This window comes from Streptosporangium oxazolinicum, assembly GCF_039537505.1.
Classification (GTDB): Bacteria; Actinomycetota; Actinomycetes; order Streptosporangiales; family Streptosporangiaceae; genus Streptosporangium; species Streptosporangium oxazolinicum.
Map to the genome: position 1 here is coordinate 1,017,758 of NZ_BAABAQ010000001.1, position 56,252 is coordinate 1,074,009.

Consider the following 56,252-nt stretch of genomic DNA (forward strand, 5'->3'; position numbering starts at 1 on the left):
GTTGTGCCCCAACGCCCACACCCGCTTCAGCCTCTTGCCGCCACCTTGCGGAGTGCCTTGGTCTGCGGAATCCATCGATCCTTTGACGGCCGTAGGTGCTCCGTTTGCCCGGCTCGTCCGTCGTCATGGTGCGGCCACCAGCGGCAGCGAGGGGTGGCGCGAAAGGCCCGTAGGGCACTGGCGAAGGGATCGGGCACGAGAGCGGAAGAAGGCCGAATGAAGATCAAAGCCCAGGTTGCGGCAACATGCCTGACCTGGGCTTTTGTCTGTACAAAGGGAGGTGGAGCCTAGGAGATTCGAACTCCTGACATCCTGCTTGCAAAGCAGGCGCTCTGCCAACTGAGCTAAGGCCCCGAGATTCAAGCCGGTGGCCTGGGGAGATGCCCTGCACGCGGCCTGCTTCAGTCGTACACGGTAGCAACAGGACCCGCTCCTACGCCACTTGGATTCGCGTGGCGGGGCGGGGTTCAGCGGGCGGCGGCGGCCATGGGGGGTTCGACCGGTGCGCCGGTGAGGAGGAGTTCGGGAAGATCGGCGACGGAGTCGAGGAGGTGGGTGGCTCCGCCCTTGATCAGGCGCTCCTTGCTGTGGACGCCGGTCAGGACACCGGCCACCACCGAGGCGCCCGCGCGACGGCCGCAGAGCATGTCGCTCTCGGAGTCGCCGACGACCGCGACCTGGTGGACGTCCTCGACGCCGAGACGCATGACCGCGGTGAGGACCATGTCGGGCAGGGGGCGGCCGCGTCCGCCGACGTCTTCGGGGCACAGGGCGAGGTCGACCTTGTCGGACCAGCCCAGGGCGCTCAGCACGCGGCCGAGGGTGGCGCGGCTGAAGCCGGTGGTGAGGCAGATCCTGATGTCGGCTCCGCGGAGCTTGTCGAGTGCCTCGACGACTCCGGGCAGCGGGACCAGGCCCGCGCGTGCGATGGCGCCCTCGTAGGAGCGCTCGAAGGTCAGGTTGGCCGCCTGGGCCTGGGCCTCGTTGTCCGGGAAGATGCCCCGGAAGACGTCGATCGTGGAGCATCCCCGGGACCGGTGCACGTGCACCATGGCGCGAGCGTACGCACCGGTCCCGGGCACGATGCCCTGCGTGGCGATCGCCTCGGCGAACGCCCGCTCGACCATGGCGACATCACCGATCGTGGTGCCTGCCAGATCCAGGCAGACAAGCCTGATGGGTGTTATTCCATCTTGGGCAAGGACCATGAAAGCACCCGAATCGGTAGCCGCGTCTGTCAGTTCTCGCTGCCGGTGGCTTCGGTCCACAGGTCAAGCTCGGCGCGGTCGGCCTGCACCTTGCGCCAGACCAGCAGCCCCCCGAGGGCGACAAGCGCCAGAACGAGCAACTTCTTCACGGTGTGACCCCACTTCTTGAGAAGTCTCACCTGCCGGGGTGAGACAACGCCCGGTTCGAACGGTTCCCTGCAGCCTAGCAAGGGATCGGGCCATGATCCGGTCTGCACGACAAGCCACCTGGGCTGATCTGCACTAACCGGGTTATTTTCAGCATCCTGCCGTACGGCACGCGTTCCGACGATCACCATCCACTGTGAGTCTTATCGCGAAACCGTTCTGTTTCTCACGATAACCCCCGCGACGCCCCGGCCTTACCCCGCCGGAGGTTTCGGCCCCCGGCCGCTCGGGGATTGGTGCCGCCCACCATGGGCACGACCAGCGCATCCGCTCGCTCCGGCCCGATTATCCTGAGCGCGAATGACACAAACCCGCTCGGTATGGAGCTTTTCCATCCGGATAGCCCCAGAGGACACGGGCGAGTCAGGTGCCTTCGACGAGATCGGCGTAGTCGGGGTGACGGTCGATCCACTCCCGCACGAACCAGCAGAGGGGGACGACCTTCGCGTTCTCCGCGCGAGCCGCGTCCAGTGCCGTACGGACGAGCGCGGCCCCCACCCCCTTGCCCTCGTATTCCGGCTGGACCTTGGTGTGGGGGTAGACGATGACTCCGTCACGCCGGACGAGGTCCAGCCGCCCCGCCTGCCTGCCGTCCACCTCCGCCACGAAGGCGTCACCGCCGGGGGAGAGCTTGACGTCCGCCTGCATGGAGATCCTCCTTGAGCCAGGCCGCCGTACGGCCGTACGGCGGTTCCTTTTGGTCAGCCGATCCCGCGCCGCGTTCATTCCCGGTCTCCCGCCCGCCCATATCCAGGCCATGACGGAAGGTAGTCACTCGGGTACGGCGTGCTTCCGATTTCCGCGGACCGAAACTCGCGGGTCACGGACCGTATCGGAAGTCGCCCGGTTGAAGGATGATGGAGGCAGACGCCCGGCGCGACCGGCGTCCCATGGTGATCAGCCGACCTGTCTGTGCTGGTACGACAGACGTTGACTGACCTTCATGCGCTCCCAGAAGGTGATCGCGATGACAGGTGATGTCGACCACGGTTCGCTGCGTATCCTCTTCACCGACCGGCCCGTCGGCGTGTGCTGCGAGGGGGACATCGATCTCTGCACGCGGCGCGTTCTGGTACGGGCGCTCGCCATGGCGGTGGAACGGACCGCCGGTGATCTGTACGCCGACCTCCACGGCGTCGATTTCGTCGACGTCGGCGGCCTGAGAGTGCTGGCGGAGACGGCGTTCGGGATGGCGGGCGGCCGAAGACTGATCGTCGACGGTCTCCGCCCGCACACGCGGCGGATCGTCGCGCTGTGCGGCTGGACGGATGTGCTCACCACCGGTCCGGACACCGTAACCACAGTGGGATAACTACTGATTGCTCCTCAGTTGTACCGTAAGAGTTCTCTAGAGGAATTCGGAGGATCGTACGCTGAGAGTCACCAGATCGGCCCCCTCCCCGGCTCCCGGCCCCCGGGTGATCGTGATCGGGTCGCCGCTCTCCGGTTCCGATCCGGGCATCGTGCCCGGCGGCCGTCCTCCAGCGGCGTCCCCCTCCCACCGACTGTCTGCAGAGGTATATCCGTGAGCGCTGCCGTCCGCGTGACCGACGTGTCCGACCCCGCTGCGCAGGAGACGCTTCTCCTCGCCCTGGCCGGCGAGCTGGACTACAGCAACGCCGAACGGTTCCACCACGACCTGCAAGAAGCCATCGGCGAGAACAGGGGCGACCTCGTCATCGACCTGACCGATCTGACGTTCTGCGACTCCACGGGAATCCAGAGCTTCCTGAACACCCGCCAGTCCGTCCAGGATCGCGGCGGCAGCATCGTCCTGGCCAATCTGCACCCCCGCCTGGAGAGGCTCTTCCACCTGACCGGCCTCGCCCAGGCCTTCGGCATCCAGCCCACCGTTGCCGACGCCCTCAAGGCGCTGCGGCCCAGCCAGCCGTCGTAGCGGATCCCGGACCCCGCTCGGCCGTCGCTTTCCGGGGTACGACCGAGCGAACATCTGTTGGCTCGGGCGGTCGTAAGTTGGCAATGAGCGGGCAGGTGTCTAGCATCGTGTAACTCGTCAGCAACGCCCTGATTCTGGAGCAAGTCGGCTCGCCCCCCGGTGACTGCCAGATAAGGCGACCTCAAGGGGGTGTCGTGACCGGCGACCACGGCCAGCACTGGCCGATCGACGAGGACCTCAGCGCTCTGCGGGAGCGTCTCCAATATCATGCCGTTCGAGCCGGCATGCGGGGCGAACGGCTGGACGATCTCCTCCTCGTCACCAACGAGGCGGTCATCAACGTCCTGGAGCACGGCGGGGGCAAGGGCACGCTGGCCATCCGGCGGAACGAGACCCACTTGACCATCGAGGTCACCGACACCATGGGCCTCCTGACGATCTGGCACGTCCCCGGCGAACGTCCGACGGGGACCGTGCGGGGGTTCGGCCTGTGGCTGATGAACCAGCTGTGCGACGAGTTCGCCATCGAGCAGACCGAGCAGGGGTCGTGTGTCCGCCTGCGCATGCTCCTTGGCCGTCAGGTGGAGGGGGACGAGGCCGGGGGTCCGGCCGACTCGGCGCGGGAGGGCTCCCCCTCCGGCACCCCCGATCCCGTACGGGGTGACCCCGACTCCGCGCGGGACGATCCCGGCCAGGACGAGCTCCAGGTCTCGTTCTGAGAGATCCCGGAGAGTTCCGGTGGCCTTCGTGGCCCGCCGTCGGCGGGCCACGAAGAGCCGACATGTGGACACGGCCTGACGAGGCCTGACGGGCGGACGCTGGACCGGCCAGGACAAGGCCGGAGCCAGAGGTCGAGGTCGGGGGCGAGGTCAGGTGATGTCGCGGCGCCGAAGGCCGAGCAGCCCGGCGAGGGCGATCCCGGCGAGGCCCCGGACGGCGGGGATCCAGAGCGGCGTGGCACCGAGGACGCGGGTGCAGGGGGTCGTCGCGAGTCATCTCTCTGTCACCGACCCACCCCTCTCCGTACGCAATCCTTGACCGTCACCTGACGGAAGGCCGAACGCACCGGCCAAATGTCCGAGATACGCTTGTTTGTGCAGTTCAGCGCCTTGTCGGGTGATGTCGTGGGGAGACATCCGCGATGTTCACCGGGGCCGGTTCGGGCTCTCCGTGGCCGCCCGGGAAAACCCGGGGAGACCCGTAGGCCCGGGAAAGCGCAGGAAGATTCGGGGAGACTCGGAAAGGTCCGGAGAACCCCGGAAACCGATACCAAGCCCGAAAATCGACACCGAAACCTCGGCACCCACAGCGTCTCCCGGGCTTTCCGAGGCTTCGGGACCTTTCAGAAGCCAGGACGTCTTCCGGGGCTTTCCAAGGCTTCGGGACCCTTCGGAAGTCACAGCGTCTCCCTGGGCCTTCCGAAGGGCCCCCTCCAGAAGTCACAACGTCCGGCGGCACGTGGAGGCGCTCGCCAGGACGGCACCGAGACCGGCCTCGCTGTCCCGGTTCTCTCCGTCTCGCTCAGCCGTACGCAGGTCCGGAAGGGATGGTCCGTATGAGAGTTGTCGTCGATCTGGCGCGGTGCCAGGGATACGCGCAGTGTGCCTTCCTGGCCCCGGACACGTTCCGGATGTGGGGCGAGGAGGCGCTCATGTTCCACTCCAGTCCCGACGAGGCGCAGCGGGACCAGATCCTGCGCGCGGTGGCCGCCTGCCCGGTCCAGGCGATCCTCGTCGACCTGGTGGACGGGGCCGAGCCCCCGCCCGAGACGGCGACGGCGACGGCCGCGGCGACCGGAACGGGAACGGCGTGACCAGCGAGCAGAGCAGGGAGGCCTTCAGGCGCGACGGCCGCATCGTCGTCGTCGGCGCCTCCCTCGCGGGGCTGCGGGCCGCGGAGGCGCTCCGCGACGAGGGCTTCACCGGGTCGCTCACCCTCGTCGGGGACGAGGCGTGCGAGCCCTACGACCGGCCCCCGCTGTCCAAGCAGGTCCTGACCGGCTGGGTGCCCGCGGACGGCACCGCGCTGCCCCGGCGCCGTGAGATCGACGCGGAGTGGCTGCTCGGCGTGCCCGCCTCCGGGCTGGACCTCGCGGGCAAGCGGGTGGAGCTCGCGGACGGCCGGGAGGTCCCCTTCGACAGGTTGCTGATCGCCACCGGTGTGCGCGGCAGGCCATGGGCCGACAGGGCGGAGGCCGCCCTGGACGGCGTGTTCGTGGTACGCACCCGCGAGGACTCGGGCCGCCTGTGGGAGCGGCTGGCCGCCGGGCCCGGCCGGGTGCTCGTCATCGGGGCCGGATTCGCCGGTTCCGAGATCGCCTCGGTGTGCCGCGAACGCGACATCCCGGTGACCGTCGCCGAGAACGCCGAGGCCCCGCTGGTGGGAGCGCTCGGAAGCATGGTCGGCTCGATCGCCGCGAACCTCCAGCGCGCCCACGGCGTCGACCTGCGCTGCGGCGTCAAGGTCACGCGGCTGGAGGGGGACGAGCGGGGACGGGTGCGCCGCGCCCACCTCTCCGACGGCGGCACGGTCGACGCCGACGTGGTGGTGGTCGCGCTCGGCGGCGTGCGCAACACCGAGTGGCTGCGGGACTCGGGGCTGGCCGCCGGTGTCTGGGGGGTGGCCTGCGACTCGGGCTGCCGGGCGTTCGACGTCAACGGCCTGGTCACCGACGACGTCTTCGTCGCCGGGGACGTGGCACGCTGCCCGCACCCGGTCTACGAGTATCGGTTCCTGTCGCTGGAACACTGGGCCAACGCGGTGGAACAGGCCCAGGTCGCGGCCCACAACATGGTCAGCTCCCCGACCGACCGCTGGCCGCACCTGTCCATGCCGGCGTTCTGGTCGACGCAGTTCGGCGTCAACATCAAGTCCGTCGGTGTCCCGGTCCTGTCGGACGAGGTCGTCGTGACGCAGGGATCGGTGGAGGAATACCGTTTCGTCGCCGCGTACGGCTACCGCGGCCGGGTCACCGCGGCGGTCAGCTTCGACAACACCAAGTGGCTCGACCACTACCGGCACCTGATCGAGACGGCGGCCCCCTTCCCGCCCTCCTGTCCCACACCCGACCGGCCCGCCGACATGAGGCCGGTGCCCGCCCACTTCCCCAGCTCGGTGATCATCACCCACGGGGCCACGGTGGTGGTCACCGGCTACGAGCCCAGCGAGCGGCGCGTGGCGTTCGCGCGGCCGGGCGGCTGACCTGTTCGACCGGGTCCCACCGGGTCCGACCACAGGGACGGCGGGAACCGGCACACCCTAGGAGAAGCGGCCATGACAGTCACCCAGGCGTCCAGCGTCTTCCAGCGGATCCTCGACCACTCCAGCCGGGCCGACCCGTACCCGCTCTACGCCGAACTGCGCAAAACCCCGGTGGCCCGGCAGGAGGACGGCGGCTACATCGTCAGCACCTACCGGGAGATCACCGCGCTGCTGCACGACCCGCACGTCAGTTCCAACACGGACAACCTCCACGATCCGGGGCCCTCCGTCGCCATACGCGGGGACTCACCGGCGTTCATCGGCCTCGACCCGCCGGAGCACGACCGGCTGCGCCGCATGGCGATGCGGTACTTCGGCCCCCCGCACACGCCCACGCTGGTAGACGACATGCGCCCCGACCTGAGGGCCATCGTCACGAACCTGATCGACAACCTGGTGAGCAAGGACGAGATCGACATCGTCGACGACTTCGCCTACCCCTTCCCCGTCACGGTGATCTGCCACCTGCTCGGCGTACCCCGCGAGGACGAGCCTCGGTTCCACGGGTGGGTCGAGGCGATCGTCGGGCTGCTCGACTTCAACCCCGCGACCGACCCCGAGGAGCGCATGCGGGAGGGCGTACGGGCCCGCGAGGACCTCAGGGCGTACCTCGCCGAGCTCCTGGAGAGCCGCCGGGGCCGGCCACCGGGAAACGACCTGCTGTCCCGGCTGGCCAACGACGACGGACCCGACGGGCGCATGACGGACGAGGAGATCGTCAGCACCGCCAACCTGCTGCTCATCGCGGGCCACGAGACGACCGTCAACCTGATCACCAACGGCGCGCTGACGCTGCTGCGCCATCCCGACGTGCTGGAACGCCTGCGCCGCGATCCCGGAATGATCGTCCGGACGGTCGAGGAACTGCTGCGCTACGAGCCACCGGTGCAGCTCGTCCTCTGGCGGGCCGCCTACAGCGACCTCACCGTCGCGGACACCGTCATCCCGAAGGGCTCGCGGATCACGCTCGTGCTCGCCTCCGGCAACCGCGATCCCGCCTACTTCCGCGACCCCGACCGGTTCGATCCCGACCGGCGGGACAACCAGCACCTCGGTTTCGGCGGGGGCGTCCACCTGTGCTTCGGCGCTCCCCTGGCCCGGCTGGAGACGCAGATCGCGCTGAACGAGCTCTTCCGCAACCTGGAGGGCCCCCGGCTCGTCGCCGACCCGCCCCCGTACCGGCAGAGCGCGGTCCTGCGCGGCCCGCGCCACCTCCTCGTCAGGCAGGAGTGACGCCACGGACCTCGTTCAGGCAGGAGTGACGGTACGGTCCTCGTCAGGCAGGAGTGACGGCACGGGCCCGAGCCGGGCGGAGGGGCCCGCGCGTCACCGGGTCCACATCCCGATCCGTACCGGCACCCCGGGGGAGCCGTGCAGCACGGGAGGGTGGTCCGGGGCGTCGAGCCCTCCCGCCTGGAGCAGGTCCTGGTCCAGGCGGACCAGCCTGGCGTGGCGCAGCGGCCAGTCGGGGTGCTCGATCTGGGCGGTGGCCGTCCTGCCCGCGACCGTGGTGAACAACCGGTAGCGGGCGGTCAGGAAGTGCGCCAGCTCGTCGCGCTCCGGCTCCGCGAACGGCGGGCCGACCTCCACGATCGCGTCGCACCGCGCGCCCACGGGTCCCGGCAGGCGCCGCCGGCAGCGGTAGCCGCGCCGCTCGCCGACGGCGCGGACGGCCATCCGGGACCAGAAGTAGGGCAGCCCGTACGTGGCCCGCGCGCCGAGCACCGCGAGCAGCCGCCCGGCGTCCAGCGACAGGAACCAGACGCCGTCACGCCCCAGCTCGTCCCGTACGTACGTGCGCACGTTCGTCTCGGGAAACCGCGACAGCCACGGCAGGGCGGGCACGCCCGGCGCCCGCACGTCCTCCATCAGGAAGGTGGTGAGGCCGACCCAGGCCGCGCCGTCGAAGGTCTCGACCGTGAGCCCCGGGGGCAGCAGCCGCTGGATCGCGGCGGGTGGGTACCGCCAGTGCATGAAGGTCATCTCGGACCAGCGGTGGTACATGACCGGGTGGGTCAGGTGCGGGGACGGCGGAGCCTGCATGACCGCTCCTTCTCGGGTGGTGGCGGTGCCCGGGTGACGGCATCCGCCACTTGTCGTGACCACGGCTTCTTGGCAACGGCGTCGGGTATCGTCCCGCGCGATACCCACAGGGCGGCCAATCCAATCTCGACCACCTTGAGCGTCTCGACCGTCTCGACTTTCGACAGGGCCAGACTGTCGCGCGCGGAATTCATGTCAGTGGCGTCGCCATCTCTGAAAGCCGCGGAGCCGGCAAGGACCACCAGAACGCCATCGGCGCCGATCACGCCTTCTACGGCATCACCCGGCCCGTCGCCCGGACGCTCGCCTGGCTGATCCGCCACGACCCGGCCACCGCCGCCCGCACGATCGACCAGATCACCGGCGAAGCCCTGCGAATGGAGATCCCCCGTCAGGTCAGCGAACGCTCGATCGCCACCGCCCTATCCCTCGACGCCTTCTTCGACGCCGCGGCCCTCAACGATTTCCTCGCCCGCGTCTTCGCTCCCGACACCACCGCGTAAGGGAAGATCACGTACCGGCCGTGCAGGGTCGGCGTCCGGGCCCTCACGAAACCGGAACGGTGAATGCTTTCCTGGCCGGTCCCGGATCATCCACCAACCTGTCGAAATCATCCGACGCCCTGTCTTCGAGCGCGGGCCTTTCCCCTTAAACGTGGACACCTTGGAGACTGGATCTTGAGGTCCAGGGGAAGAGATGTCCCTGATGGTGATGAAGAACTACCCGCCCGAGTTCAAGGCCGATGCGGTGGCGTTGGTGCTGTCGAGGCCGGACCGGACGATCACGTCGATCGCGCGGGATCTGGGAGTCAGCCGCGAGACGCTGCGGGTGTGGGTACGAGCCGCGCAGGCTCGGGGTGAGGGCGGGTGGCGAGCGGCTGGCGGGGTCAGCACCGGCAAGGACACCTCGGCCGGGCCCGTAGCCTCAGACGATGTGTTGGAAGAGGAGAACAAGCAGCTCAAGGCGCGAATCCGGGAGCTGGAGCAAGAGCGCGACATTCTGCGCAAGGCGGCCAAGCTTTTCGCGAACGAGACAAACTGGTGAACCGCTTCCAGTTTGTTGAGGATCACAAGGCGCTCTACGGGGTGAAGCGGTTGTGCCGGGTGCTGCAGGTGTCACGCTCGGGCTTCTACCGATGGTTGAAGGGTGTTGCGGCGCGGTTGGCCCGCCGCCAGGCCGATGAGCGACTGGCCGGGCGGATGCGGCGGATCCATGGCGAGTATGAGGGCACCTACGGCTCGCCTCGGATGACGGCCGAGCTGCGCGCGGCCGGGATCGTGGTCAACCACAAGCGGGTGGAACGAGTGATGCGCGAGCACGGCATCGCCGGGCTGCATCTACGCAAGAAGGTCCGCACCACCGTCTCGGAACCGGACGCGGCACCGGTGGCGGACCTGCTCCGGCGTGACTTCACCGCCGAGCAGCCGAACACCCGCTACGTCGGCGATATCACCTATCTGCCCGTCAGCGGCGGCCGGTTCCTCTACCTGGCCACGGTCGTGGATCTGTATTCGCGTCGGCTGGTGGGCTGGTCGATCGCCGATCACATGCGCACCGAGCTTGTTGTCGACGCGCTGCAGGCCGCGGCGCACACTCGAGGCGGCCCTCTGGACGGCGCGGTGTTTCACACCGACAACGGGGCGCAGTATTGCTCGCGGGAGTTCGCGCGGGCCTGCCGCCGGCTCGGCGTCACCCGCTCGCGCGGTGCGGTCGGCACCAGCGCCGACAACGCGGCGGCCGAGTCCTTCAACGCGAGTCTGAAACGCGAGACACTGCAGGGCGCACACCACTGGCCCGACGCCCGCACCGCCCGCCTGGCCGTGTTCGGCTGGATCACCCGCTACAACACGATCCGGCGGCACTCCCGGCTCGGCCAGCTCAGCCCGATCGACTACGAGAAGACGACAGATAGCCTGAAGTCTGCCGCCTGAAATCGGTGTCCACGTTTATGGGGGAAGCCCCCGCGTCTTCTCCCAGCGATCCGGGTGGGGTCACGAGGTGCTGGAAGCCTGCCCCGAGATCAAGGCAGACCTCGGGGAACGAGAGGTGGGCGCGGACGAACACGTGCCAGGTGGGAACCCGCACGCCATCGGTCGCGCCTGCCTCCTCTTTGTGTCCGTGCCCGTGTTCGTCACCACTGGTAGGGGAGGTACTTCCCGTCCATGGTGATGACGACGCGGTCACCGGCCGGGTCCGGCACGCGCTGTACGTCCAGGCGGAAGTTGATGGCGCTCATGATGCCGTCGCCGCACTGTTCGTGGATCAGTTCCTTGATGGTCGGCCCATAGACCTGGATGACCTCGTACAGCCGGTAGATCGTCGGATCGACCGGAACGGCGGCGTCGAGCGCCCCGCGTGTGGGCTGTGACCGCAGGGCCGCCGCGACGTCTTCGCGGAGTTCGAGGAGAGCCACCGCCGCGGCGGCCTCATCCTTGCTCATCGGGTGCTGGCCGAGCAGCGCGGCCGTCGTCCACGCCGGCGGCCTGCCGACCGCCTCGGCGAGCTGGGCCCAGGTCACCCCCGTGGCGACCTTGGCCTGCCGGACGGCTTCGGCCGCCTCCTTCTTGGTGAGCACGAGGCTCCTTTCGTATCGATCATGACCTGACGCGCGGGAGAGTTCGGGGCACGGCCCGCGGGAGTCGCCCTTCCGCGGCCGCCTCGCCCCTGTGGATTGCGGCTAGCGCGTGCGGGTGCTGCAGGAGTGGGCGCCGGTCCCGGCCAGCTCGCGGTCGAAGGCCGAGTCGTCGCCGTCCTTGTCGGAGGTGACCACCAGCGTGTGGCCGCGTTCTTCGAGGAAGCGGCGCAGGCCCAGCTCGCCGGAGACGCTGCCGAGCAGGTGGCCGGGGGTGAAGTCGATGCCCTTGGGGGTGGGCAGCGTCTGGCCGCCCGGGTAGGCGGCCAGCTCGGGCAGGCCGTCCCTCGCATAAGAGGCCGGGTATCCGTCGATCGGGTCGTCGTAGAGCACGCACAGTACTTTGGCCATGACCTCTGCTCCTCGTCACCGGGGGGTGATCACACTCTTCCTCCGGGCGTTTCCTCAGGTCAAAGCGTTTGTGTCTATCGCGTGATAGGTGCCGGCTATGCCAGGTGCCCACCGGTCGGCCGGTCGAGGACCTCGCGCGGGCCGAGGGGCGGGCGAGGTCCGGCAGGGCTCGCGCGTCACCGGCTCCGGGCTCGCGCGTCACCGGCTCCGGGCTCGCGTATCACCGGCTCCGGGTTCGTGCCGGGCACGACCAAGCCCCCCACGACTTTCCGAACGGCCGCTCCGGCCGTACCGCGCCCATGCCGTCGGGCACCGCGAACATGCGCGATCACGCTCGACCAGCGGTGCGTGCGGCGTGGGCGAACAGGCCGAGACGGTGCCGGTCTCGATCGTCGGGACGGCCATCACGTCGGCGATGGCACCACGCGTGACAACAGCGCAATCTCGGCCATGAACAACGATCGCGGCTGGGGGATGATGGCCGCATGATCGATGATCCTGTTGTCCTGTTCTCCTATGGCACACCGCGCCGGCGTGAGGTGCGACTGCCGGTGGTCGGGCGCGAGGTCGAGGGCACCCCTGGCCGCCTGCCCGGCTGTCGGCCGTCCACGGTGGAGATCACCGATCCGCACGTCGGCGGGGTCAGCGGCGCCAGGCATCATCCGATCCTGGAAGCCACCGGTGATGAGGCCGACGTCGTCGACGGAACCGCTCTTCGCCTCACCGATGGCGAGCTCGCCGCGGCCGACGCCTACGAGGTCGATGACTACCGGCGCGCCCTGGTGCCGCTCACGTCCGGGCTCCACGGCCGGGTGTACGCGGCCGGCCACAACCCGCCAGGGACATGACCAGGGGGCGTCCCGTGGCGCCGTCGTCCTTCCCGGAGACCGGGACCGTGGAGCGTGATCATGACGGCTGACCGGGAAACGCGTCGTGACGTCCCCTGGGCCACGGCGAGAGAGTACGCGCACGCGGCGGCCGAGCCGACACCGCCTGTCCGCGTGACGCTCGACCGGGCGGCGGGCCTGGTGCTCGCCGCGGATCTCGTCGCGGCGACGCCCCTGCCGGCCTTCGACACCTCCGCGATGGACGGGTTCGCCGTGGCGGGTACCGGTCCATGGACGATCGTCGGCAGCGCCCGCCCCGGCCGATCATGGACGGGTGGGCGGCTGGAGGACGGCCACGCGGTGGAGATCTCGACCGGGGCCGTCGTTCCTCCGGGGACGCGGGCGGTGCTTCCGGTCGAACGGGCCACTGCCGACGAGGGCGGTGTGTCCGGTCCCACGCCACCGAACGGGAAGCACATCCGCCACACCGGGGAGGACGCCGCCGCCGGTGCGCGGCTGGCACCTGCGGGCACCCGGGTGGGCCCGGCGCTTTTCGGTCTGGCCGCCTCCTGCGGCTACGACGAGTTGCTGGTCCGCCGTGCCCCGGCCGTACGGGCGATCGTCACCGGAGGTGAGCTGGTCCGTCACGGCCGCCCCGGGCCGGGCCGGGTCCGTGACGCGCTGGGCCCGATGCTGCCGTCACTGGTCGCGGATCTGGGCGGCCGCCTCGACGGCCTCGTTCATGTGCCCGACCAGCCCTCCACCGCTTTGGGGGAAGCGGTGGAGGCGGCTGCCGACGCCGATGTCGTCGTGGTCACCGGCTCGACGTCGGTCGGTGTCACCGACGGGCTGCGCCGGCTGCTCGGCGAACGCGGCGCCCGCTGGATCGTCGACGCGGTCGCGTGCCGGCCGGGCCACCCTCAGCTTCTGGCCCGTTTGCGCGGTGGTCCTTACGTCATCGGGCTTCCCGGCAACCCGTTCGCCGCGCTGACCGCCGCGTACACGCTGCTCGGCCCGCTTTTGGCCGGGCTGTCGGGCCGTGTGCTCGGCCGCCTGCCGCAGGCTCCGCTGATCACCGCGGTACCGGCACCCGCCGGCCGTACCCGCGTCGTCCCGGTCGCCTGGGACGGCCCCGGTGTGCGGGCTCTTGGCGGGGACCGTCCGGCGTTCCTCAACGGCGCGGCCCTCGGGGACGCTCTGGCGGCGGTCCCGCACGGGATCGAGCCGGGGCAGCCGGTGCCGCTCATCCTGCTGCGCGGCTGAACGCCGGTGAGGAGCCGCGGAGCCGGCACAGGCGCCGCATCGGTCTCGTGGGCGGACGTGGAAGGGTCGACGCGGCCGATCCTCCTGGCACGTACCGACCAGGCCCATCACCTTCGGGTGCGTTCGAGGCCGCGCAGGAGCTGGGGTTGGCCCAGGGCAGCGAGGTGATCGCGGTGATCAAGGCTTCCGACCTGATCCTGGCGGTACGGGACTGAGGGCGCGGCGGGCCGGACGGCAGCCCTGGAAACGGGGGGCGGGCCGTCCGGCGCCGGATCCGGCCGGGTTCAGCCGCGGTCGACGAGGGCGTCGACGTCGCCGACGTGCAGGTGGACGACGCCGCTGACGTACCGGCCGCCCTTGACGTCCCCGGGGACGACCAGCCGGGGCCCTTCGGCGTCCAAGCTCGCGCCGTCCTGGCTGACGGCCAGCAGCACCTTCTTGCCGGAGAAGGCCGGGTCGAGCTCGGAGAGGGAGACGATCGCGCGGTAGCCGTCGGATCCGGTGGCGGCGACGAAGAAGCGTAGCTGGTCGTTCTTGGTCTCGGCGTCCAGGCGGGGTTTGGTCAGGGCGAGCACGTCGCCCAGCAGGGGGCCGGTGAAGGTGTGTTTCTCGGTGCCGCGTGAGCTTTGGTAGCGCACCCGCACCGTGTGCTGGGGCAGGGAGCGCAACCGCGCCAGGGTGAACGAGCGCGGGTGGGCGACGTCACCGCGGACCTTCACCGCGGGAGCGGCCTCCAGGACCCGGTGCGTCGTGGCGGTGCCGAGGTCGATGCCGCCGGTGGAGGTGGTGGCGGCCGCGGTGCCGGTGAGCGGCACCGTCGTGGCCAGAAGCAGGGCGGCGATGAGGCGCCGGTTCCGGCGCGTGCGCAGGGACATGGACGCTTTCCCCTCTCTCGGATGCAATGGCAAAACAGTAGATCAGCACCTGATTGCCAGGGAACCCAGCTGTTAGTACCGGAATTTACGAGGGTATCGTGATGGTTCGTGACGATGTTTCGGATCAGCGAGGCCGCGGCACTACTAACAAGGCCGGTTTCCAGGCCCCTTGAGATGCGATGACAGCGTCCTACACGCCGCGCCGCCCAGGCCCCCGCGCCACCCTCGTCGAGGTCTCTGCCCGCGGCTCGTCTCCCGGTGCGACGGGTGGCCGGTCATGAGCGCCGTGCCGTCGCGTAACGCCATCTGTCTGGGCGGGCCCTGCCACGGCATGCTCACCCACATCGACCAGGACATCGGCACCCTCACCGTGCCCGTCCCGCGCCGCTCACCCGAAGAACCCCAAGCCCTCGCCCGCTACCGCATCACCCGCGAACGAGTGCACCACCCCTGCCGCACCGAACCGTTCATCGCCCTGCACTGGGCCGATCCCACCGAACCGCCCGGCTCCTCCTGCCCGTGCGGGTGCGACGACTAAAGATTCCGGCCCCACAGCCGCGCGTCCGCGCAGACGCGGATCTCCACGACCTCGCTGATGTGCCGCCCCCCGCACCGGTCTCCGGGCACCACCAGGTGCGGCCCGTACGCGTCGAGGTCGGCGTCATCCATCCGGACACCCACCAGCACCGGAACATCACCGAACTCCGGATCGATCTCCCCCCACGACAACACCGCGTGATGACCATCACGCCCCAGCACCGACACCAGGAACCGCAACCGGTCCTTGCGCTCACAGGCGTCGAAGACCGGCCCGGCCGCGCGAGCCACATCCAGGAGCAGGGGTCCGGTGAAGCGGTGGTGCCGCGTGCCCGACGTACGACAGGCGAAACCGACCTCCACCGTCCACTGCGGCAAAGCCCGCAGGTCGGCCATGCTCACCAGCCCGGGAACAGACAGGTCACCCGACACGCGCAACCACCCATCGGCATGAGCGGGATCGGGGACATCGATCGACATGGGCCGCATCAGCCCTCCCTCACCCATGATCAGGTCATGGGCACGGATTTTTATCGTGATATTCCCACCTCACGTCTTGGTCACACGCATATGAGATGGCACGGGGAAACAAATACGGCATACAGGAGGGATGACCGGGTTTTCTTCTCGCATCTGCCGTTGAAGAGTGAACGCGCCGGTCTTAAGGGGGAGCCTTCGCTCCAAGCCGTATTTTCTGCCTCCCGGAAGCTGCTCCCCTCAGGGGTGGCCGACGACGAGGCGCAGCGAGCCGACGAACTCCGGCTGGTCGCGGAGTTCGCCGTACCTGGCGTCCCAGGCGCCGGAGGCGAGGTCTTCCCCGAGGCGCGCGATGCCCCGGGCTTCGGTGTCGTCGTCGACGAAGCCCCAGGCCGACTGTGAGGCGCGGACCCTCGGATCCAGGAAGCGTTCCGGGCGCGCGTAGTAAGCCTCGGTGAAACCGTCGACGCAGTCGATCGGGATCGGCACCGCGAGGACTTCGCCGCCGCGGCCGATCAGGGAGCGGATGGTCTCGATCGGCGGGTATCTGCGCCGCTCGGCGGCGATGAGCTCGGGGACGTAGTCGGCCAGCCACAGCAGGTCCAGGGCGTCGCCGTCGAAGGTCAGTACCACGACCGGGCCCCTGGCCACCCGCCGCAGCTCGCCAAGTCCCCCTACGGTGTCCGACCACTGGTGGACGGTGACGGTGGCCATCGCGGCGTCGAAGGAGTCGTCGTCGAACGGCAGGCGCTCGGCGACCGCGTCGAGGGCCGGGACCGCGGTCGCGGGGCGTTGCGCCCGCATGGCGGCCGAGGGCTCGACGGCCACCACGTAGCGGTCATCGGGTTCGTAGGAGCCCGCCCCGGCACCGACGTTGACGACGGTACGGGCCTCGCCCAGCGCGGCGTGGACGAGGGCGGCGATGCGCGGATCGGTGCGGCGCTGGACGGCGTATCCGTGGCCGTGGGTGTCGTAGTCGAAGTCTCCCGCGGGAGTGGTGGTCATCGAGGTCGTCCCTTCGGTGTTTTGTGCCGCGAACGCGCTGTCGACCGGGTGCGGCATGTTGTGCCGATCAGGTGCGCCCTTTCGGAGCCCGAAGTTTAAGAGTCGACGTAAACCCAGGCGCGCACGCCCGATGCCAGCCTCACCAGCACCCGGCGGTAGTCGGCCACCTCGTAGTCGTCGGCGGCGGCCAGTTCGGCGTCGGTGATCTCGAACACCGTCCCCTCGACGGTATGAGAAAGATCATCTGTCGCGCGCACGATCGGATGACGGTCGGCGCCGCTGACCGCGACAACGCCGGGGTCGGTGATCTCCACCGTCGCCAGCGTGTAGCCGGGCAGCAGATCCGGCCTGCCGTCCAGCTCGCGGCCGAAGGTGGACAGCTGTACCTCGCGCTGGCGCAGCGTCCCGTAGGCGAACAGGTATGTGCGCTCCTGTGCGCTCTCGGACAACGAACCTCCTCCTTTCCGTATCGGGTGGCCCCCATCGGGGTGGCCCCCTCACTCGCCGAAGTCTAGAACGCGACCGATCATCACTCCGCGGTCGGATCGGCTCTCTTTCGTCCTGGCGGACATCGCTGTCGATCCAGGTTCAGGGCTTGTTCGAAACGCGGATCTTCAGGTGGGCCGGAGGCTTCGGATCCATAGGATCACGCCGCGCGGGTGGAGCCCGGCCAGGTGGCTTTCCGGGGTTTCGCCGACACGTGAAAACAGCCCGCGCCACTCCTTGATCTGGTTGATGTAGCGCTCGGCTGTGTCGCGCTTTGCCGATAAAGCCTCGTCGTGGCGAACGGGGCGGCCTCTCAGCGCGAAGACCGCTGGGCAGTGGTCATGCCAGATCGAGCAGCTGCTCGTAGAAGCCGCCGAAACCACGGGCCCGGTCCACGAAGTGCAGCTCCAAAATCCAGTGACAGATCCTGCCTGCGCGATCGGTGCGCCGTAGCGGGGTGTCGTTGTCCGGAGTGATGTATGACTCCGCCTTCGCACCATCGTTCACCTCGTGTGGAAACTCCCCCACGAGATGACCGGTGTGCCAGATGCCGATCTCCCAGCCGGCTTCGCCCGCCAGCCGTTCCATCTCAGCGTGCAGCTGCCGGCCGGTGATGTCGGGATCGGCCGCGAACGCCGTACGTCCGGCGTCAAAGACGCGCGGCAGGTCACGCAGCAGCCGGTGCTTGGCCGGATCGTCGCCGAAGACATATGTGCGGCCGAAGTCGGCTTCGTACTCCTCGAAGATCGGACCGAAGTCAGCAAAAGCGACATCGTCCTCGCCAATGACGCGGTCGGGCGGATTGTCACGGTAGGGGAGCAAAGTGTTGGGTCCGGAGCGGATGATCCGTTTGTGCCAGTGCTTGGTCGTGCCGAACATGTCGTTGGCCAGGTCCCGGATACGATCGCTCACCTCCCGCTCCCCGACCCCGGGGGTGACCAGTCCGCGTGCCTCCACCTCAGCGAACAAGGCGAGGGCCTTCTCCTGCGCCGCTACCAGGCCTGCGGCCCGCCGGGCCTCCTCTGGTCCGGAATGACCAGACGTCATGTGGCATCCTTCCTGTTCTCCTTATGTCGTGCCGCCCTCACCGGTGCGAGCGATGCGGCCGGCACGAAGATCGAACGCGGAACCGCCGCATCAGTGATCTCGGGACGACAGTAGGGGCGGCCGTCGCCATTGGCACCATGTGAGGCCGGTATCTGACATAAAAATGTTCAGTTCATCGCCCAGGTGAGGGCGGTGATGATGTGGCCTGTCAGGCCACGAGTATCGGGCGGGTGACCCCAAAAGAGCTCTGACCGACACCGTCTCGGCCCTGTTCGCCCGTGTCACCACGCACCGCTGGTCCGGCGTCATCGCCCACGCCTGGCCGCACACGTTCGGCGTCCCGGACGGCATGCGGGTGGTGAGCATGCAACACCCCACCCGGGCACCGCGCGTCGGGCTGGTGACGGCCGACCGCACCCCCGAACCGGTGCTGACCCGCGCCCCGCGCGACACCTTCGACCGGATGCTCCACGACCACCTGGGCCGATAGACGTCCGACCTCCATCCGGCCGGTATCGGGGCCCACCCTTGCCTCACCCGCACCTGAAACCCGGGCACCATCCAAGTCTGGGGGACAGGGGGCGCGGAGGACCCAAAACGGCATGAGGCTCAACAGCTGCGGAACGGACAGGCAACGGGCCGGCGGCGAGGTCGTGATCGCCCCCGACATCTGCCCGCACCGAGGCGTCCCGCTCAGCCTGGCCGCCCGGCGGCCTAAAGTGATCGGCAGCCGGTCACTGACATCATCGCCGCGCGCAGCACAGACTTCCAACAGGACCAGACTTCCGGAAGAGTCCGGAACAGAGCTGGAGAGGCCAACTCATGATCTTCATCGCCGTCAAGTTCACCATCCGTCCCGAGCGGGCCGAGGAGTGGCTCACGCTCGTCGACGGCTTCACCCGGGCGACCCGCGACGAGCCGGGGAACGTCTTCTTCGAGTGGTCCAGGAGCGTCGACACGCCCGGCCAGTTCGTCCTGCTGGAGGCGTTCGCCTCGTCCGCCGCCGGTGAGGCGCACGTGGGCTCGGACCACTTCAAGGCCGCCATGGCCTGGATGCCCGAGGTGATCGCGACGACACCGGAGATCATCAACGTCGAGGTGCCCGGCGAGGGCTGGTCGCGGATGGCGGAGCTGACACCGGCCCAGGGTTGAGCGGTCCATCCGGCAACCGGACCACGCCGGACCACGCCGGTCGGCGCCCGTTTCACCCTCGATACCGGGTTTCTCGAATTCATCCCGGTATCGCGTCCGGCGCAGGCACCTCGACGAAGGCCGGGGCGCCCGCGTCACGGGGACCACAGGGAGACGGTCTAGCTTTCAGAAGCCTCCGTAAAACAGTTCGCTCGCCGTGCGCGCAGTGACGTGGGGTCGCGGGTGGTCACGGGATGTAATCGTCCCGGGCACAGGAGCCCGCCGACCGGTCACCGCCAGAAGTGATCGGCGGCCGGACACACGGGGGATTCATGCGTACACGGAGGAACGTCACGAAGCGCGGGCCGTCGCGGCCGGGCGTGATCCGGGGGGCCGGGCTGCGGGCGCTGGCGGTGGGGGTCCTGGTGGTCACCCCGCCGCTGGCCTTCGCCGGACCCGCGCTGGCCAGCACCAACGTGATCGTGACCGGGAGCCTGCTCTCCGTCAACGCGGGGAACCTGCCCGACGACATCAGCATCGACCTCGACGTCGACGGTTCGCTCGTCATCAGGAACTCCGGCGACACGCTCTCCACAGCGGGGGTCTGCCGGAACGTCGACGCCAACACGGTCCGCTGCCCCGCCACCGGGATCACCGGCATCCAGGCCAGCCTCCAGGGCGGCGCCGACACCCTGCGCAACAATACCGCCCTGCCCATGCGCGCCTTCCTGGGCGCCGGTAAGGACGGCTTCTCCGGGGGCTCGGCCCGCGACACCGTCTCCGGCCAGACAGGCGGCGACACCATGCACGGGAACGACGGCGACGACGTCCTCGAAGGCAACGCGGGTCCCGACTCCGTCATCGGCGGCGCCGGCCGGGACATCTGCGCCGCCGAGGTGCGGGAGTCCTGCGAAAGCTGACGTTTCGAGCATCGGGGCGTACGGACACCGCGTACGGACACCATGTCCGTACGCGGTGTCCGTACGGAGCACGGCTTGGGACACCCCGGGTCCCGACGGCAAGATCTGGTGAGACGGCGATGACCTGTCCGGTCACCGGTCGATGATGCCCGTCTCCGTCCCTTCGAGCGGCGGGTCGAACACGCAGATGAGCCGGAGGGGCTCGGTGGCGACGAGGGTGAACTTCGAGCCGGGGGGAGCGACCCACAGCACGCCCGGCACGACGGCGTGCTCCTCACCGGTCCCGAGGTCGACGACCGTGGCGGCACCGCTGACGCAGTAGGCGATCTCGGTGCGGTCGGGATAGCCGTAGGCGCCTTCGACACCCGGGTTGAGGACGACGTCGTTGAGGCCGACGCCGGCCCCGTCCTCGGCGAGGAGCAGCCGCGTGCTGTGGTAGTTCTCGTTGCGAACGTCCCTCTTGGTGCCGAAGGCGTCGGCGATGTCGCGGAATATCATCGGTGAAACTCCCATGTTCGGTGGTGTTCCGCTCTCGTGAGGCGGCTGTGCCGGTGGTCAGCCGTGGCGGGGGTCCCGGAATTCGCAGACGACGCCGTGGCTCTCCAGGAAGCTCAGCCATCGCCGCACCGCCTCCGGTTCCTCGGCGGCCCTGTGCAGGCCCGAGGGGGTGAGGCCGTCGAGGATGTCCCCGATCCCGCAGGCCAGCGCCACGGACACCAGACGCGGCGTCGCCCTCTCCTTCTCGTCGCCCTCGACGTCGAGCACGTACTCACCCGACCAGGCGGACCCGTCGTCCGCTCGTACGTCGAGGGCGACGGAGAGCAGGACGCGGTCGTGGTCCGTCTCCGTGGTCGGGTAGCGGAGGGCGAGTCTCCGCGCCAGGGCGCCGATGCGTTCGTCGTCCCCCTCGCGCAGTTCCGTGAAGACGGGCGCCCACGCGTCGCTCCAGCCGTCCAGGCGGATGGTGCCTCGGACGAAGGTGTCCAGTCGCCAGGAGGCGGGCAGGCCGTACTGCTCGACGAAGGGAACGCTGTCGCGGTTGGGGTACACCTCGAACCTCTCGCCGCCGAGCGTGTGCTCGCGGACGGCCTCCCAGGGGCGGTCCACGACCCGTTCGGCCCCCCGGTCGACGTAGCGGGCCGGTGTCAGCAGCGCGGTCAGCACGCCTCTCGGCGCCCAGCTGAAACGGTAACGGAACTCGTTCGGCTCGGCGGGGTTGCTGCCGCAGTACGAGGTGAACGTGGCCGACGCCCCGCCGTCGCCCGTCGCGGCCCTGGCCTGGGCGATCAGCCGGTGGGCGAGCAGGTGGTCGATGCCGGGGTCGAGGCCCGCCTCGGTCAGCACCACGATGCCCGCCTGGGCCGCCTCGGCCGCCAGTGCGGAGATCTCGGCGGACACGTAGCTCGACGCGGCGAAGTGCGCGCCGCGCTCCAGGCAGAGCCGCAGCAGGGCGGCGTGGTGCGCGGCCGGGAGCATCGAGACGACGATGTCACCGGCGACGAGCTCGGCGGCCAGCGCGTCCGGGTCGAACGCCCGGGTCTCCGCGCGGCCGCTGTGCCCGAGACGCGCCAGGCAGTCCTCGGCCTTCTGCCGGGTCCTGCCCCAGAGCACGGTGCGGGAGGCGAGGTCGCAGACGATTCCGAGGCCGCTGCCGGTCGACAGGCCGGTTCCTGCCCAGTGGACGCGCCCGGTGGGGGTGATCTGCTCAGACATCGGTTTCCTTCGTGACGGCCGCGTGCGAGCGGGCAGCGGCGTGGAACGTCTCCAGACAGCGCTGCCAGGCGGGTGTCCAGCCGCCCAGCAGCCTCAGGTGGGGCAGCAGGTCCGCGGAGAAGGCGGCGCTCGCCTCCCTCGGCACCAGGGAGGGCAGGTTGTCGATCGCGATGAGGTCCACCGGCGGCGGCCCCTCGTGCAGCCGCCGTACGGGGTGGTGCCAGTCGGTGGGACGGTCGTAGATGGGCAGGAGGTTGCGGTCGGAGGTGAAGTCGCAGGTCACGTCGCTGATGACGCTCAGCCGCCGGTCGGGGTCTTCGAGGTCGGCGCGTGTCAGGAAGGGGGGCGCGGGCTCGGTCGTGGCCACCGCGTTGACCAGGATGTCGTGGGCGAGCAGGGCCTTCCGGTCCAGGTGGCGGGTTTCCTCGACGTCCCAGCAGGTCGTCTCGATACCGGCCGTGGCCAGCGCGTCACGTGCCCCGCGCCCACTCCGGCCGAGCGCGCCGATGACCAGGGCCGTCGGTGTTCCCTCCCGTGGGTGTCTCAGCGCCGCGTCCAGCGCGTGCCGGGAGCGGGGCCGCAGCGGCGGGTCCAGGCGCTTCGCGCTGTGCAGGACGGCGAGCGCGGCGGCCATGTATCCGGCCCAGTAACCGAACGCCGCCACGCGGACTCCGCGGGCGTCCGTCACGTGTTCGAGGTCGAGCAGGCTGCCGCCGCCCTCGGCGAACCGGCGCAGCAACCTCTCCCCGTCCCGCTGCCCGCCGTAGGCGTGGCCGAAGAACAGGTGCCGGTGTCTCAGCGGGACCGGCCGCTCCGCCGGTTCCTTCACCCCGATGATGTAGTGGTCGTCCGGCGCGTCCGGCCAGGTGCCCGGCTCGACGATGTGGCAGCCGGCCGCCTCGTAGTCCGATGTCGGGAAGATCCGGCGCTGGGAGTCCTCCACCGTCACCGCGATCCCGTCCGCCGTCAGGATCCGGGCGTCGGCGGGCGCGATCGGCGCCCGCGCCTCGGTGGGATGCTCCTCGTGGCGCATCCACAGGTGGTTGGTGCCCGTCATGACTTCTCCGCCTTCTCGCTCGCCACCGGATGGGACACGCGCACCGGACCTCACCCTCCGAGCCCGTGCTCGCGGAACAGCGTGTCCAGGGCCAACTTGTCGTGGACCTCGCCCTCTTCGAGCCGTTTGATCACCAGCAGGCAGGACAGGCCGAAGGTGCCGCCCCCGAACGTCCTGGGCCGGGTCGCGTTGACGCAGACGGACCAGGGCGGCGCCTCCCCGTTCGGCAGTCGCGCCCCGGTCTCCGCGTCGTAGACGTGGGTGCTCCCGGTCAGCACCACACCGGCGCCCAGCTTCGCCCCGGTGCGCACCCTGGCTCCCTCGACGACGAGCGACCGCGAGCCGACGAAGCTCTCGTCCTCCACGACGACCGGTACCGCCGTGGGCGGTTCGAGCACCCCGCCGATGCCGACCCCGCCGGACAGGTGCACGTTCCGTCCGATCTGGGCGCACGATCCGACGGTGGCCCAGGTGTCGACCATCGTCCCGGCGTCCACGAAACCGCCGATGTTGGTGAACGACGGCATGAGGGTCACCCCCGGCGCGTGGTGGCTGCCCCAGCGCGCGACGGCCCCGGGGACGACCCGCACCCCCGGGCCGAAGCGTTTGAGGGGAATCCGGTCGTGGTGCCGGAACGGGCCGACCGTCGCCTCCGCCATGCCGAGGAGGCGGAACGACAACAGGATCGCCCGCTTCGCCCGCTCGTCCACCAGGACCCGGTCCGTCTCCGGATCGACCCGTGCCACCCTCGCCTCGCCGCGGTCGAGCATGTCGACCGCGGCCACGACCGTGTCGCGCGCGGCGGCGTCGGCCGGGGTGAGGCCGGTCCGCCTGGCCCACAGGTCGTCGACCTCGGCCGGCAACGTACTCGGCGTCATGGGACTCGCTCCTTTCTGTCTCCGGACCGCTCGCGCGTCCACGGGCCGAGCGCGGCGAGCCGGGGCTCGACGAGGTCCGGGTCGTGGACGGCGGCGACGCGGACGTGACCGCCTCCCGAGGGGCCGTACGCGATCCCGGGCGCGACCACGAGCCCGGCGCGCGCCGCGACCTCGTAGGCGAACGCCACACCGTCGCCCCCCGGGGCGGCGAGCCACACGAATGGGCCGCCCTCGGGGTGATCGCAGCGCAGGCCGTGGGCGTTCAGCGACTCGACCAGCCCGAGGAGCCGCCGAGCGGTACGGGCCCGCAGGCCCGCCGCGTGGGCGTCGTCGTCGAGCAGGCCCGCCGCCGCCCGCTGGGAGTCCCCGGCGGCGATGAGCCCGGCGTCCCGCCGCAACGGCAGCAGCTCGGACACCAGCGCCGGGTCCCCGGCGTAGAAGCCGACCCGCAGCTCGGGCGCGTTCGACCGCTTGGCCACGCCGTGCACGGCCAGCACGCCGTCGAGCCCGGCGCTCAGCGCGGTCCGGGGGGCGCCGTCCCAGGTCGTCTCGGCGTACACCTCGTCGGAGAGGATCACGACGTCGTGCTCGCGTCCCCATTCGACGACCTCGGCAGGGCGGGGCTCGACGGCGCCGGTCGGGTTGGCGGGGTTGTTCACCCAGAGGTACAGCGCGCGGGCGGCCACGTGGTCCGGGACGCGGCCGAGGTCCATCCGGTGGGCCGCGTCGACGGGGACGCGGTGGACGGTCAGTCCCGCCAGCCGCGCGCCGAACTCGTACGGCGGGTACCCCAGCGCCGGGATCAGGGCGACGTCGCGGTCCGGTGACCGGTCACGCCGGGCGGAACGCAGCAGCGACGGCACCGTGGAGACGAACTCCTTCGCCCCGGCGCAGGCCGCCACCGCCGACACGGGCACCGTGACGTCGAAGCGGCGGGCGAGGTAGCCGGCGGCGGCCACGCGCAGCGACTCGGTGCCCGCGCTCGGCGGGTAGGCCGCCGGTGCCCGGTTCTCGTGGGGGCCCGCGTGGGAGATCGCGGGCGCGGGTTCGGCGGGAACGCCCAGGGAGAGGTCGAGCGGCCGCCATCCCGACGACGCCGCCAGCTCCCACGCCCGTTCCCTGGCCCAGACGCCGGTTCCGCTCACCCCGGATCCCCCTGACCGGCGGGGGACTCCAGCAGGCGCGGCGGGAAGTCGAGGGTGGCGAACAGGTCCCGCTCGGTCTCGGCGCGCCGGATCAGCTCGACGGAGCCGTCCGGGTGGAGGAGCAGTTCCTGCGGGCGGGGCCGTCCGGTGTAGTTGAAGCCCATGGCGTGCCCGTGCGCACCCGTGTCGTGGACGACGAGGACGTCCCCCTCCGCGAGGACGGGCAGATCCCTCTCCCTGCCGAGCCGGTCGTTGTTCTCGGGCAGCGAGCCGACGACGTCGACCACCTCGCGCGCGCGGCCCTCGGCGAACGGCGCCGTGATGTGGTGATAGGCCCACGAGTACAGCGCGGGTCTCATCAGGGAGACCATGCTCGCGTCCACCCCGACGAAGGTCCGCCACTTGTCCATCCGGTTGACCACGCGCGTCACCAGCGCTCCGTGCGGCCCGGTGATGTACCGCCCGCACTCGAACCGGATCGCCGGCCGGGCGTGACCGCGCGGCGAACTCCAGCCGGTCAGGCGTTCGCGGACGGCCGCGCCGAACGCGGTCAGGTCGAAGGGCTCCTCCTCCGGACGGTAGGGAATGCCGATGCCCCCGCCGAGATTGAGCGACGTCACCGGGACGCCCACCTCGTCCTCGATCTCGCGTGCCTGTTCCAGCAGCAGGTCCAGGGTGAGCAGGAGCGGCTCCGGCCCGAGCACGTTGGAGGCCATCATCATGTGCAGGCCGATCTCGCGGACGCCCAGGTCGCGGGCCTGGGCGCACACCTTCACCAGACGGTCGACGGGCACCCCGAACTTGGTCGTCTCCGGTTCGCCGAACAGGTGGTTGGTCCCCCCCTCCAGCGACCGGCCCGGGTTCACCCGGAAGGCCAGCGACTCCGGGACCGTGAGCCGATCGGCCAGCGTGGCCAGGATCGCCTCGTCGTCCACGGTGATCATGGCACCGGCGTCCAGCGCGGCGGCCAGCTCGGCCGCGCCGGTGTTGGAGGAGGTGAAGCACATGTCGTCGCCGGTCGCCCCGGCCGTCCGCGCCAGGGTCAGTTCGGAGATCGAGCTGGTGTCGAAGCCGAAACCGTGCCCGGCCAGCAGGCGCATCACCGCGGGGTTGGGAAGTGCCTTGACCGCGAAGTACTCCCGGCAGTCGATCTCCCGGAAGGCCCGTTCGAACAGCTCACAGGTCTGGTGCAGACCCTCGGCGTCGTAGATGTGGAACGGCGTGCCGAAAGTCTCGACGATTCGGGGCAGCGCGGCCTTGAGACGGTTCTCGAAGGCGGGGCTCATGGGCATGGGGACTCCCTGTTGGATCGAGTTCCGCGGTCACGGGTACACGTGCGCGACGATGATCGACCGGACGCGGTCCCCGGACCTCGGGCGCTTGTAGTGGATCTCCTCCACCGCCACGTCGTCGTAGCCGGCCGCGATCGCCTCGGCGCGCATGTACTCCGCCGACAGCCAGTGGAAACCGGCGATGCCGGGGGCCGGTTGCGCGGGCGCCCCGTTGTTCGTGGCGTCGTTGGAGGCGACGAACGTCGCGACACCCGCGTCGCCCGCGGGCGCGAGCCAGGCGCGAATCCGCTCCAGGGCCGGACGCAGTCCTTCCCCCGGCTCGTAGAGGTGGCCGAGCACGCCGTCCATGTAGATCACCGACCAGGACTCGTCGGGGGACCACTGGCCGATGTCCGCGCACACCGCGTCCACGCCCTTGGCCTTCGCGAGGACGACCGCCTCCTCCATCGCGTCGACCCCGAGCACCCGGAATCCCTTCCGTGCGATCTCGCACTCGACCGCCGCGTTGCCGCAGCCCAGGCTGAGCAGGCCGCCGCCCTCACCTCGGCCGAGTTCGGCGACCAACTTCTCTGTCATCCAGGACCGGTATTCCGTCGAATAGGTGGACGGGGTCACCGAGTCGTCGCGTGCGCCCCCCTCCTCCCAGATCTGGAAAAGGCTCGGCTGTCCTTCGGCGGGAGGGAGATACACCTTGTTGAGGTTCTCCAGCTGACGATTCATGGCACTCACTTGGGTCCCTGTTCGCTGGTGTCGTGGCACTGGTCCGTCGGCTCGGCCGGACGCGGGTCGCGCGCCGGCACGGGGCCGAGTTCGCTGTGACAGGCAGTTGTGACAGGCGCTTGTGGCAGGCGCTCGTGGCGGGCGGTTGCGACAGGCGGGTGTGGCGGGCGGTGGACCGGGTCTCACGCCGCGCCGGCGGAGGAGCCGGGCACGGGGCCGGGGCCGGATGACGGCGGGGAGCCGGGCACGGTCGCCGAGGTGGCGACGGCCAGCCGGTCCAGCTTGCCGCTCGGGGTCCTGGGGAACGAGGCGACCACCTCGACGTACGACGGCACCATGTGGGCGGGGACCTTGTCGCGGAGCACGGCCAGCGCCTCGGCACGGTCGAACGGCAGCGACGTGGTCACCACGAACGCCCGCAGGTGCCGGTCCTCCGCGTCCTCGCCCACCACCGCGACCACCGCCTCGGCGACGGAGGGCATCGAGGTGAGCAGGGTCTCGATCTCCCCCAGCTCGACCCGGAAACCGCGCAGCTTGACCTGGCCGTCCCGCCGGCCGAGGAACTCGATGTCCCCGTCCTCGCCCACCCGCCCGAGATCTCCGGTGCGGTAGGCGCGGACGGCCGGGTCGAGCGGATCGGGCACGTAGCTCCGCGCGGTGCGGTCCGGCAGGTTCACGAAACCCGGTCCGACGCACTCTCCGGCGATCCACAGCTCCCCGGTCTCTCCCGGGGGCAGCGGCCTGCCGTCCTCGTCGCACACGTGGATTCGCGTGCCGCGGATCGGCCGCCCGATCGACGGGAGCGGCGGCCACTCCGCCACGTCCTCGGGCAACCATTGGCAGGTCGCGACGTGTGTCTCCGTCGTTCCCCACTGGTTGGCCAGGCGGCAGCCGGGCAGCCTGGCGAACATGGCGCGGAGCCTGCCGCCGCACTGCATCTGCTCGCCCGTCGAGTAGATCTCACGGAGCGGGTGGACGTCGGGGGTGACGTCGTCCGCGAAGAGCGCGAGCGACCGGAGCATGGCGAACGGCACGAACAGCCGGTTGACCCGCTCGCGGGCGATCAGCTCCCACAGGAACTGCGGATCGAGCCGCTCGTCCTCGGTGCAGCACACGACGGTGCCACCCTCCCCGAGTGTGGTGAGAACCTCCTGGTAGATGACGTCGAAGGCCGCCGGGGAGAACTGCAGCGTCCGGTCTCCCTCGGCGCAGCCGCTCGCGGCCGTCTGCCAGGCGATGAGGTTGGCCAGGTTCCGGTGCTCGAACAGGACGCCCTTGGGCCGTCCGGTGGAGCCGGAGGTGTACATGACGTAGGCGAGGTCCTCACCGGAGACGGACGGGAGCGGAGCGTCCGGCTCGGCGGCCCGGGACGCGCGCTCGTCCTCCGCCAGCCGGGTGGCGTAGACCAGCGGGCCGTCCGCGACGAGCGGCCGGAGGCCGCCCAGCCGTTCGAGATGACCCGCGTGCCCGACCACCAGGTCGGCGCCCGCGTCCGCGCACATGTACCGCAGCCGGTCCACGGGGTAGGCCGGGTCGAGGGGGACGGCGACGCAACCGGCCCGCATGACGCCGACGAGGGCCGTCACGAGTTCGATGGACCGGTCGAGGTGGAGTCCGACCCTGGTGCCGACACCCGCGCCGAAGCCCGCGAGCCGGCGGGCCACGAGCTCCGACCGGGTCCAGAGTTCGCGGTATGTCACGGAGCTTCCGTGGAACGTGACCGCCTCGGCGTCCGGAGTGCGGCGGATCCGGTCCGCGACGGCCCGCAGCACGGGTGGCTGCCGGTCCGTCCCGGCCTCCCGCTCAAGGTCGTTCATCGTCTCTCCCTCCTCGCCGCGAGGGTCGCGGCCGGGCCGGTCGGTGCGGTGCTCACTTGTGCCAGCCCGCGTCCGAGATCGGGCGGAGCGTGATCCGGGCGGGTCTCTCCGCCCGCAGCAGCAGGCGCCCGAGAGTCCGTTCGATCTCGGTGGCCTGCGCCTGGTCCGGGTGGTCCACGTAGACGTCGAGGTCGTACCGGCGCTCGTCGTCGCTCTGGTACACCCGGGTGGTCGCCCGCAGCACGCCGGGGATCGACGCCGCGATCTCCCGGACCGAGGGCAGCCACACCTTCTCGTCGTTGACGACCACCGAGTCGGACAGCCGTCCCCTGTAGTAGTGGTAGCCGTCGTCGTCGATCTCGAAGAGGTCGCCGGTGGCGATCGTCCGGGGGGCCACCAGCGGGTCGGCGCTGCCGTCCGGCACCCGGCGGCGCAGCACCGTGCCGGACTCCACCAGCAGTTCCCGGGAACCGTCGCCGAGGGCGGACGGGCGCAGGCCGGTGCGGACACCGGGCAGCGGCAGCCCCACCGAGCCGTACCGGCGGGGCGGTTCCAGGTGGGCCGCCAGGGTGGAGACCCGGGGACCCGCCTCGGTGAGGCCGTACGTCAGGTACAGCTCCAGCCCCGGATGCCCGGCGAGCAACCGCTCGACGTACCGGGGGTGGAGGTGGTCGCCGCCGACGGTGAGGACCCGCAGGGTCCGCGACCAGGCGGTGCCGCCCGCCGCCAGCCGGGCGACCAGCGCCGGTGTCAGCGACGAGAACGTGACGCGCTGTTCGCGCAGCGTCCCCGCGTACGCGGAAGGCGTGAACGGCGGTCCGCAGACGACCAGGCGCGAGCCCGTGACCAGCGACGCGAGCGCCTGGGCGACAAGACCGTAGGAGTAGTGGAGCGGGAGGTTGAGCAGCACGGTGTCGGTGTCCCGCTGGCCGACCGCGTGCGCGTGCATGCGTGCGTTGCGCAGCAGGGAGTCGATGCCGTGCAGGCAACCGCTGAAGATGCCCGACGTGCCGGACGTCATCAGGATCACCTCACCGGCGGCGTAGTGCCGCCGCTCCGGCCAGGGGAAGAACACGATCTCGGCGTCCCCGAGGCCGTGCTTGGCCGGGGCGCCGTACCGTTCGGCGTTCACCGTGGGCGCGACGAGGGCGTCGGCGCCGAACCGGCGTCCGATCGCCTCGACCCGCGCCGCGCTCGACGACGGGGGCACGAGGACCGGCACCCCGCCGGCGAGCAGCACCGCGAAGAAGAGGGTGAGCAGCGGCCTTCCGTTGGGCATCGCGATCACGACCGCCGCGCCGGGCTTCACCCCGAGGTCCGCCAGCTCGTCGGCGACGGCGGCCGGTGACACGCCGGAGCCGGGCCGGTCGGCGTCGGTCACGTTCGCCAGGAAGGCGTCGATCACGTCCTGGCCGGGGACGCCGTCCGTGCTCGTCGTGCTCATCGCGCTCACCGGCCCGGCACCGGGAGTGCGTGCCGAAGGCCGGGGCCGGGTCCGAGTACCGTGCTGCGCACCCGGTGCCGGCCGTCCTCCTCCGCGTGGTGGACGCTCACCACGACGTACTCGGCCGCCCCGGAGCGCAGCCACGAGCGGGCCAGGGTACGGGCCACCGGCACCCCTTTCCCGGGGTGGGTCGCCAGCGTCAGCGAGGGCCCCCTGAACCCCCGCGCGACGCAGGCGAGACTTCCCGCGCCACCCGGGCTCGCCCCGGCGAACCGCAGCGGGGACACCCGGCCGTTCCGTACGGACCGCTCGACCTCCTCCATCGTCCGGAGCGTGCACAGCGCGCTGACCAGGATGACGGCGACCTCGTCCCGTACCGCGTCCAGCTCGTCCGAGCAGGTGGACAGGGCGTCGTCGACCGAGTCGACCACGAGCCAGGCGAGGGGGTCGGCGTAGAGGGAGGGGATCCTACTGCGCACCGGGACCAGTTCCGTACGGGTGGCCTCGCCCCGCGCCACCACGGCGACGCCCTCGCCCGCGACCTCCCCGGTCATCTCGTCCCCTCGAACGCGAGGCAGGTGTTGAACCCGCCGAACCCGAGTGTCACGCTCAGCCCGATCCGGTCGATCCGGTCGATCCGGCCGTCGAACGCCGCCGGACCCCCCATCGGCAGGGGCAGCGGAAAGCCGGGCATGACGGTCGTCAGGCCGTGCACCGGTGGCACCACCCCGTCCCGCAGGGCCAGCAGGACGGCGACCGCCTCCAGGGCGCCGGTGGCGCCGAGCGTGTGGCCGAACGCGCCCTTGGTCGCGAAGACCGTGGGGGAGGTCGCGGTGGAGCCCTCCGAGGAGAACACGCGTCCGTAACCTCGGCTCTCCACCAGGTCGTTGACCGGCGTGCCCGACCCGTGCGCGTTCACCACGACCACGTCCTCGGCGTGGCGTCCGGCCGCGAGCAGTGCCCTGCCCACCGCGCGTACGACGCTGTCACCGGACAGGTCGGGGGCCGCGGTGTTCACCGCGTCGTTCGCCGAGCCGGCGCCCAGCAGGTACCCGTGGGGCCGGGCGCCGCGCGCCGTCGCCGAGCGGGCGGACTCCAGTACGAGGAAGGCGGCCCCCTCGCCGAGGATCGTCCCGTCGTGAGCCTCGTCGAACGCGCGCAGCGAGGTCGGCGACATGGTGCCCAGCGCCGAGTGCCCCAGTCTCTTGGCCGGGGTGAGGATGTCCGCCCCGCCGCAGACGCAGATCTCCGCGTCACCGTTCCCGATCAGCTCGGCACCGACCAGGAGGCTGTCCGAACCCGAGGAGCACGCGGTGGTGAGCGAGACCGGCGCCTGGGGCATGTTCAGCTCGCCGGTCACGTCCGCGCACCAGTCGTCCAGGGCGGTCACCCCCGTGGTGTCCAGGTGGGGGCCGTAGCTGGTTCCGAAGACCGTACGCAGGCGCGGATCGGTGACGTCCAGTCCCGCGTCCGCCACCGCGTCCGCCAGCGTGTCGCGGCTCAGGATGTGCAGCCGCTCGCCCGGGTCCTTGTCCAGCGAGAGGTGCGGAAGGACGGCCGCGCTCTCGTTGCGCAGGGGATGCACCGAGGGTACGGCCCGGATGCCGCTCCCGCCGTCCAGCAGGGAGCGCCACACGTCGTCGAGGCCGGTGCCGAGAGGGGTGGACCACGCCAGCCCGGTGACCCAGACCTCCGGCGCACCCGTGGTGTCCGGGTCGCTCGTGGTGTCCGGGGCGCTCACCACAGCATCCGCCCCATGTCGGCGACCTTGACGCGCACGAGCGTGCCCTTGAACGCGGCCACGGTACGGTCCTCGACCACCGCGCGCCCGGAGAAGAAGAAGGTGGAATCCTGGATCAGCTCGCTCTTCACCGTGAAGACCACCTGGTCGCCGGGGACCACGATGCGCGTGAACCTCGACTTCATCGAGCCGATGAGCGTCAGCTCGTCGTCCGCGATGGGAGTCGTGCTGAGCTGGTAGAGGATGATTCCCGACTGCGCGAAGGCCTGGGTGAGGTGGCTCGCCGGGAAGATCGCGCGTTCCGGGAAGTGCCCGGCGATGACGTCCATCGTGCCGGAGACGAGAAGGGTGCTGGTGAGATGCGCGCCCGGTTCGTAGTCCAGCACGCGATCGATGTAGATCATGGGGTGCCGGTGGCGGAGCCACTGCTTGATCTCGGTGAATCCGAGGATCCTGTCGCCGGTGGCCACCGGGGTCGTGCCGTTCGTGGTCGTACCGTTCGTGGTCGTGCCGTCCGGGGGCGTGATGACCGGGGTCGCGCCGTCCGTGGTCGCGGTGATCGGGGTCGTGATGACCGGCTCAGATGTCTGCATCGTGGCGGCACTCCTTCAGCGATCTCCTGAGTTGTTCGGGAAGCGCGCACACCGCACCCGTCGTCCTGTCGACCACGGCGAAGACGAGGACGCCGGTGGACAGCCGCCTCGGCTCCTCCTCCCGCTCGGGCCGGGCGCACAGCACCGTGCCGGAGAGCCGGAAGCTCGCGGCCCCGACGTGCAGGACGGAGATCTCCAGGTCCAGCCGGTCGAGGAAGCGGGCGGACGCGTGATAGCGCATGCTCAGGTCCGTCACGACGAGGTCGAGACCGTCGCGTGCGAGGGCGTCGATCCCGACGCCGAGGCGGTCCAGGTTCTCCAGGGCCGCGGTTTCGAGCAGGGACGGATAGCGCGCGAAGTGCACCACGCCGGACGCGTCGGTGTCGACGTGCTCGACCCGGCGCCGGACAGGGGTCAGCGAGGGACGGCCGGTCGTCGAGGCGACGGCGGCGGCGGTCACAGCGACTCCTTGCGGAACGCCCGCGAGCCGTCGACGAGCCGCTCCACGATCGACTCCACCTCGGCGGCGGTGACGACGAGCGGCGGAGCGACCCGCATCGTGGGGAAGACGTAGCGCAGGCCGTGCGAGCGCCGCCCGGCACCCGCCATGAACTCCACGTACACGCCACTTCGGATCATGCGTTCCCGGAACGCGCCGATGTGCGCGGCCGCGGCCTCGGTGAGTTCCACTCCGTGCATGACGCCCACCCCCCTGGCCTCCCGGTAGAGGGTGGGGAACTGGTCCACCAGATCGCGCCGCAGCAACGTCCCCAGCTGCTCTCCCAACGTCCGCGATCTTTCGAGCAGACCTTCGGCGTGGACGTGTTCGATGCCCGCCCCCATCACGGCGCAGGTGATCGGGCGCAGGTCCGAGGTGGCGACCGCGCCGGACTCCCGTACGGTCAGGCTCCGGCGGGCGACGACCATGGAGGTGGACAGCACCCCCATGCCGAGGCTCTTGCCCAGCACGGTGATGTCGGTGGGGATCGGTCCCTCCTCGTCCGTCATCCCGAAGAACTCGCCGGTCTTGGCGAAGGTGAGGACCTCGTCCGCCACGAGCAGCGCGCCGCTCTCCCGGCACAGGCGCGCCATCTCGCGCAGGTAGCCGGGGGGCGGGATCAGGATCCCGGCGTCTCCCTGGACGGGCTCGATCACCACGGCGAGCACCCGGTGCCCGTTGCGGGCGAAGTACTCCCGGGCTGTCTCGGCCTCGCCGAACGGGATGTGCTCGGTCGTGAAGCCGAACGGTTCCGCCGCCACGGCGGGCAGGCCGATCCGGTAGTGCCTCCTGTTCAGGAGCGGGAGCAGCCCGCCGGTCCAGCCGTGCCAGGCTCCCTCGAAGGCGAGGACGACGTCGCGGCCCTCCCTGCCCTTCGCGGCGCGCAGGTCGCGGCGGTCGAAACGGGACTCCAGCGCCAGGCGCAGCGCCAGTTCCATCCCCTCGGAGCCGGAGTTGCGGCCGGTGACGTGGTAGTCGGCGGCGGGGAACCGCCCGGCCCACAGTCCTCCGGCGCCGAACAGGCGTTTCAGCAGCCGGGCCCGCTCCAGCGACGCGATCTCGTCGGTCACGTAGCCGCTCTCCTCGACGGCGCGCGTCAGGGCCGGGACGACCACCGGCGACCCCGCCCCGAGACACGCGGACGCGTAGCCCCCGCTGGCGTCCAGCACGTCCAGCGACCGCCCCGCCCGAGGGCCGTCGAGCTCGACGAATCGCTGGACGATCCCCGTGGCCCCCACGCAGCCGAAAGGCAGCTTCGTCCCGTAGTGGTTCATGTGCGCCGTCCGGTCGAACCAGACGTCGCCGGGTCCGTGCGGGGCGACGGCGGTGCCGTTCTCATCCAGCATCGGAGCGCTCCACTCCCGGCGTCCGATCCGCGGTCACGTCGCCGCCGCCGGACGCGGCCGGGCCGGTGGCCTGCAGCCTGCGGACCAGCTCGGAGATCGAGCGGATGCTGGCGAAGTTCTCCGGGCTGAACTCCTTCTCCGAGATGCGGACGCCGAACCGGTCCTCGCACTGGACGCGCAGTTCGACGAAGCCCAGCGAGTCGAGCCCGACGATGCCCCGAAGGCCGTCGTCGAGCCCTATCTCCGGCACCTCGACGAACAGGTCCGTCACCAGAATCGACCTGACCGTCTGCTCAATCTCCGTTGTCTCCTGGATTCCGGGCATGGGAGAACGCTCCTTCACTGGTACAGGGTCTACACACCGAATGACGAGGCCGAGATGGACAGCCTTAAAGGGCGTGAGAAAGGGGAGGGGATCGCGGGACGACGCACCGTATTCGGCACGGTTCTGCCTATGGGCGAGGGGCGGCCGGAAAGGTGCCGGCTGGTCGACCGGATGAGGTGTGGCTTCGCCCGAACGGACAATACATACCGTTTCGGCCGGTGGCAATACGCCGGGATCGCGCGCCTGATGCCTTTTGCGGCCCTAACTGAAGTATTGACTCAGAGTGATGTAAACAGCACCTTGCCCGCGAGATGGCCACCGCTGCGTCCCCGGCCACACCTTCATCGGTAACCCTTTGTTCACTTGACCAACTCAGCATTGGGGCGACCGACGACACGTGCGAGAAGATGTGACAGATGTTCATATCCTGCATGAACATCCCCGTCACCCCCTTGACTACCGACCGCAACCCATCGATGGTCCATAACGTCAACCACTCACCGCCGAGCGGAAACTCCGTGTCGTAACGGGCGCCCCCGCAGGATTCCGCGCGACATCGGCCAGTGCACTAATGCCATACCAAACAGGCATCGGAACGAATCGGTTACCTTCACTTCTCATCGGTATGCGAAAGACCCTGAGAAGCCACGGCCCTGTGTGATGCGCCCCATTCGGCGATCTCCATGGCGTTTTTCTCTTTCGTTTATCGAGCTGTCTTTTTCGCGGTTGAGCAGGGCGAGCGCGACCTGATCGACCCGCGCGATTCCCGGGGTCCGGGCTCGCCGGGATCGGGCCGGGCCACCCGAAATCACAAAGCCCGCGAAAGCGAACCGGCCCAGGTTCGGAATCGGCCGGGGCCGTCGTATCCGGCACCGGAAACCGAGTTCACCCCGTGCAGGACCCCGGTACCCCCCAGCACCCACCCACGACCGCGAGGCGGTGGATCCACAGCATGGACAGAAAGATCATGCCCGTGCGGCGGCAGACGATACCGTCCGGCGGAGGCGCCGGAGAACCGGTTCCGCTCACCGTCGCACAGCGAGCGCTGTGGATCATCGAGCAGGTTCACCCCGGCGGCTCCGCCTACAACGTGCCCGTGGCCGTACGCCTGGACGGACCGCTCGACCTCGGGGCGCTGAGGCGCGCGGTCGAACGGGTCCTCGCCCGGCACGACATCCTGCGCACGACGTTCCCGATGGGCAGGGACGAGCCGTACCAGCGCGTCGCCCCGTCGCCGCCCTTCGGCCCGCGACTGGCCGACCTGACGACGGAGCCGCCCGAGCGCCGCGACGACCTCGCCGACGAGTTGTTGCGGCGGTGGGCCGACGAACCCTTCGACGTGACGGCCGGACCGCTCGTTCGCAAGCGGCTGATCCGCCTCGACGCCGACCGGCACATACTCGGCCTGTTCCTGCACCAGCTGGTCTGCGACGGGCCGTCGCTCCATCTTCTCTTCGACGAACTCGCCGACGGGTACGCGGGCGCACCGGAGCCCCCGCCGCTCCCCGTCCAGTTCGGCGACTACGCGGCCTGGCAGCGACGGCAGCCGGTGGACGCCGCCGACCTCGCCTGGTGGCGCGAGCGGCTGGCGGGCGCCCCGACGACGCTGGACCTTCCCGCCGATCCCTCGCGTCCGACGCGGGACGGCGCACGTGGAGGGGACAGCGTACGTGGAGGGGACAGCTCGGGCGGCGCGAACGGCGTACGTGGAGGGGACACCGCGGGTGGCGCGGGTGGCGCGGGTGGCGCGGACGGCCATGACCGGCTCCGCCGGAGGGGTGGCGCCAACCACCATGTCACCCTTCCCGGACCGCTCATGGCGGAGGTCCTCGCCCTGGCCCGGCGGATGCGCGTGACACCGTTCGTGCCGATGATCGCGGCCTACGCGGCGCTGCTGGGCCGCCTCACCGGCGCGCGCGACCTGCTGATCGGCACCCCGGCCAACGACCGGCTGTTCTCGGAGCTCGAACCCGTGATCGGCTTCTTCGTGAACACGCTGCCGGTGCGGTTCGACCTGTCCGGTGATCCCTCGTTCGCCGAGGTCGTGCGGCGGACCCGGGAGACCGTGATGGACATGCTGAGCTACCAGCGGGTTCCGTTCCAGCGGCTGGTGGAGGAGCTCGCGCCGCAGCGCGATCTCGACCGCAACCCGCTGGTTCAGGCCCTCTTCAGCTTCGAGCCGACCCCGATGGCCGAGCCGCGTTTCGGTGACCTCTCCGCGTCGCTGATCGATCTCATGCCCACCGGCGCCAAGGCCGGACTCGACTTCACCGTCTTCCGGGCCGCCACCGGCGACGCCTTCGACCTGACGATCACCTACGGCACCGACCTGTTCGACCCCGGCACGGTCCGGTCGATCGGCGACCGTTTCCACCGGCTGCTCGCCGCCGTCGTGGCCGCCCCCGAGGCTCCCCTGTGGACACTGCCTCCGCTCGCCGACGCCGGGCCGCGAGACACGGCCGGCGTCGCGCCAGGCATCACAGCCGACGCCACCGCAGGCGTCACGGCCGACACCTCAACCGACACCACGGCAGGCGTCACGGCCGGGAGCGCCGTGGAAAGGCCCGAGGTCCCCGCGGTCTTCACCTCGTCCGGCCGGAGACCGGCCCCCCGCACCCTGCTCGACGTGCTCGACGAGACGACCGCCCGCTTCCCCGAGGCCGCCGCGCTCGACGACGGGCGCGTACGGCTCGGCTACGCCTCCCTGCGGGCCGAGGTCGAGTCCCTGGCCGGGAGGCTGCGGGCGGCCGGGGTGCGGCGCGGTGACCGGGTGGGGGTGTGCGTGCCCTCGGGTACCGCCGACCTGTACGTCTCGATCCTCGCCGTCCTCGCCGCGGGCGCGGCCTACGTACCGGTCGACGCCGACGATCCCGCCGAACGCAGGGAACTCGTCTTCGGCGAGGCCGGGGTCCACGCCGTCGTGGGGGAGAACCGCCACATCACGCTCACCCCGGCGGCGCGCGTACCGGACGAGCCGGGGGAGGCCGCCCGGCCGGGGGTGGACGACGACGCCTGGATCATCTTCACCTCCGGCTCGTCCGGGGTCCCCAAGGGTGTCGTGGCCACCCACCGCGGCGCGGCGGCGTTCGTGGACGCCGAGGCCGGGCTGTTCCTGCGGGACAGGCCGATCGGGCCGGGCGACCGGGTGCAGGCCCTGCTCTCGGCGGCCTTCGACGCCTCCTGCGAGGAGATGTGGCTGGCCTGGCGGAACGGCGCCTGCCTGGTGCCCGCCCCGCGCGCCCTCGTCCGTACCGGCACCGACCTCGGCCCGTGGATCAGGGCGAACGGCATCACCGTCATCTCGACGTTGCCCACGCTGGCCTCGCGCTGGCCGTCCGAGGTGTTCGACGGCGTGCGGCTGCTGATCCTGGGGGGCGAGGCATGCCCTCAGGAGCTGATCGAGCGGCTCACCGCCCCCGGACGCGAGGTGTGGAACAGCTACGGTCCCACCGAGGCGACCGTCACCTCGTCGGCGACCCTCTTCTCGCCCGGGGACCCGGTGCGGATCGGGCTCCCCCTCGACGGCTGGGATCTGGCCGTGGTGGGTCCGGACGGCGACCCCGTGGGCATGGGCGAGACCGGCGAGCTCGTGATCGGCGGGGTCGGCCTGGCCCGCTACCTGGACCCCGCGAAGGACGCGGAGAAGTACGCTCCGCTGCCGTCCCTCGGCTGGGGGCGGGCCTACCGCAGCGGGGACCTGGTGAGGGCCGAACCGGAGGGCCTGGTCTTCGTCGGGCGAATCGACGAGCAGGTCAAACTCGGGGGCCGCCGCGTCGAGCTCGGCGAGGTGGAGGCGGCCCTGCTGCGGCTGCCGGGCGTCAGCGCCGCCGCCGCCGCGGTCCGCACGACCCGCCTGGGCCACCAGATCCTCGTCGGCTACGTCGTGCCGGGCGGCGACTTCGACGAGGTCGGCGCGCGAGCCCTGCTGCGCGGGACGATGCCCGCCGCGCTCGTACCGCGCCTCGCGGTCGTCGGCGACCTGCCGATCCGGACGTCGGGCAAGGTCGACAGGGACGCCCTTCCGTGGCCGCTCCCCGCAGGCGGCGGCCCCCCTGCGCCCACCGAACCGGTGTCCGGGGCCTCCCTGACGTCCGGGCGCGGTGAACCGGAGCTCACGCTGAAACGGATCTGGCGGGAGGTCCTGGAGCTGGACCACGTCGGCCCGCACGACAACTTCTTCGACCTCGGCGGCACCTCGTTCAGCCTCGCCGCCGTCCACGCACGGCTCACCGAGACCCTGGGGCGGCGGATGCCGATGGTGACGCTGTTCGAGTTCCCCACGATCGCGGCCCTCTCCCGGCACCTCGGCGAGCAGGCCGCGCCGGGGACCGGCCACCCCCCGGGCACCGGTTCCGCCCCCGGCGCCGGGTCCCCACCGGCCCCCCGTGCCGACGCCGACGCCCCCGACGAGCAGGCGGGGAAGCGAGCGGCGGGCCGGGCCCGCCTCGGACTCCAGCGCCGCCGCATCGACGACCACCGCTGACCACCGCGCCACCCCATGAGGAGACCACTCGTGTTGTTCCACGACCACGCCGAACGGCGACGCGCCGTCACCGTCACCGTCGCCAGGGAGACACCGCCCGGTGTTCCGCCGTCGGGCCCGCGCGGCACGGAGGCGTGAAGGCGGTGGGAAAGAGCCTCTGGCGCGTCGCCGGTTTCCGCAATCTCTGGGCCGCCCAGACCGTCAGCCTGTTCGGCACACAGATCACCCTGCTGGCCCTGCCGCTCGCGGCGCTGCTCCTGCTCGACGCCTCGGCGCTGGAGGTCAGCCTGGTGTGGGCGGTCGAGTACGTGCCCATCCTCCTCGTCGGCCTGCCCGCCGGGGTCTGGCTCGAACGGCTTCCCCGGCGACCGGTGCTGATCCTCACCGATCTCCTGCGGGGTGTGGCCCTGCTCGCCGTCCCGGTCGCCGTGTGGCTGGACATGCTCAGCATGCCGCTGATCTACGCCGTGGCGTTCGCCATCGGGCTGGGCACGCTCTTCTTCGACGTGGCGCAGCTGTCCTACCTCCCCGAACTCGTGGAGGAGAACAAGCTCGTCGACGCCAACGGCAAGCTGGAGCTGTCCCGTTCGGTCGCGCAACTCGGGGGTCCGGGGGTCGGCGGTTTCCTCGTCGAGGTGCTCACCGCGCCCCTGGCGCTCCTGGCCGACGCGATCACCTACCTGGTCTCGGCGGTCTTCCTGCTCTTCATCAAGGTCGAGGAGCGAAAACCCGCTCCGGCGGAGCGGCTCGGCCTGCGCCGGGAGATCGCCGAAGGCATCCGCTTCGTGTTCTCCCACCCGCTGCTCCGCCCGCTGATCCTCTGCGCCACCCTCGCCGAACTCGCGTTCGCGGCCGTGCTCGCCCTCCAGATCGTCTACGCGGCGGACGAGCTGCGCCTGAGCGCCGGGGTCATCGGCGTCGTCCTCGCGGTCGGCAACGCCGGCGGCCTCGTCGGCGCGCTCGCGGCGGAACCCTTCTCCAGGCGCTTCGGCACCGGGCCCGCCTTCATCACGTCGATCGTCCTGTTCAGCGGCGGCACGGTCCTCCTGCCGCTGTCCACCGGGCCGGTGGTCTTCGCCGCGGGCCTGTTCGTCATCTACGTCGGGGCGTACATCTTCAACGTGCTGCAGGTCAGCCTGTGCCAGCTCGTGACGCCCCCGCACCTGCTCGGCCGGATGAACTCCGTCTTCCGCTTCGTCACCTGGGGCATGATCCCCCTCGGCGCCACCGTCGGGGGGCTGCTCGTGGACCCGGTCGGGCTGCGCGGGGTCTTCTGGATCGCCGCTGTCCTCACCGTCCTGTCGATGCTGCCTCCTCTCTTCTCCCCGGTACGCGGGCTGCGCGACGGCCAGGCCCCGGACGAGCCCGGGGAAAGCGCACAGCCCGAAGACGGCGCACAGCCCGCGCGGACGGGAGACCTCGCATGACCGCTCCGCACGTCGAGCAGACGTTCATCGCGATCATCGGGATGGCGGGCCGGTTCCCCGGCGCGCCGGACGTCGACGCGTTCTGGGAGGGGCTCGCCACCGGGACCGAGTTCGTCACGCGGTCGCCCGAAGAGGGGAACACCGGCAGGACCTCCGCGTACGGCGTCGTGCCGGACGCCGACCTCTTCGACGCGGGCTTCTTCGGCTTCTCACCCCGCGAGGCCCTGATGCTCGACCCCCAGCACCGGGTCTTCCTGGAGTGCGCGTGGGAGGCCCTGGAGAACGCCGGCTGCGACCCGGCCGCCTACCCCGGCGTGATCGGCGTGTACGGCGGCTGCGGGGACACCGATCACCTGGCGCTGCTGCGGGAGCACCGGGACCTGTTCCCCGGTGTCACGGACTGGCAGTTCCGGCTCGCCTGCGGCATGGACTTCCTGACGAGCCGGGTGGCGTACAAGCTGGATCTGAACGGCCCGGCCGTGACCGTGCAGACGGCGTGCTCCACCTCGCTCGTCGCCGTCCACCAGGCCGCGCAGGCGCTGCTCGCCGGGGAGTGCGACGTCGCCCTCGCCGGTGGGGCGACGATCCGGGTCCCGCATCCGATGGAGAGCCAGGGCGACGACGACGTCCTCGCGTCCGACGGGCGCTGCCGTCCCTTCGACGCCGACGCGAGCGGCACCGTGTCCGGTGACGGCGCGGGGGTCGTCGTGCTCAAGCGGCTGGAGGACGCGCTCGCGGACGGCGATCTCGTCCACGCCGTCATCCGAGGGTCCGCGGTCAACAACGACGGCGCCGGAAAGGTGGGCTTCACCGCTCCGAGCGTCGACGGGCAGGCCGCCGCGGTGCGCGCGGCGCATCTGCTCGCCGAGGTGTCCCCCGCCACCATCGGATACGTCGAGGCGCACGGGACCGCCACGCCGGTCGGCGACCCCATCGAGGTACGGGCGCTGTCGAAGGCGTTCGGGCTCGGCACGGACGAGAAGGCGTTCTGCCTGCTCGGCTCCGTCAAGTCGAACATCGGGCACACCGACGCCGCGGCCGGGGTGATCGGGCTGATCAAGGTCGTCCTGTCGCTCCGGCACGAGCTCGTCCCCGGCACGGTGCACTTCCGCCGCGCGAACCCCGAGATCGACCTCGACACCGGCCCCTTCGTGGTGCGGGGGGAGGCGACGCCCTGGCCGAGGACGGGCACTCCCCGCAGGGCGGGGGTCAACTCCCTGGGGATCGGCGGCACCAACGCCCATGTCGTCGTCGAGGAGTGGCGGGACTCGGCGCCGCCGGAACCCTCCGGGGGACCCCAGCTGCTGGTGCTGTCCGCGCGTACCGGCCGCGCGCTCGCGGAGGCGGCGACCCGTCTGGGCGAGCGGCTGAGGCGCGGCGACACGCCGCTCGCGGACGTCGCCTGGACGCTCCAGACCGGCCGCAGGGGGTTCACGCACCGGGCCTTCGCGGTCTGCGCCGACGGTGGCGACGCTGTGAGCGTGCTGACCGGCGTCGAGCCTCGCCGCCTGGTGACCGGCCGCGCCGCCGCGCGGGCCGCCGGTGTGGCCTTCCTCTTCCCCGGGCAGGGCGGCCAGCACCTCGGGATGGCACGGGACCTGTACGAGCGGGAACCGGTGTTCCGCGAGGCGGTCGACACCTGTGCCGAGCTGGCCGCGCCGGAGCTGGGGCTGGACCTGCGGGACGTGCTGTATCCCGGCGCGGACGCCGAGTCCTGGGCGGAGGCGCGACTCGGCACGATGACGGTGTGCCAGCCGGCGCTGTTCGCGATCCAGCACGGGCTCGCCCTGCTGTGGCGGGCGCGCGGCGTCACCCCGGAGGTCGTGCTCGGCCACAGCCTCGGCGCGTACGCCGCCGCGTCGACGGCGGGGGTGCTCACACCGGCCGACGCGCTGACGCTGGTGCTCGCGCGGGGACGGATCCTCGACGGCCTGCCCTCCGGCTCGATGCTCGCCGTACCGCTCGGCGAGGCGGCGCTCCTGCCCTCGCTGGACGGCGGCCTGTCGATCGCCGCGATCAACGGCCCGGCGCAGTGTGTCGTCACCGGACCGGCCGCCGACGTGGACCGCCTGCGGGACCGCCTCGCCGGGGAGGGCGTGGACGCGCGCCCCCTGCGCATCAGCGCCGCCGCGCACTCCCCCCTCGTCGAGCCCGCTCTCGCCGGGTACGCCGAGCTGGTCGGGAAGGTCCCGCTCCGGCCACCGGCGATCCGCTGGATCTCCGACAGGACCGGGATGCCCGTCACCGCGGAGGAGGCGTGTGACCCGGCCTCCTGGGCGGCCCACCTGCGGCACACCGTGCGGTTCTCGGCCGCGCTGGGGACGCTGCTCACCACCGGCGAGCACGCGCTGCTGGAGCTGGGCCCCGGGCGCACTCTCGGTGGCCTGGCCCGGCAGCACCCCGCGTACCGGGCGGACCGCCCGGTGGCGCAGAGCCTCCCGCACGCCGCCGACGCCGGGGGCGGGGCGGCGGAACTGCTCCACGCCACCGGTCTGCTGTGGCAGGCGGGGGTGCCCGTCGAATGGTCCGCGCTCCACCGTGGGCGAAGGCCCCGGCGCGTCCCGCTCCCGGCCTACCCGTTCCAGCGCCGGCGGTTCCGGCTCGACGAGCGGGATCCGGCGCGGGACGCGACCTCGGCCGGGGAACCCTCCGGATTCGAGCGGCCGGAGCTCGACGCGGACTACGTCCAGCCGGAGACCCGCACAGAGAAGATCATCGCCGCCGCCTTCCGCGAGGCGCTCGGCCTGGCGTCGCTGGGCGTCCACGACAACTTCTTCGACCTGGGGGGCGACTCGCTGATCGCGACCCGCCTCGTGGCCGGTATCCGGTCGGAGCTGGACGTCGAGCTCGGCGTCCGCGCGTTCTTCCGCGCGCCCACCGTGGCCGCGCTCGCGTCCCTCCTCGACGCCGCTCTCCTCGACGCGTCCCACCTCGAAACGTCCCGCCTCGAAACATCCCATCTCGACGCGTCCCGCCTCGACGAACAGGAGCGACCGTGACCGGCTCCCGACCCCGCTGGCTGCTGTGCCGCGAACGCCGCCCGGAGGCCCGCCTGCGGATGTACTGCTTCCCGCACAGCGGCGGCTCCCCGGGCGAGTACATGCGGTGGTCCGACGCGCTGCCGGACGTCGAGGTCTGGGCGGTGCAGCTCCCCGGGCGCGGGAGCAGGCGGGAGGAGGCGCCGTCGACGAGCATGCCGGAGCTGGTCGAGGCCCTGGTGTCCGAGGTGGAGTTCGTCGCCCCGTACGTCCTCCTCGGCCACAGTCTCGGCGCCCTCGTCGCGTACGAGACCGCCCTGGCACTGCGCGACCGGGGCTCGCCCGGCCCGGCCGCGCTGTACCTCTCCGGCTACCGCGCGCCCCACCTGCACGAGCCGGGACCGGACCTCCCCAAGCTCGGGGACGAGGACCTGGCCGCCGTGATCGAGAGCGAGCACGGTCCCCTCCCCGAGGAGGTCAAGGCCGACCCGGACGTCCTGGCGGCGGCACTGGAGGTCGTCCGCGCCGACCTGACGATCGTCGCCACCTATCGGCCCGTGCGCGTCGAGCCGCTGACCTGCCCGCTCGTGATCCTCGGCGGCGACCGGGACGAGGAGAGCGGCGAGTCGCTGACCGCGTGGAGCCGGTACACCACCGGGCCGTGCGATGTGTGGACCTTCCCAGGCGACCACTTCTACTTCCGGGAGCGGACCGATGACTTCCTCCGACACCTCGCCACCGGCCTCGACGAGCTTTCTGCAGGAGCTGTACCTGGGCCGCGTGCGCTGGGATCTGCTCCGCCCCTTCCCTGAGCAGGACCCGGCGGACCGCCTCGCCGGGGACGAGGCCGTCGCCCGCCTCAGCCGCCTCCTGCTCGACCGCGTCGATCCGGCGGCGGTCGAGGCCGACGGGCGCCTGCCCGGGGGGTTCCTCGGCGCTCTCCAGGACGCCGGCCTGCTCGGCCTGATGATCGACCCCTCGCTCGGCGGGCTCGGCCTCTCCTGGCTCAACGCCTGCCGGGTCGTCGAGACGGCGGCGAGCTGGTCCATGCCCGTGGCGTTTGCCCTCGCCATCCACAACGGGTTCGGCTCCGGTGTGTACCTGCGGGCTCTCCCACCGGGCCCGCTCCGCGACCTCATCGCCGAGCGGATCGCCGCCGGTGTCGTCTCCGGCACCGCCGACGCCGAGGTCGCCGGTGCCGGGAACCGCGGCCGCACCACGGTCGCCGTACCCGTCGAGGGGGGCGACGCCTACCTGATCAGCGGGGAGAAGGTGTTCATCGGCAACGGCTCCGTCGCGGAACTGGTCGACGTCTCCGCGACCGTGGTCGGCGACGACGGCACCGAGGAGGTCAGGCTCTTCTTCGTCGACACCCGCAGCCCCGGCTTCGAGGTCGTCGGCACGCACGAGTTCATGGGACTGCGCGGCGCGGCCTTCGGCATGCTGCGCCTCGACCGGGTGCGCGTACCGGCCGAGCAGCTCATGCCCGAGGAGTCCGGTGGCTGGCGCATGCGACCGGAATCCTCCGAGGGCGGGACCGTCACCGAGGAGACGCCCGGCGAGGCGTCCGTCGATCTCGGGGAGCTCGCCCTCTTCGGACGGCACCTCGTCATCGCGCCCCCCGCCCTCGCCGTCGCGCGCGCGTCGCTGCTCTGGTCGCGGGACTTCGTCAACAGGCGGAGGATCAACGACCGCGCGCTCGGCGAGTACGAGGAGATCCGGCGGCGGGTGGCGGAGAACGCGGCCGAGGTCTTCCTCGTCGAGAGCCTGCTCGTCTGGTGCCTGCTCGGGGCGGAGCGCGCGGACACCCGCCCCGACCTGACCGCCGCGAAGAATCTCATGGCCCTGGCGAGCTGGCGCGCGGTGGACGGGACGATGGCGCTGCTGGGCGGGGAGGGGTACGAGACCGCCCGCAGCAAGGCGGCGCGCGGGGCTCCACCGCTGCCGGTGGAACGCTGTTTCCGCGATGCCCGTGGGCTGCGGGTGGCGGGCGGCGTCGAGTTCATGCTCGACCTGTGGTCGGCGGAGGCGAACCTGCGGCCGTACTACGAACCCGGCGGACCACCCTCCGGAGGGGGACCGGAACCGGCGGCGAACCCGCGACCACACCGCGAACCCGGCGGACCGCCCGAGGGGGGACCGGAACCGGTCGCCCCCGGAGGCTTCCCCCCGAGACACCACGACCATCTGCGTCGTCTCACGTCGCAGGTCGAGACGCTCGCCGAACACTGCCGGGTCATGACCGGCGACGTCCCGATGGACGAACTGCTGACCAGGCAGCGCTCCCTCGCCCTCGTCGGCAGGATCGCGGCCGAACTGTTCGGCCTCTCCGTGGTGCTCGCCCGTTCGGCCGACCTCGCGGAACGGGGCAACACGGCGGCGCTCGACCTGGCCGACGTCGCCTGCGCGGCGTCCGAACACCGGCTGGACGGACTCTGGTCGCAGCTCGCCCGCGAGACCGGCCGCTCGGGAACCGACCCGGCGACGCTCGGCGACACGTGGCTGCGCGGCACCGGCCTCGACTTCCTCATCGGCGGTGCCGGCACCGCGACCCCTTCCACCACCGGCCTCTACGACCACCGGAGCCAAACATGATCACTTTCAAACATGTTCACCAGGGGTACGCCGCACCCGGACGGTCGGCGCGATGAGCAACGCGCCCGACACCCTGCCGCGAGGAGAGGCCGAGGAACTGGTCGCCGCGATCTGGTGCGACGTGTTCAACCTGGAGCGGATCGGGCGGCACGACGACTTCTACGAGCTCGGCGGTCACTCCCTGCTCGCGATCCGGATGGCCTCCCGCCTGCGCGACACCGTGGGACTGAAGGTGCCGCTGCGTCTCATCCTCGACAATCCCACGGTCGCCGAGATGGCCCTGCTCATCCGGAGGCCCGCCTGAACGGGCGCGGGGAGGCTCCGGCCGGGGTGACGGCCCGATGACCGGAAGGCCGGATCCCGGGATCCGGCCTTCGCGGCCTTGAATCCCCCTTTGGGTGATATGTCAGATTTTGCGATGGTTTGACGTTCAGCCGGGGTAGGGAGAAGGCAGGAAAGGTGACCGACGGCACCACCGGCCGGGAGGGGGACATGAGGAAACCGCTGAACGTCCGGCTGATCGTCTCCTGCATCGCGTTCATCGTCCTGCTGGCGCTCACCCTTGGGGCCGGGATCTCCCAGAGGTGGCCGCTCTTCCTGGCGGGCCTCGCGCTGACCGCGGTGGCCGCCGCCTGCGCGCTGATCACCGGGGAGTGGCTGGTGACCCTCCGCAGGCGCGGCCCCACCGGATCCGGAGCCCGGCGCCGCTGAGCGCCGACGCCCGGCAGGAGGGCACCGCGGCGGCGGTGGCGTCGGCAGGGGCCGGTGGGCCAGGCGGGGGCGGGGGTATATCCCGAGGTGAGAGCGGTCGCCCGGCCGCCCGAGGGGGGAATGACCGATGACTTCGACGACCGTGGCCGACTATGTGCTGGAACGTCTGCGTGAGTGGGGGGTCGAGCGGGTTTTCGGCTATCCGGGCGACGGCATCAACGGCCTGCTCGCCGCCTGGGGACGGGCCGGGGACCGGCCGATGTTCATCCAGGCGCGGCACGAGGAGATGAGCGCGTTCGAGGCGGTCGGCTACGCCAAGTTCGGCGGGCGCCTCGGCGTCTGCACGGCGACCTCGGGACCGGGCGCGATCCACCTGCTCAACGGCCTCTACGACGCCAAGCTCGACCACGTCCCAATGCTCGCGATCGTCGGCCAGACCAACCGCAGCGCGATGGGCGGCTCCTACCAGCAGGAGGTCGATCTGCTGTCGCTGTACAAGGACGTGGCCAGCGACTACGTGCAGATGGTCACCGTGCCCGAGCAACTGCCGAACGTGCTGGACCGGGCGATCCGGGTGGCGCTGGCCGAGCGGGCCCCGACCGCGATCATCCTGCCCGCCGACGTGCAGGAGCTCGAATACACCCCGCCCGGCCACGAGTTCAAGATGGTGCCCTCCAGCATCGGGATCGACTGGCCGACGACCTTCCCGGACGACGCGGCGCTCCACTACGCCGCCGGACTGCTCAACGCCGGTAAGCGGGTCGCGATCCTGGCCGGTTCCGGCGCCCGGGGGGCCCGCGAGGAGCTCCGGCAGGTCGCCGACCTGCTGGGGGCGGGCGTGGCCAAGGCGCTGCTGGGCAAGGACGTGCTCTCGGACGAGCTGCCGTACGTGACCGGCTCCATCGGGCTGCTGGGCACCCGGCCGAGCTACGAGATGATGAAGGGCTGCGACACGCTGCTCACCGTCGGCTCCAGCTTCCCGTACACCCAGTTCCTGCCGGACCTGGACCAGGCGCGGGCCGTGCAGATCGACATCAACCCCAAGCTGATCGGCATGCGCTACCCCTACGAGGTGAACCTGGTCGGCGACGCCGCCGTCACCCTGCGGGCCCTCATCCCGCTGCTGGAGCGCAAGCGCGACCGCTCCTGGCGCGAGAGCATCGAGTCCGACGTCCAGCGGTGGTGGGAGACCATGCGGATGGAGGCGATGGTCGAGGCCAAGCCGGTCAATCCGATGCTCCTGTTCCACGAGCTGTCCCCGCTGCTGCCCGCCGACGCGATCGTCGCCGCCGACTCCGGTTCGGCCGCCAACTGGTACGCCCGCAACCTGCGCTTCCACGACGGCGTGCGCGGTTCGCTGTCGGGCACGCTGGCCACCATGGGGTCGGGCGTGCCGTACGGGATCGGCGCCAAGTTCGCCCACCCGGACCGTCCGGTGATCGTGTTCGCCGGTGACGGGGCGATGCAGATGAACGGCCTGGCCGAGCTGATCACCGTCAAGCACTACTGGCGCGACTGGTCCGACCCTCGGCTGATCGTCGCGGTGCTGCACAACAACGACCTCAACCAGGTCACCTGGGAGATGCGCGCCATGCAGGGCTCGCCCAAGTTCCCGCAGTCGCAGACCCTGCCGGACGTGGACTACGCCGCCTTCGCCGCGAGCCTGGGCATGGGCGCCCTCGCCGTCGACAGACCCGACCAGGTCGCGCCGGCCTGGGAGCGGGCGCTGGGCGCCGACCGGCCCGTGCTTCTGGACGTGTACGTCGATCCGGACGTGCCGCCGATCCCGCCGCACGCGACCTTCGAGCAGATGAAGAACTCCGCCGAGGCACTCCTGCAGGGCGACGAGAACCGCTGGGGCGTCCTGCGGGAGGGGATCAAGACCAAGATGCAGGAGTTCCTGCCGCACCGCGACGACGGCGGCAGGTGACCGGCCCGCTCGTCGAGGCGGTCGAGGCGAGCGCCTACACCGTCCCGACGGACGGGCGTACGGTTCGGGGACGCGCCTCGGTCCCGGCCGGGACCGGGAGAACTCCACGCCGGAAAGTTACCTTTTTTCACCCAATTTGATGAAATGTCGGGTATGTAGCCAAACGTGTCTCTTTACCGCAGTCTCAGTGCTCGGGTGGACGGAGAGGTGCGGTGCGACGAGGGGTCGCTGGCCGCCTACGCCCACGACTCCTCGAACTACCGGCAGACCCCGTCCGTGGTCGTGGTGCCCCGCACCGTGCAGGCCGGGGCCGAGGCCGTGCGCGTCTGCCACGAGTACCGGGCGCCGGTGCACTCCCGGGGCGGGGGCACCAGCCTGGCCGGGCAGTGCTGCAACGAGGGCGTGGTGATCGACTGGTCGAAGTACTGCACGCGGCTGCTCTCGGTGGACGGCGAGCGGGCGCTGGTCGAGCCCGGCGTCTGCCTGGACGATCTCAACGCCCAACTGGCGGACCGGCGCCTGATGGTCGGCCCCAAGCCCGCCACCCACGACACCTGCACCATCGGCGGGATGATCGGCAACAACTCGTGCGGCGCCTCGGCGCAGGCGTACGGGAAGATGGCCGACTCGGTGATCCGCCTGGAGGTGCTCACCTACGACGGCCTGCGGATGTGGGTGGGAGAGACCTCCGAGGAGGAGTACGAGCACATCCTCGCGCTGGGCGGGCGCCGGGCGGAGATCTACCGGGCGATGCGGAGGCTGCGCGACGAGAACCTCGCGCTGATCCGGACCCGCTACCCGAGGATCCCGCGCCGCGTCTCGGGCTACAACCTGGACTCGCTGCTGCCGGAGAACGGCCTCAACGTGGCCCGCGCGCTGGTGGGCAGCGAGTCGACGCTGGTCACGGTGCTGCACGCGGAGATCAGACTGTTCCCGGTGCCGAGGTTCCAGTCGCTGGCGGTGCTGGGCTACCCCGACATCGCCACGGCGGGCGACATGGTGCCGGAGATCGTCAAGTATCGGCCGCTGGCGCTGGAGGGGCTCGACCACGAGCTGATGGACCTGGCCAGGATCGAGCACACCGCCGGGCAGGACGTACTGGACAGGCTGCCCGAGGGGTCGGGCTGGCTGATGGCGCGGTTCGGCGGCGACACCCGCGAGGAGGCCGACGAGCGGGCCAGGAGGCTGATCGGCGAGGCCAGGGGCGCGCACACCACCTATCTGGACGACCCCGCCGAGGAGGAGCGGGTGTGGAGGGTCCGCGAGGCCGGGCTGGGCGTGACCGCCTACCCTCCGGACAACCCCGACACCCACGAGGGCTGGGAGGACGCGGCCGTCCCGCCGGAGCGGCTCGGCGACTACCTGCGCGACTTCCAGGCGCTGCTGAACCGTTTCGGCTACCACAACTCCTCTCTCTACGGGCATTTCGGGCAGGGGTGCGTGCACACCCGGATACCGTTCGACCTGGACGACCCCGATGGGGTGGCGAAGTACCGCCGGTTCGTCGAGGAGGCCGCGCACCTGGTCGCCTCCTACGGCGGGTCGCTGTCCGGCGAGCACGGCGACGGGCAGTCCCGGGGCGAGCTGCTGCCGATCATGTTCGGCTCCGAGGTCGTCGGGCTGTTCGGTGTCTTCAAGCGGATCTGGGACCCCGAGGGACGGATGAACCCGGGCAAGATCGTCAATCCGTACCGGCTGGACGAGAACCTCGACCACCTGGACTACCACCCCGCCGAGCCGATGACGTCCTTCGACTACCCGCGCGACCACCACCGGTTCACCCACGCCGCCGCCCGCTGTGTCGGCGTCGGCAACTGCCGCTCCACCTCCGGCGGGGTGATGTGTCCCAGCTACCGGGTCACCCGGGAGGAGAAGCACAGCACCCGGGGCCGGGCCCGCATCCTGATGGAGATGATGCGCGGCGAGACCGTCACCGGCGGCTGGCGGTCCAAGGCGGTGTACGAGGCGCTCGACCTGTGCCTGTCCTGCAAGGGCTGCCGAGGGGAGTGCCCGGTGCACGTGGACATGGCCACCTACAAGGCCGAGTTCCTCTCCCACCACTACCGGGGGCGGCCACGGCCGGCCGCGCACTACTCCATGGGGTGGCTGCCCCTGTGGGCCCGGATCGCCGCCCTCGCGCCGGGAGCGGTCAACGCGCTCACCCACACGCCGGGCCTGAGCGGGCTGGTCCGGCTGGCCGGGGGCGTGGATCGGCACCGCGAGCTGCCGCGCTTCGCCACCGAGCGCTTCACCGACTGGTTCCGCGACCGGCCGGAGCGGCCGCCGGGCGAGGGTGACCCGGTCGTGCTGTGGCCGGACACCTTCACCGACAACTTCCGCCCCGGCGCGGCCGTGGCGGCGACGCGCCTGCTGGAGACGTACGGCTACCGGGTCGAGGTGCCGCCGGTGCCGTTGTGCTGCGGGCTCACCTGGATCTCCACCGGCCAGCTCGCCACCGCCAGGCGCGTGCTGCGCCGGACCGTGGCGGCGCTCGCCCCCCGGCTGCGGCGGGGTGTGCCGGTCGTCGGGCTGGAGCCGAGCTGCGCCGCCGTCCTGCGCTCCGACGCGCCCGAGCTGCTGTCCGGCGACCCCGACGTGGAGCTGCTCGCCCGCCAGACCAGGTCGCTGTCGGAGATGCTGCTCGACCGGGTGCCGGTCGCCCCACTGCCGGGCACGGGAGTGCGCGCGCTCGCCCAGCCGCACTGCCACCAGCACGCCATCTGGGGCTTCGACGCCGACGCCGGGCTGCTGGAGCGCGCCGGGATCCAGGCCGAGGTGCTGGATGTGGGCTGCTGCGGGCTGGCGGGCAACTTCGGCTTCGAGCGCGGCCACCACGAGATCTCCACCGGGGTCGCCGAGCTGGGGCTGTGGCCCGCCGTGCGGGCGGCGGACGAGGGGACCAGGATTCTCGCCGACGGCTTCTCCTGCCGTACCCAGATCGAGTCCGGCACCCCCGCGAAACCGGTTCACCTGGCCGAACTCCTCGCCGAGGTGCTGCTGCGGTCGCCACCGGCCCCCACGCGCCGGGAGGAGGAGCGGGCGCTCTCGCGCGTACGGCCCTGACGTGCCGGGAAGGGGGACGGCCTCCATGGCGGGCGGAGACACCACGGGCTTCGCTCCGCAGGTGCTGCGGCAGTACGCCTTCCTCGCCGACGGGTACCGCGGGGCCCTGATCGGCCCGCGTGGGGACATCGGCTGGCTGTGCGTGCCGCGCTGGGACTCCGACGCCGTGTTCACGAACCTGCTCGGTGGCCGCGGCGTGTACGCCGTCACGCCCGCCGACGCGCGGTTCGTGTGGGGCGGCTACTACGAGGGCGGCTCGCTGATCTGGAACAGCCGCTGGGTGACCTCGCACGGCATCGTCGAGTGCCGCGAGGCCCTCGCCTTCCCCGCCGATCCGGAGCGTGCCGTGCTGCTGCGCCGGATACGGGCCGTGGACGGCCCCGCCCGGGTGACGGTGATCCTCGATCCACGGGCGGGTTTCGGCAGGCGGCCCCTGCGCGAGCCGCACCGCGAGGCGGAAACCTGGAGCGGGCGCACCGGCGACCTCCATCTGCGCTGGACAGGCGCCGGGCACGCCCACCGGGAGGCAGGGGGAGGTCTGCGCGCCGACCTGCGGGTGCCCGAGGGAGGGCATCACGACCTCGTCCTGGAGCTGGCCCGCCGGCCGTTCGAGGGGGAGCCCGTCGATCCGGTGGCGGCGTGGCGCGCCACCGAACGGTCGTGGTCCGTCGCGAAGCCCTCCCTGCCGGGATGCGTCGCCCACCGCGACGCCGTACACGCCCACACGGTGCTGCGCGGCATGACGGCACCGGACGGGGGCATGGTCGCCGCGGCCACCACGTCGTTGCCCGAGCGCGCCGAGGCCGGTCGCAACTACGACTACCGCTACGCCTGGATCCGCGACCAGTGCTACGCCGGTCACGCGGCGGCGGTCGCCGGTCTCGACGATCTGCTGGACGCCGCGGTCGCGTTCATCACCGCGCGGCTGCTGGCCGACGGCCCCCACCTGGCGCCCGCCTACACCACCGGTGGCGGCCGGGTGCCCGAGGAGCGCGCGCTGCCGTTCCTGCCCGGCTACCCGGGGGCGCCGGTCAGGGTGGGCAACTGGGTGACCGGGCAGTTCCAGCTGGACGCGTTCGGCGAGGTGTTGCTGCTTCTGGCCACCGCCGCGCGCCGGGATCGGCTGGACATCGACTCCTGGCACGCCCTGGAGGGCGCGGTCGACGCCGTCGCGCGACGGTGGCGGGAGCCCGACTCGGGAATCTGGGAGCTGCCCCCTCGGCAGTGGACGCACTCCAAGCTGATCTGCGTCGCCGGGCTGAAGGCCGCGGCGGCCGTCGCCCCGGCCAGGCAGGCCGCCCGCTGGAGCGCCCTCGCCGACACCGTCCTGGCCCACACCTCACGGCACGGGCTCCACCCCTCCGGCCGCTGGCAGCGCGCCTTCGACGACGGACGGGTGGACGCGGCCCTGCTCATCCCCGCCGTCCGCGGTGCCCTGGCGCCGGACGACCCGCGAACCGTCGCCACGCGCGCAGCCGTACACGCCGAGCTCGAACGCGACGGATACCTCTACCGCTTCCAGCAGGACGAGCGGCCTCTCGGCGACGCCGAGGGCGCCTTCGTACTATGCGGGCTGGTCGCCGCGCTCGCCGCGCACCAGGGCGGGGACGAGGTCGGGGCGGCCCGCTGGTTCGAACGCAACCGGGCCGCGTGCGGCTCACCGGGCCTGTACACCGAGGAGTACGACATCGGCCAGCGGCAGTCGCGGGGCAACCTGCCCCAGGCGTTCGTGCACGCGCTGCTGCTGGAGTCGGCGGTGACGCTGTCGGCGTCGGGGCGGGGCGGCGCGCGTACCCTCCCGTGACGCCACCGGTGTCACGGCCTGCCGCTGTCGCGCAGTCCGGCCAGGCTCCAGGCGAGGGCGATCCCGGCGTCGGACAGGGCGACACGGCGCCACCGGCCGTTGGCCGCCCCGAGCGCCAGGACGGTACCGGCGTGCACCAGGTCGGTCACGGCGCCACCGGCGAGCACCTCCCGGCTGGGACGAAGGCCCGACCAGGCCGCCTGGCCCAGCTGCCTGGCCCCCAGCAGGCGGGCGACGGCCTTCGCCCCGCGATTCCCTCTCCCGCCGAGTACGCGGAGCACCTGTGCGGGCGCCATCAGCAGTGCCAGCCCCCAGGCCGCGCGTGCGACCTCGATCGCCCGCACCGGCGGCATGCCCTCGCCGGACCGCTCCTCGAACGACCAGCGCCGCGCCCTCCCCGTCGCCTTACGGCCGCGCGCCCACGCCAGGGCGCCCACCGCCGTCAGGGCCGAGGCCGCCGCGAGCAGCCCGTGATGCTGGGAGGCCCAGAGCTGGGGGCTGTGCGCTATGGCCCTGTGGTCGAAGGAGCCGTGCGCCCCCTCGTCGGTGCCGGGTTCGTCGTCGGCCGGGCGCCACAGGTTGGGAGGGTCGCGGTGGGTCACGTCGGTGGTCTGCTGGGACTCGTAGCCCGTCCAGGCCAGGTAGCGGTCCAGGAGCCCGGGGATCACCGCGTTGGCAAGGAGCGTCGCCGCGGTCGAGACGCCCACCCAGTACTCGCGCCGCCGTGGATGCTCCGCCGCGTACAGGATGGCGTCGGCCGGGATCTCGGGCTGGTAGATCGGGGGAACGGGCTGGGGATGGCCGGACAGCCGCGACAGCACCCAGTCGAACTGCGGCGTGTTGACCGCCGGCATCTGCACCATGGTGACCTGTACGCCACTCCTGTCGTGCAGCAGCTCGCAGCGCAGCGACTCGTTGAACCCCTGGATGGCGTGCTTGGCCCCGCAGTACGCGCTCTGCAGCGGAATCCCCCGGTACGCCAGCGCCGAACCGACCTGGACGATCACACCGTGGTCGCGGGGGAGCATCCGCCGCAGCGCGGCGCGCGTGCCGTTGACGAAGCCGAGGTAGGTGACCTCGGTCGCGCGGCGGAACTCCTCGGGTGTGATCTCCGTGAAGGGGGCGAACACCGAGGCGAAGGCGACGTTCACCCACACGTCGATGGGACCGAGCTCGTCCTCGGCCCGTCCCGCGGCGGCGTCGATCCGGTCGTGGTCGGCGGTGTCGGCCACGATGGCGAGCGCCTCGCCGCCCGCCTCGCGCACCTCGCGCGCGGCCCCCTCCAGGCCGTCGGCACCTCGTGCGATCAGCGCCACGGCGTCGCCCCGGGCGGCGAAGCGGCGGGCGGTGGCCCGGCCGATGCCCGCACTGGCCCCGGTGATCACTACGACACGTCGTCCGTCTCGCGTTGTCATGGCTCGGCTCCCATCATGCAGAGTCGATTTACCCCGACAAAAGCGACAGGACACACCAAAACGGTTAATGATCTCGTGGTTGGCGTGCTTACCTGAGGTAACGGCGTCCCGTCCAGCGCGAGGACGTGCGGCGCCCCGCCGGGCGACTCGGACAGCGCGTCGCAGGGCAGCACGGCCGGATGTTCGGATTATCACGCGGAGGGGTGCGGCTCGACGTCTCGGGAAGGAACGAACCGACCCGTGCACGACCTCAGGAGCGAGACCGGCTCGCATCGGCGCCGTAGCGCATTCCGTCGACGAGAAGCGCGACCATGCGCTGGCTGTACACGACTCCCTCGTCCGCCGCGGGCAGGCAGAGATTGGCGACGGCGTACAGGAGATCCTGGGGACTGATGTCGGTACGAATCTCGCCACTGGCCGTCGCGGCATCGAGCAGTGACCCGAGGGTGGGCCCGAGTCGCCCCATGAAGTAGCCGGGCAGGGCGTCGAACGCCGGATCGCCCGAGTGCAGGGCGGTGGCGAGTCCGCGTTTGGTCGCGAGGAACTCGGTGTACCGGTGGAGCCACCTCGCGAGTGCCACTCCCGGCCGGTGCGCCGCGGCCAGCGCCGGGGCCGCGTCGGCGCAGGCGTCCACCTCGCGCCGGAACACGGCCTTGACCAGGTCCGAGCGCTGCGGGAAGTGCCGGTACAGCGTCCCGACTCCGACGCCGGCCAGATCGGCGATCTCCTTCGCGGGCGCGTCCACGCCCGACGTGCCGAAGACGGCCTTCGCCGCCTCAAGCAAGGAGTCGACATTGCGTCGCGCGTCGGCGCGCAGCCGACGCGGCGCGCCTTCGAGTGCGCCCGGACCCGCGGAGCCGGTCGAGTCGACTCCGGTCGGCGCCGTGTTCTCCGTCACGACCCTCCTTCGCTTACCTTCGCTTACCTTCGCTTGCATAAACGGAAAGCTTTTCCGTATAGTTCCGGAAAGACGTTCCGCTTCGTTTCAGGGTACGGCATGCGAGAGCGCCGACCACACCTCGACCACAACCTCAGGAGAAACCACATGCGGTACCGCACCCTCGGCCGGACCGGCATCAGGGTCAGTCCCTACGCGCTCGGCGCGATGA

Annotated in this window: 54 protein-coding genes and 1 tRNA gene (1 of these 55 cut by a window edge); 25 read left to right on the forward strand and 30 right to left on the reverse strand. The window is 71.3% G+C overall.

The window, feature by feature from the left end:
- Nucleotides 1-281: 281 nt before the first annotated feature.
- The 4 genes from ABD817_RS04800 to ABD817_RS04815 all read right to left on the reverse strand — a co-directional run bounded on the left by ABD817_RS04800 (nt 282) and on the right by ABD817_RS04815 (nt 2,063).
- Nucleotides 282-354 (reverse strand) — tRNA-Ala (locus ABD817_RS04800).
- A gap of 113 nt (nt 355-467) precedes the next feature.
- Nucleotides 468-1,208 carry an HAD family hydrolase gene (locus tag ABD817_RS04805; RefSeq protein ID WP_344915341.1) on the reverse strand — a complete coding sequence of 247 codons (741 nt, stop codon included), beginning with the start codon at nt 1,206-1,208 and terminating at the stop codon, nt 468-470.
- 29 nt (nt 1,209-1,237) lie between these two features.
- Nucleotides 1,238-1,357, reverse strand: a complete 120-nt coding sequence (locus tag ABD817_RS04810) for a DLW-39 family protein (RefSeq protein WP_211264163.1) — start codon at nt 1,355-1,357, stop codon at nt 1,238-1,240.
- Between the two features lie 421 nt (nt 1,358-1,778).
- Entirely contained in the window at nt 1,779-2,063 is a 285-nt protein-coding gene (locus tag ABD817_RS04815) for a GNAT family N-acetyltransferase (protein ID WP_344915344.1), read from the reverse strand.
- 319 nt (nt 2,064-2,382) lie between these two features.
- On the opposite strand from ABD817_RS04815, the gene ABD817_RS04820 reads away from it, so the two are divergent.
- The 6 genes from ABD817_RS04820 to ABD817_RS04845 all read left to right on the forward strand — a co-directional run bounded on the left by ABD817_RS04820 (nt 2,383) and on the right by ABD817_RS04845 (nt 7,806).
- Entirely contained in the window at nt 2,383-2,727 is a 345-nt protein-coding gene (locus tag ABD817_RS04820) for an STAS domain-containing protein (protein WP_344915346.1), read from the forward strand.
- A 213-nt stretch (nt 2,728-2,940) separates the two neighbouring features.
- A complete protein-coding gene (locus ABD817_RS04825; RefSeq protein WP_344915348.1) occupies nt 2,941-3,312 on the forward strand; it encodes an STAS domain-containing protein in 372 nt (123 codons plus the stop codon).
- A gap of 194 nt (nt 3,313-3,506) precedes the next feature.
- On the forward strand, nt 3,507-4,031 hold the full coding sequence (locus tag ABD817_RS04830) for an ATP-binding protein (RefSeq protein ID WP_344915350.1): 525 nt from the start codon (nt 3,507-3,509) through the stop codon (nt 4,029-4,031).
- Between the two features lie 836 nt (nt 4,032-4,867).
- Entirely contained in the window at nt 4,868-5,125 is a 258-nt protein-coding gene (locus ABD817_RS04835; protein ID WP_344915352.1) for a ferredoxin, read from the forward strand.
- Nucleotides 5,122-6,513, forward strand: coding sequence for an NAD(P)/FAD-dependent oxidoreductase (locus ABD817_RS04840; RefSeq protein WP_344915354.1), 1,392 nt, complete (start codon nt 5,122-5,124; stop codon nt 6,511-6,513). The genes ABD817_RS04835 and ABD817_RS04840 overlap by 4 nt, the downstream gene beginning before the upstream one ends.
- Nucleotides 6,514-6,585: 72 nt before the next feature.
- Nucleotides 6,586-7,806: a cytochrome P450 gene (locus ABD817_RS04845; RefSeq protein ID WP_344915356.1), complete on the forward strand. Its 1,221-nt coding sequence runs from the start codon at nt 6,586-6,588 to the stop codon at nt 7,804-7,806.
- A 93-nt stretch (nt 7,807-7,899) separates the two neighbouring features.
- On the opposite strand, the gene ABD817_RS04850 is transcribed toward ABD817_RS04845, so the two are convergent.
- Entirely contained in the window at nt 7,900-8,616 is a 717-nt protein-coding gene (locus ABD817_RS04850; RefSeq protein WP_344915358.1) for a YqjF family protein, read from the reverse strand.
- On the reverse strand, nt 8,589-8,882 hold the full coding sequence (locus tag ABD817_RS04855) for a hypothetical protein (RefSeq protein ID WP_344915360.1): 294 nt from the start codon (nt 8,880-8,882) through the stop codon (nt 8,589-8,591). Before ABD817_RS04855 ends, ABD817_RS04850 begins: the two co-directional genes overlap by 28 nt.
- Nucleotides 8,883-8,993: 111 nt before the next feature.
- Between ABD817_RS04855 and ABD817_RS04860 the strand changes: the two genes are divergently transcribed.
- Entirely contained in the window at nt 8,994-9,119 is a 126-nt protein-coding gene (locus ABD817_RS04860; RefSeq protein WP_344915362.1) for a hypothetical protein, read from the forward strand.
- Nucleotides 9,120-9,321: 202 nt separating this feature from the next.
- Nucleotides 9,322-10,547 (forward strand): IS3 family transposase gene (locus ABD817_RS04865; protein WP_344915616.1). Its coding sequence is split into 2 segments (ribosomal slippage): nt 9,322-9,634 and nt 9,634-10,547, totalling 1,227 coding nucleotides; the frame shifts between segments, so codons are not numbered across the junction.
- A gap of 200 nt (nt 10,548-10,747) precedes the next feature.
- On the opposite strand, the gene cynS is transcribed toward ABD817_RS04865, so the two are convergent.
- Together cynS and ABD817_RS04875 are read right to left on the reverse strand one after the other, a co-directional pair.
- The gene (gene cynS, locus ABD817_RS04870; protein WP_344915364.1) at nt 10,748-11,191 is read right to left on the reverse strand and encodes a cyanase; all 444 of its coding nucleotides are present in this window, start codon (nt 11,189-11,191) and stop codon (nt 10,748-10,750) included.
- 102 nt (nt 11,192-11,293) lie between these two features.
- Nucleotides 11,294-11,599: a hypothetical protein gene (locus ABD817_RS04875; protein WP_344915366.1), complete on the reverse strand. Its 306-nt coding sequence runs from the start codon at nt 11,597-11,599 to the stop codon at nt 11,294-11,296.
- 485 nt (nt 11,600-12,084) lie between these two features.
- On the opposite strand from ABD817_RS04875, the gene ABD817_RS04880 reads away from it, so the two are divergent.
- Nucleotides 12,085-12,447 carry a gamma-glutamylcyclotransferase family protein gene (locus ABD817_RS04880; protein WP_344915368.1) on the forward strand — a complete coding sequence of 121 codons (363 nt, stop codon included), beginning with the start codon at nt 12,085-12,087 and terminating at the stop codon, nt 12,445-12,447.
- Between the two features lie 60 nt (nt 12,448-12,507).
- On the forward strand, nt 12,508-13,689 hold the full coding sequence (locus ABD817_RS04885) for a molybdopterin molybdotransferase MoeA (RefSeq protein WP_344915370.1): 1,182 nt from the start codon (nt 12,508-12,510) through the stop codon (nt 13,687-13,689).
- A 284-nt stretch (nt 13,690-13,973) separates the two neighbouring features.
- On the opposite strand, the gene ABD817_RS04890 is transcribed toward ABD817_RS04885, so the two are convergent.
- Entirely contained in the window at nt 13,974-14,564 is a 591-nt protein-coding gene (locus tag ABD817_RS04890; RefSeq protein ID WP_344915372.1) for a molybdopterin-dependent oxidoreductase, read from the reverse strand.
- Nucleotides 14,565-14,841: 277 nt separating this feature from the next.
- On the opposite strand from ABD817_RS04890, the gene ABD817_RS04895 reads away from it, so the two are divergent.
- The gene (locus tag ABD817_RS04895) at nt 14,842-15,102 is read left to right on the forward strand and encodes a hypothetical protein (protein ID WP_344915374.1); all 261 of its coding nucleotides are present in this window, start codon (nt 14,842-14,844) and stop codon (nt 15,100-15,102) included.
- On the opposite strand, the gene ABD817_RS04900 is transcribed toward ABD817_RS04895, so the two are convergent.
- The 4 genes from ABD817_RS04900 to ABD817_RS04915 form a co-directional block, all read right to left on the reverse strand.
- On the reverse strand, nt 15,099-15,581 hold the full coding sequence (locus tag ABD817_RS04900) for a molybdopterin-binding protein (protein ID WP_344915376.1): 483 nt from the start codon (nt 15,579-15,581) through the stop codon (nt 15,099-15,101). The genes ABD817_RS04895 and ABD817_RS04900 overlap by 4 nt on opposite strands.
- A 237-nt stretch (nt 15,582-15,818) precedes the next feature.
- Nucleotides 15,819-16,583, reverse strand: coding sequence for a class I SAM-dependent methyltransferase (locus ABD817_RS04905; RefSeq protein ID WP_344915378.1), 765 nt, complete (start codon nt 16,581-16,583; stop codon nt 15,819-15,821).
- A 95-nt stretch (nt 16,584-16,678) separates the two neighbouring features.
- Nucleotides 16,679-17,032 carry a gamma-glutamylcyclotransferase family protein gene (locus ABD817_RS04910; RefSeq protein ID WP_344915380.1) on the reverse strand — a complete coding sequence of 118 codons (354 nt, stop codon included), beginning with the start codon at nt 17,030-17,032 and terminating at the stop codon, nt 16,679-16,681.
- Between the two features lie 376 nt (nt 17,033-17,408).
- Entirely contained in the window at nt 17,409-18,116 is a 708-nt protein-coding gene (locus tag ABD817_RS04915; protein ID WP_344915382.1) for a M24 family metallopeptidase, read from the reverse strand.
- 364 nt (nt 18,117-18,480) lie between these two features.
- On the opposite strand from ABD817_RS04915, the gene ABD817_RS04920 reads away from it, so the two are divergent.
- The 3 genes from ABD817_RS04920 (at nt 18,481) to ABD817_RS04930 (ending at nt 20,167) form a co-directional block, all read left to right on the forward strand.
- Complete coding sequence (locus tag ABD817_RS04920; RefSeq protein WP_344915384.1) at nt 18,481-18,606, forward strand: hypothetical protein; 126 nt, start codon at nt 18,481-18,483, stop codon at nt 18,604-18,606.
- 332 nt (nt 18,607-18,938) lie between these two features.
- Nucleotides 18,939-19,268 carry a putative quinol monooxygenase gene (locus ABD817_RS04925; protein ID WP_344915386.1) on the forward strand — a complete coding sequence of 110 codons (330 nt, stop codon included), beginning with the start codon at nt 18,939-18,941 and terminating at the stop codon, nt 19,266-19,268.
- A gap of 311 nt (nt 19,269-19,579) precedes the next feature.
- A complete protein-coding gene (locus ABD817_RS04930) occupies nt 19,580-20,167 on the forward strand; it encodes a calcium-binding protein (RefSeq protein WP_344915388.1) in 588 nt (195 codons plus the stop codon).
- A gap of 132 nt (nt 20,168-20,299) precedes the next feature.
- Here the strand turns inward: ABD817_RS04930 and ABD817_RS04935 are convergent, their stop codons facing one another.
- From ABD817_RS04935 to ABD817_RS05005, 15 genes are all read right to left on the reverse strand, one after another.
- A complete protein-coding gene (locus tag ABD817_RS04935) occupies nt 20,300-20,665 on the reverse strand; it encodes an ectoine synthase (protein ID WP_344915390.1) in 366 nt (121 codons plus the stop codon).
- A gap of 57 nt (nt 20,666-20,722) precedes the next feature.
- Complete coding sequence (locus tag ABD817_RS04940; protein WP_344915391.1) at nt 20,723-21,880, reverse strand: saccharopine dehydrogenase C-terminal domain-containing protein; 1,158 nt, start codon at nt 21,878-21,880, stop codon at nt 20,723-20,725.
- On the reverse strand, nt 21,873-22,937 hold the full coding sequence (locus ABD817_RS04945) for a saccharopine dehydrogenase (protein ID WP_344915392.1): 1,065 nt from the start codon (nt 22,935-22,937) through the stop codon (nt 21,873-21,875). Before ABD817_RS04945 ends, ABD817_RS04940 begins: the two co-directional genes overlap by 8 nt.
- 50 nt (nt 22,938-22,987) lie before the next feature.
- Entirely contained in the window at nt 22,988-23,815 is an 828-nt protein-coding gene (locus tag ABD817_RS04950; RefSeq protein ID WP_344915393.1) for a 2,3,4,5-tetrahydropyridine-2,6-dicarboxylate N-succinyltransferase, read from the reverse strand.
- Nucleotides 23,812-24,960, reverse strand: a complete 1,149-nt coding sequence (locus ABD817_RS04955; RefSeq protein WP_344915394.1) for a pyridoxal phosphate-dependent aminotransferase — start codon at nt 24,958-24,960, stop codon at nt 23,812-23,814. Before ABD817_RS04955 ends, ABD817_RS04950 begins: the two co-directional genes overlap by 4 nt.
- On the reverse strand, nt 24,957-26,252 hold the full coding sequence (locus ABD817_RS04960) for a diaminopimelate decarboxylase (RefSeq protein ID WP_344915395.1): 1,296 nt from the start codon (nt 26,250-26,252) through the stop codon (nt 24,957-24,959). The genes ABD817_RS04955 and ABD817_RS04960 overlap by 4 nt, the downstream gene beginning before the upstream one ends.
- A 30-nt stretch (nt 26,253-26,282) precedes the next feature.
- Nucleotides 26,283-26,972 (reverse strand): class I SAM-dependent methyltransferase, encoded by a 690-nt coding sequence (locus tag ABD817_RS04965; protein WP_344915397.1) that lies wholly within the window; start codon nt 26,970-26,972, stop codon nt 26,283-26,285.
- Nucleotides 26,973-27,154: 182 nt separating this feature from the next.
- Nucleotides 27,155-28,789: an amino acid adenylation domain-containing protein gene (locus tag ABD817_RS04970; RefSeq protein ID WP_344915399.1), complete on the reverse strand. Its 1,635-nt coding sequence runs from the start codon at nt 28,787-28,789 to the stop codon at nt 27,155-27,157.
- A gap of 52 nt (nt 28,790-28,841) precedes the next feature.
- On the reverse strand, nt 28,842-30,233 hold the full coding sequence (locus tag ABD817_RS04975) for a class I adenylate-forming enzyme family protein (protein WP_344915401.1): 1,392 nt from the start codon (nt 30,231-30,233) through the stop codon (nt 28,842-28,844).
- 5 nt (nt 30,234-30,238) lie between these two features.
- Nucleotides 30,239-30,787: a hypothetical protein gene (locus ABD817_RS04980; protein ID WP_344915403.1), complete on the reverse strand. Its 549-nt coding sequence runs from the start codon at nt 30,785-30,787 to the stop codon at nt 30,239-30,241.
- Nucleotides 30,784-31,974, reverse strand: coding sequence for a beta-ketoacyl-[acyl-carrier-protein] synthase family protein (locus ABD817_RS04985; protein WP_344915405.1), 1,191 nt, complete (start codon nt 31,972-31,974; stop codon nt 30,784-30,786). The genes ABD817_RS04980 and ABD817_RS04985 overlap by 4 nt, the downstream gene beginning before the upstream one ends.
- On the reverse strand, nt 31,971-32,567 hold the full coding sequence (locus tag ABD817_RS04990) for a 3-hydroxyacyl-ACP dehydratase FabZ family protein (RefSeq protein ID WP_344915407.1): 597 nt from the start codon (nt 32,565-32,567) through the stop codon (nt 31,971-31,973). The genes ABD817_RS04985 and ABD817_RS04990 overlap by 4 nt, the downstream gene beginning before the upstream one ends.
- The gene (locus ABD817_RS04995; protein WP_344915409.1) at nt 32,554-33,027 is read right to left on the reverse strand and encodes an acyl-CoA thioesterase; all 474 of its coding nucleotides are present in this window, start codon (nt 33,025-33,027) and stop codon (nt 32,554-32,556) included. Before ABD817_RS04995 ends, ABD817_RS04990 begins: the two co-directional genes overlap by 14 nt.
- Nucleotides 33,024-34,412 carry an aminotransferase class III-fold pyridoxal phosphate-dependent enzyme gene (locus ABD817_RS05000; protein ID WP_344915411.1) on the reverse strand — a complete coding sequence of 463 codons (1,389 nt, stop codon included), beginning with the start codon at nt 34,410-34,412 and terminating at the stop codon, nt 33,024-33,026. Before ABD817_RS05000 ends, ABD817_RS04995 begins: the two co-directional genes overlap by 4 nt.
- Nucleotides 34,402-34,737 carry an acyl carrier protein gene (locus ABD817_RS05005; protein WP_344915413.1) on the reverse strand — a complete coding sequence of 112 codons (336 nt, stop codon included), beginning with the start codon at nt 34,735-34,737 and terminating at the stop codon, nt 34,402-34,404. Before ABD817_RS05005 ends, ABD817_RS05000 begins: the two co-directional genes overlap by 11 nt.
- A 952-nt stretch (nt 34,738-35,689) precedes the next feature.
- Between ABD817_RS05005 and ABD817_RS05010 the strand changes: the two genes are divergently transcribed.
- The 10 genes from ABD817_RS05010 to ABD817_RS05055 all read left to right on the forward strand — a co-directional run bounded on the left by ABD817_RS05010 (nt 35,690) and on the right by ABD817_RS05055 (nt 53,728).
- Nucleotides 35,690-39,220 (forward strand): non-ribosomal peptide synthetase, encoded by a 3,531-nt coding sequence (locus tag ABD817_RS05010; RefSeq protein ID WP_344915415.1) that lies wholly within the window; start codon nt 35,690-35,692, stop codon nt 39,218-39,220.
- Nucleotides 39,221-39,363: 143 nt separating this feature from the next.
- Complete coding sequence (locus ABD817_RS05015) at nt 39,364-40,647, forward strand: MFS transporter (RefSeq protein WP_344915417.1); 1,284 nt, start codon at nt 39,364-39,366, stop codon at nt 40,645-40,647.
- Nucleotides 40,644-43,646 (forward strand): type I polyketide synthase, encoded by a 3,003-nt coding sequence (locus ABD817_RS05020; protein ID WP_344915419.1) that lies wholly within the window; start codon nt 40,644-40,646, stop codon nt 43,644-43,646. The genes ABD817_RS05015 and ABD817_RS05020 overlap by 4 nt, the downstream gene beginning before the upstream one ends.
- Complete coding sequence (locus ABD817_RS05025; protein ID WP_344915421.1) at nt 43,643-44,437, forward strand: thioesterase II family protein; 795 nt, start codon at nt 43,643-43,645, stop codon at nt 44,435-44,437. The genes ABD817_RS05020 and ABD817_RS05025 overlap by 4 nt, the downstream gene beginning before the upstream one ends.
- A complete protein-coding gene (locus tag ABD817_RS05030; RefSeq protein WP_344915423.1) occupies nt 44,340-46,220 on the forward strand; it encodes an acyl-CoA dehydrogenase family protein in 1,881 nt (626 codons plus the stop codon). The genes ABD817_RS05025 and ABD817_RS05030 overlap by 98 nt, the downstream gene beginning before the upstream one ends.
- A gap of 52 nt (nt 46,221-46,272) precedes the next feature.
- Nucleotides 46,273-46,524: a phosphopantetheine-binding protein gene (locus ABD817_RS05035; protein WP_344915425.1), complete on the forward strand. Its 252-nt coding sequence runs from the start codon at nt 46,273-46,275 to the stop codon at nt 46,522-46,524.
- A gap of 188 nt (nt 46,525-46,712) precedes the next feature.
- The gene (locus tag ABD817_RS05040) at nt 46,713-46,931 is read left to right on the forward strand and encodes a hypothetical protein (protein ID WP_344915427.1); all 219 of its coding nucleotides are present in this window, start codon (nt 46,713-46,715) and stop codon (nt 46,929-46,931) included.
- A 127-nt stretch (nt 46,932-47,058) separates the two neighbouring features.
- Nucleotides 47,059-48,861 carry a thiamine pyrophosphate-requiring protein gene (locus tag ABD817_RS05045; RefSeq protein WP_344915429.1) on the forward strand — a complete coding sequence of 601 codons (1,803 nt, stop codon included), beginning with the start codon at nt 47,059-47,061 and terminating at the stop codon, nt 48,859-48,861.
- Between the two features lie 195 nt (nt 48,862-49,056).
- Complete coding sequence (locus ABD817_RS05050) at nt 49,057-51,924, forward strand: FAD-binding and (Fe-S)-binding domain-containing protein (RefSeq protein WP_344915431.1); 2,868 nt, start codon at nt 49,057-49,059, stop codon at nt 51,922-51,924.
- 25 nt (nt 51,925-51,949) lie between these two features.
- Entirely contained in the window at nt 51,950-53,728 is a 1,779-nt protein-coding gene (locus ABD817_RS05055) for a glycoside hydrolase family 15 protein (RefSeq protein ID WP_344915432.1), read from the forward strand.
- Between the two features lie 11 nt (nt 53,729-53,739).
- On the opposite strand, the gene ABD817_RS05060 is transcribed toward ABD817_RS05055, so the two are convergent.
- Complete coding sequence (locus tag ABD817_RS05060) at nt 53,740-55,143, reverse strand: SDR family oxidoreductase (protein WP_344915434.1); 1,404 nt, start codon at nt 55,141-55,143, stop codon at nt 53,740-53,742.
- Between the two features lie 250 nt (nt 55,144-55,393).
- Nucleotides 55,394-56,041, reverse strand: a complete 648-nt coding sequence (locus ABD817_RS05065) for a TetR/AcrR family transcriptional regulator (RefSeq protein WP_344915436.1) — start codon at nt 56,039-56,041, stop codon at nt 55,394-55,396.
- Nucleotides 56,042-56,188: 147 nt separating this feature from the next.
- Here ABD817_RS05065 and ABD817_RS05070 point away from each other — a divergent pair, with 147 nt between their 5' ends.
- Nucleotides 56,189-56,252 carry the start of an aldo/keto reductase gene (locus tag ABD817_RS05070; RefSeq protein WP_344915438.1) on the forward strand. 965 nt of this gene lie beyond the right edge of the window, so 64 of the gene's 1,029 nt are visible here — the first part of the coding sequence; its start codon is at nt 56,189-56,191; its stop codon lies beyond the right edge, outside the window.

What these genes read in the sequence shown, in the direction of transcription:
- ABD817_RS04935 (WP_344915390.1), bottom strand. Translation starts at nt 20,665, where the DNA reads ATGATATTCCGCGACATCGCCGACGCCTTCGGCACCAAGAGGGACGTT.
- ABD817_RS04805 (WP_344915341.1), bottom strand. Translation starts at nt 1,208, where the DNA reads ATGGTCCTTGCCCAAGATGGAATAACACCCATCAGGCTTGTCTGCCTG.
- ABD817_RS04880 (WP_344915368.1), top strand. Translation starts at nt 12,085, where the DNA reads ATGATCGATGATCCTGTTGTCCTGTTCTCCTATGGCACACCGCGCCGG.
- ABD817_RS04850 (WP_344915358.1), bottom strand. Translation starts at nt 8,616, where the DNA reads ATGCAGGCTCCGCCGTCCCCGCACCTGACCCACCCGGTCATGTACCAC.
- ABD817_RS05040 (WP_344915427.1), top strand. Translation starts at nt 46,713, where the DNA reads ATGAGGAAACCGCTGAACGTCCGGCTGATCGTCTCCTGCATCGCGTTC.
- ABD817_RS05000 (WP_344915411.1), bottom strand. Translation starts at nt 34,412, where the DNA reads ATGCTGGATGAGAACGGCACCGCCGTCGCCCCGCACGGACCCGGCGAC.
- ABD817_RS04890 (WP_344915372.1), bottom strand. Translation starts at nt 14,564, where the DNA reads ATGTCCCTGCGCACGCGCCGGAACCGGCGCCTCATCGCCGCCCTGCTT.
- ABD817_RS05055 (WP_344915432.1), top strand. Translation starts at nt 51,950, where the DNA reads ATGGCGGGCGGAGACACCACGGGCTTCGCTCCGCAGGTGCTGCGGCAG.
- ABD817_RS04970 (WP_344915399.1), bottom strand. Translation starts at nt 28,789, where the DNA reads ATGAACGACCTTGAGCGGGAGGCCGGGACGGACCGGCAGCCACCCGTG.
- ABD817_RS04815 (WP_344915344.1), bottom strand. Translation starts at nt 2,063, where the DNA reads ATGCAGGCGGACGTCAAGCTCTCCCCCGGCGGTGACGCCTTCGTGGCG.
- ABD817_RS04875 (WP_344915366.1), bottom strand. Translation starts at nt 11,599, where the DNA reads ATGGCCAAAGTACTGTGCGTGCTCTACGACGACCCGATCGACGGATAC.
- ABD817_RS05005 (WP_344915413.1), bottom strand. Translation starts at nt 34,737, where the DNA reads ATGCCCGGAATCCAGGAGACAACGGAGATTGAGCAGACGGTCAGGTCG.
- ABD817_RS05020 (WP_344915419.1), top strand. Translation starts at nt 40,644, where the DNA reads ATGACCGCTCCGCACGTCGAGCAGACGTTCATCGCGATCATCGGGATG.
- ABD817_RS04925 (WP_344915386.1), top strand. Translation starts at nt 18,939, where the DNA reads ATGATCTTCATCGCCGTCAAGTTCACCATCCGTCCCGAGCGGGCCGAG.
- ABD817_RS04960 (WP_344915395.1), bottom strand. Translation starts at nt 26,252, where the DNA reads ATGCCCATGAGCCCCGCCTTCGAGAACCGTCTCAAGGCCGCGCTGCCC.
- ABD817_RS04920 (WP_344915384.1), top strand. Translation starts at nt 18,481, where the DNA reads ATGCAACACCCCACCCGGGCACCGCGCGTCGGGCTGGTGACGGCCGAC.
- ABD817_RS04885 (WP_344915370.1), top strand. Translation starts at nt 12,508, where the DNA reads ATGACGGCTGACCGGGAAACGCGTCGTGACGTCCCCTGGGCCACGGCG.
- ABD817_RS05045 (WP_344915429.1), top strand. Translation starts at nt 47,059, where the DNA reads ATGACTTCGACGACCGTGGCCGACTATGTGCTGGAACGTCTGCGTGAG.
- ABD817_RS04980 (WP_344915403.1), bottom strand. Translation starts at nt 30,787, where the DNA reads ATGACCGGGGAGGTCGCGGGCGAGGGCGTCGCCGTGGTGGCGCGGGGC.
- ABD817_RS04900 (WP_344915376.1), bottom strand. Translation starts at nt 15,581, where the DNA reads ATGTCGATCGATGTCCCCGATCCCGCTCATGCCGATGGGTGGTTGCGC.
- ABD817_RS05010 (WP_344915415.1), top strand. Translation starts at nt 35,690, where the DNA reads ATGGACAGAAAGATCATGCCCGTGCGGCGGCAGACGATACCGTCCGGC.
- ABD817_RS04895 (WP_344915374.1), top strand. Translation starts at nt 14,842, where the DNA reads ATGAGCGCCGTGCCGTCGCGTAACGCCATCTGTCTGGGCGGGCCCTGC.
- ABD817_RS04965 (WP_344915397.1), bottom strand. Translation starts at nt 26,972, where the DNA reads ATGAATCGTCAGCTGGAGAACCTCAACAAGGTGTATCTCCCTCCCGCC.
- ABD817_RS04860 (WP_344915362.1), top strand. Translation starts at nt 8,994, where the DNA reads ATGGAGATCCCCCGTCAGGTCAGCGAACGCTCGATCGCCACCGCCCTA.
- ABD817_RS04835 (WP_344915352.1), top strand. Translation starts at nt 4,868, where the DNA reads ATGAGAGTTGTCGTCGATCTGGCGCGGTGCCAGGGATACGCGCAGTGT.
- ABD817_RS04940 (WP_344915391.1), bottom strand. Translation starts at nt 21,880, where the DNA reads ATGTCTGAGCAGATCACCCCCACCGGGCGCGTCCACTGGGCAGGAACC.
- ABD817_RS05030 (WP_344915423.1), top strand. Translation starts at nt 44,340, where the DNA reads ATGACTTCCTCCGACACCTCGCCACCGGCCTCGACGAGCTTTCTGCAG.
- ABD817_RS05060 (WP_344915434.1), bottom strand. Translation starts at nt 55,143, where the DNA reads ATGACAACGCGAGACGGACGACGTGTCGTAGTGATCACCGGGGCCAGT.
- ABD817_RS04950 (WP_344915393.1), bottom strand. Translation starts at nt 23,815, where the DNA reads ATGACGCCGAGTACGTTGCCGGCCGAGGTCGACGACCTGTGGGCCAGG.
- ABD817_RS04930 (WP_344915388.1), top strand. Translation starts at nt 19,580, where the DNA reads ATGCGTACACGGAGGAACGTCACGAAGCGCGGGCCGTCGCGGCCGGGC.
- ABD817_RS04975 (WP_344915401.1), bottom strand. Translation starts at nt 30,233, where the DNA reads ATGAGCACGACGAGCACGGACGGCGTCCCCGGCCAGGACGTGATCGAC.
- ABD817_RS04845 (WP_344915356.1), top strand. Translation starts at nt 6,586, where the DNA reads ATGACAGTCACCCAGGCGTCCAGCGTCTTCCAGCGGATCCTCGACCAC.
- ABD817_RS04905 (WP_344915378.1), bottom strand. Translation starts at nt 16,583, where the DNA reads ATGACCACCACTCCCGCGGGAGACTTCGACTACGACACCCACGGCCAC.
- ABD817_RS05035 (WP_344915425.1), top strand. Translation starts at nt 46,273, where the DNA reads ATGAGCAACGCGCCCGACACCCTGCCGCGAGGAGAGGCCGAGGAACTG.
- ABD817_RS04915 (WP_344915382.1), bottom strand. Translation starts at nt 18,116, where the DNA reads ATGACGTCTGGTCATTCCGGACCAGAGGAGGCCCGGCGGGCCGCAGGC.
- ABD817_RS04990 (WP_344915407.1), bottom strand. Translation starts at nt 32,567, where the DNA reads ATGCAGACATCTGAGCCGGTCATCACGACCCCGATCACCGCGACCACG.
- ABD817_RS04945 (WP_344915392.1), bottom strand. Translation starts at nt 22,937, where the DNA reads ATGACGGGCACCAACCACCTGTGGATGCGCCACGAGGAGCATCCCACC.
- ABD817_RS04820 (WP_344915346.1), top strand. Translation starts at nt 2,383, where the DNA reads ATGACAGGTGATGTCGACCACGGTTCGCTGCGTATCCTCTTCACCGAC.